Raw genomic sequence first — 55,473 nt, forward strand, 5'->3', positions numbered from 1 at the left:
CGGCGCCCATGCTCGCGCTCGAAGGCTGGGCCCAGCCGCGTCCGCTGGCCGAGCTGGTGTTCGAGAACCATTGGGGGCAGCGTCCATGAGTCTGGGACTGTTCACCCTCGGCGCGGTGGCGCTGGACGCCCTGTTCGGCGAGCCAAAGGGCTGGCACCCGCTGGTGGCCTTTGGCAAGTTCGCCAACCGCCTGGAGCGCCGCTTCAATCCGGGCGGCCGTGGCTGGCGCAGCCATGGCGTGAGTGCCTGGGTGCTGGCAGTACTGCCGCTGACTTTAGGCGTCGGGCTGCTCTCGGAGCTGCCCTACATTGGCTGGCTCGTGGGGGTGATCGCCCTCTATGCCGCCATCGGCCTGCGTAGTCTCAATGAACACGCCGAGCCCGTGGCCAACGCCCTGCAAACGGGCGACCTGCCGGAAGCACGCAAGCGCGTGGGCTACATGGTCAGCCGCGAAACCCGTGAGCTGGATGAGTCCGCCGTGGCCCGCGCTGCCACCGAGTCGGTGCTGGAGAACGGCAGCGATGCGGTGTTCGCCGCGCTGTTCTGGTTCGCCGTGGCCGGCGCCCCGGGCGTGGTGCTCTATCGGCTGTCCAACACCCTCGACGCCATGTGGGGCTACCGCAATGAGCGCTTCGAGCGCTTCGGCTGGGCGGCGGCGCGCATCGACGACGTGCTCAACTACATCCCGGCCCGTCTGGTGGCGCTGACCTACGCGCTGCTCGGCAAGACCGCCCTGGCCCTGCGCTGCTGGCGCCAACAAGCACCGCAGTGGGACAGCCCCAACGCCGGTCCGGTAATGGCCGCAGGTGCCGGCGCCCTGGGCGTGGCCTTGGGCGGACCTGCCGTCTACCACGGCGAGTTGCATCAACGGCCGGTGCTGGGCGAAGGCCCGGCGGCGCGGGCGGAAGATATCAGCCGCGCCATGGACCTGGTGCGGCAGGGCGTGATGCTCTGGCTGGCGGTACTGATCATCGGAGGCTGGTTCCTTGCTTGAACATGGTGGACGGCTGCGCGCAGCGGCGCGGCGCTATGGCATAGCCGAGGCTGACTGGCTCGATCTTTCTACCGGCATCGCGCCCTATGGCTGGGACTTGCCGGCCATTCCGGCAGCCGCCTGGGCGCGCCTGCCCGAACTGGACGATGGCCTGGAAGAGGCGGCCCGCCGCTATTACGGCTGTGCATCCCTGCTGCCGGTGGCCGGTTCCCAGGCGGCGATCCAGGCCCTGCCGCGCCTGCGTGAGCGCAGCCGGGTAGGGGTGATCTCGCCTTGCTACGCCGAGCACGCCCATGCCTGGCGCCGCGAGGGTCACGAGCTGGAAGCGCTGGATGCGGAAACCGCCGAGCGTGAACTGGAACGATTCGACGTGCTGCTGGTGGTCAACCCCAACAACCCCACCGGTCAGCGCCTTGACCGGCAGACCCTGCTGGAGTGGCGGGCGCGGCTGGCGGGGAAGGGCGGCTGGCTGCTGGTGGACGAAGCCTTCATGGATTGCACGCCGCAGGAAAGCCTGGCGGGTGATTGCCCGTTACCGGGGCTGGTGGTGCTGCGTTCCTTCGGCAAGTTCTTCGGCCTGGCGGGTATCCGCCTGGGCTTCGTACTGGCCGAGCCGCAGCTGCTGCAGCGGCTCGAAGAGTGGCTCGGCCCCTGGGCGGTGAGCGGCCCGGCGCGCGCACTGGCCAAGGCCCTTCTAGAGGATCAGGCGGGCCAGAACCGGCAGCGGGAAGCCCTGTTGAGGGACGGACAGCGGCTGGAGAGCCTGCTGCGCGACTGCGGCCTGCCAGCCAGTGGCGGTACGGCGCTGTTTCAGCGTCTGCTGCGTGACGACGCACTGGCCCTGCACGAATTCCTCGCCGCTCGCGGCATCCTCACCCGGCTGTTCGAATCGCCGGCCAGCCTGCGCTTCGGCCTGCCGCCGGACGAGGCCGGCTGGGAGCGGCTGGGCGGGGCCCTGATCGACTACTCCAAGGAGCGTCCATGACCACCCTGATGGTGCAGGGCACCACCTCCGACGCCGGCAAGAGCACCCTGGTGACGGCGCTGTGCCGCTGGCTCAAGCGCCAGGGTGTGGCAGTGGCACCCTTCAAACCACAGAACATGGCGCTGAACAGCGCGGTGACCGCCGACGGTGGCGAGATCGGCCGCGCCCAGGCGGTTCAGGCCCAGGCGTGCGCTCTGGCGCCGCACACCGACATGAACCCGGTGCTGCTCAAGCCCAATACGGATATCGGCGCCCAGGTGATCATCCACGGCCGCGCCGTCACCAGCATGAATGCCGCCGCCTACCACGACTACAAGAAGGTCGCGATGGCGGCGGTGCTGGAGTCTCACCAGCGCCTTTGCAACCAGTATTCCGTGGTCATGGTCGAGGGCGCCGGTTCGCCCGCGGAGATCAACCTGCGGGCCAACGACATCGCCAACATGGGGTTCGCCGAGGCGGTGGACTGCCCGGTGATCCTGGTGGCTGATATCGACCGTGGCGGCGTCTTCGCCCATCTGGTGGGCACCCTGGAACTCCTCTCGGAAAGCGAGCAGGCGCGGGTGAAGGGTTTCGTCATCAACCGCTTCAGGGGCGACATCGCGCTGCTCAAGCCGGGGCTGGACTGGCTGGAACAGCGCACTGGCAAACCGGTGCTGGGCGTGCTGCCCTATCTCACCGATTTCCACCTGGAAGCCGAGGACGCCATCGACCTGCGCCAGGCTGCCAAGTCCGGCGAACCGCTGCGGGTGGCGGTGCCGGTGCTGCCGCGCATCAGCAACCACACCGACTTCGATCCCCTGCGCCTGCATCCGCAGGTGCAGCTCAGCTTCGTCGCCCCCGGCCAGCCCATTCCGCCGGCGGACCTGATCATCCTGCCCGGCTCCAAGAGCGTGCGCGCCGACCTCGCGCGGCTGCGTGAACATGGCTGGGACCAGGCGCTGCAACGCCACCTGCGCTACGGCGGCAAGGTGCTGGGTATTTGCGGGGGCCTCCAGATGCTCGGCCGCACCATCGCCGACCCCCATGGCCTGGAAGGGCCGGCAGGGGAGAGCGCAGGTCTCGCCTTGCTGGACGTGGATACCTTACTGGAGCCGGAGAAGCAGCTGCGCAACGTCAGCGGCCGCCTGCTACCGGATGGCGCGGCAGTGAGTGGCTACGAGATCCATGCCGGCGTCACCACCGGCGCGGGCCTGGAAAATCCTGCCGTGATGCTGGATGACGGCCGTGCCGACGGCGCGCGAAGCACCGATGGCCAGGTCCTGGGCACCTACCTGCACGGCCTGTTCGAATCGTCCGGCGCCACTGCCGCCATCCTGCGCTGGGCCGGACTTTCCGTCGTGCAGTCGGTGGACTACCACGCCTTGCGTGAGCGCGACATCGAACGCCTGGCCGATCAGGTGGAGAAGCACCTGGATACTGGGAGGCTGCGATCACTGTGCGGACTCTCTCTGTAGGAGCCAGCTTGCTGGCGAACCTTCGGACCACCCTTCGCCAGCAAGCTGGCTCCCACGGGCGTGCCCTGCGACCCACGAGGTTTACCGATGCCTGAACTCATCCTTGGCGGAGCCCGATCCGGCAAGAGCCGGCTGGCGGAGAAGCTGGCGGCTGAAAGTGGCCTCAAGGTCATCTACATCGCCACCAGCCAGCCGCTCGACGGCGAGATGAGCGCGCGGGTGGCCCATCACCGCGCCCGCCGCCCCGAGCATTGGGGCCTGGTGGAAGAACCAGTGGAACTCGCCCGCGTGCTGCGCGAGAACGCCGCCGCCGATACCTGCCTGCTGGTGGACTGCCTGACCCTCTGGCTGACCAACCTCCTGATGCTGGACGACCCGGCGCGGCTGGACGAGGAGCGTGAGGCGCTGCTCGGCTGCATCGCCACGCTGCCCGGCCGCGTACTGCTGGTCAGCAATGAAACCGGCCTCGGCGTCGTGCCCCTTGGTGAACTGACCCGTCGCTATGTCGACGAAGCCGGCTGGCTGCACCAAGCCCTGGCCGAACGCAGCGAGCGGGTGATCTTCACCGTCGCCGGCCTGCCCATGACTCTCAAGGGAGACCCCCTATGACTTCACTGCATTGGTGGCAGGCACCCTGCCAGCCGCTCGACCCGGTGGCCCGCGCCAAGGCCCAGGCCCGCCAGGACCAGCTGACCAAGCCCCGCGGCGCACTCGGCCAACTGGAAGATCTGGCCATCACCCTGGCTGCCCAGCAAGGGCGTGAACGGCCCGCTGTCGACCGTCCCTGGTTCGCCGTATTCGCCGGCGACCACGGTGTGGTGGAGGAGGGCGTGTCCGCCTATCCGCAGGCAGTGACCGGCGAGATGCTGCGCAACTTCGTCCGAGGCGGCGCCGCCATCAGCGTGTTGGCCAAAAGCCTCGGCGCCACCCTGGAACTGGTGGACCTGGGCACCGCACTGCCGCTGGAACCGCTGCCAGGTGTGCTGCACCTGCATGTCGGGGCCGGTACGGCGAACTTCGCCCGTGAGCCGGCGATGACCGCCGCACAGTGCCTGATTGCCCTGCAGGCGGGGCGTTCGAGCGTCGAGCGCGCCCTGGGCGCCCGTGCCGACCTCTATGTCGGCGGCGAGATGGGCATCGGCAACACCACCACCGCCAGTGCCCTGGCCTGCGCCCTGCTGGAGCTGCCGGCCACCGCGCTGGCCGGCCCCGGCACCGGGCTGGATGGCAACGGCGTGGCGCACAAAATCCAGGTGATCGAGCACGCCCTGGCCTTGCACCGGAAGGAATGCGACAGCCCGCAGGAAACCCTGCGCCGCCTTGGCGGCTTCGAAGTGGCGGCGTTGACCGGCGCCTACCTCGCCTGCGCCCAGCTGGGCCTGCCAGCCTTGGTGGATGGTTTCATCTGCAGCGTGGCGGCGCTTTGTGCCGTGCGCCTGAACCCCGCGTGCCGCGAGTGGCTGCTGTTCTCCCATCGTTCCGCCGAGCCCGGTCATGTCGCCGTGCTCGAAGCGCTGGAAGCACAGCCGCTTCTGGACCTGGGCCTGCGCCTGGGCGAAGGCAGCGGTGCGGCCGTCGCCCTGCCGCTGCTGCGCCTGGCCTGTGACCTGCACGGCGGCATGGCCACGTTCGCCGAAGCTTCCGTGTCGGACCGCCCTGCATGAAACTCGACCTCCTGCGCCACGGTGAAACCGAGCTGGGCGGCGGCTTTCGCGGCAGCCTGGACGACGCCCTGACCGAAACCGGCTGGGTGCAGATGCGCGCCGGCATCGAAGGTGCGGGCCCCTGGGACGTGCTGGTGAGCTCGCCTTTGCAGCGTTGCGCTGCCTTCGCTCGCGAGCTAGAGACGCGACTCGGCCTACCGCTGAGTTTCGATGCCGACCTGCGCGAACTGCACTTTGGCCAGTGGGAGGGCCGTAGCGCGGCGCAGCTCATGGAGGATCACGCCGAAGGCCTGGGGCTGTTCTGGAACGACCCCTACAGCTACACGCCGCCGGACGGCGAAACCCTGCTGGATTTCGAAGCACGGGTGCTGGCGGCCGGCGAGCGCCTGCGGGAACGCTTCGCCGGCAAGCGGGTGCTGCTGGTCACCCACGGCGGGGTGATCCGCATCCTGGTGGCCCGCGCTCGGCAACTGCCGCGTAGCCAGCTGATGCAGGTGGAAGTCGCCCACGGGGAGCTGTTCCACCTGGCCTTCGACGAACACGGCCTGCGGGAACGCCCATGACGCCGTTGCTGATCGCCCTGCAGTTCCTCACCCGTCTGCCTGTGCGCCTGCCGGGCATGCCTGAGCCCCGGCAGATCGGCCGATCGCTGCTCTGGTATCCGCTTGTAGGCGTGCTGATCGGCGCGCTGTTGCTGGCAGGCGCCTGGCTGCTGGACGGCCGTCCGGTCCTGCTGTCGTCGGCGTTGTTGCTGGCGCTCTGGGTGGGATTGTCCGGTGGCCTGCATCTGGACGGTCTAGCCGATACGGCGGATGCCTGGGTGGGTGGCTACGGTGATCGTGAACGCACCCTGACCATCATGAAGGACCCCCGCAGCGGCCCCATCGCCGTGGTCGTACTGGTAGTGGTGCTGTTGCTCAAGTTCGCCGCGCTGGCTGCGCTGTTGCAGAAGGGGCAGTGGCTGCCCCTGATGCTGGCGCCCTGGCTGGCGCGGGGGATGCTGCCGCTACTGTTCCTCACCACCCCATACGTGCGTCCCGGCGGTCTGGGCCAGGCGCTGGCCGAACACCTGCCGCGCCGGGAACTGCCGCTGTGGTTGGGTGGGCAGGCGGTGGTGATGTTGCTGTTCGGTTGGGTGGCGTGGATTGCGTTGGTGATGGCGCTGGTTGTCTTCGCGTGGCTGCGTGGTCGGTTCGTCCAGCGGCTGGGGGGGACGACCGGGGATACGGCGGGGGCGATGGTGGAGATTGTGGAGGTGGGGGTGTTGGTGGGGGTGGCGTTGTTTGTCTGATGCGCCCTCTCCCCCGGCCCCTCTCCCTGAAGTGGAGAGGGGTGACTCGCGCCTGAATGGTCGGGATATTCCGGCAGCTCCGAGCGATGTTCTGGCACGGACAAGCTCCCCTCGCCCTTCAGGGAGAGGGGCTGGGGGAGAGGGGATTGCCGGGATACGCTTCCTCCGCCGCCAATCGGATGGCTTCAAGCACGGCTTCAGTCTCCAGCAGCACTTCGTGGTTCCAGAACCGCAGAACCCGGAATCCCCGTCTGATCAACCAGGCGTCTCGTGCCTGATCAGAACCACTTTCAAGATGCTGTCCGCCGTCCACTTCTATCACCAGCATCCTTTCCTGGCAGATGAAGTCGACGATATAGGGCCCAATGGGTTTCTGCCGGCGAAACTTCAATCCGAGTAACCGCTTTGCACGCAGATGCTGCCAAAGCCGTTGCTCCGCATCCGTCTGCTCCGCCCTGAGCTGTCTGGCGAACTCGAGCCTTTCCATGGCCATTCCTCCCATGTGGAAAGACTCGATCTTCCATGCAATCAGCTTCGGAACCGTCCGAAATTCCCTCGCGACTCCCCCGATCTACTCAAACACAAAATGCTCACTCGCCAGCCCCATCACCGACCGCGTCGGCTTCAGCATCGCCGCCGCATGTCCTTTCGCGCGGGGTAGCAGGCGGGCGAAGTAGAAGTCGCTGGTGGCCAGTTTGGCGCGGTAGAACTCGGCGGATTCCGAACCGCCTTCGCGCAGCCGCGCGCGAGCCGCGCGCTCCTGCAGGGCCCAGGAATAGGCCAGCGCGGCGTAGCCGGAGTACATCAGGAAGTCGTGGCTGGCGGTGCTGACCAGGTCGCGGTCCTTGCGGGCGCGCAGGGCGATGCGCAGTGTCAGCCAGTTCCACTCGGCCGCAAGTTTCAGCAGCATCAGGGCGCGGCCGCGCATGGCGGGTTCGGTTTTCAGCAGGTCCAGGGCGAAGCGGGCGATCTGGCCGGTGAAGTCGCGCACGGCCTTGCCCTGGGTCATCAGCAGCACCTTGCGGCCCAGCAGGTCGAGGGCCTGGATGCCGGTGGTGCCTTCATAGAGGGTGGCGATGCGCGCGTCGCGGACGATCTGTTCCATGCCGTGCTCGCGGATGTAGCCGTGGCCGCCGAACACCTGCATGCCGAGGTTCGCGCTTTCAAGGCCCAGTTCGGTCAGGCAGCCCTTGAGGATGGGGGTGAGGAAGCCGAGCTTGTCGTCCCAGTGGGCGTATTGCTGCTCGTCCTTATGCAGGATGCCTTCGATCATGCGGTCGGCGTATTGAGTGGCGAGGTAGACCAGCGCGCGGCCGCCTTCGGCCACGGCTTTCTGAGTCAGCAACATGCGCCGCACGTCGCCATGGACCATCAGCGGGTCGGCCACCGAGCCGGGCTCCTTGGTGCCGGACAGGGCGCGCATGGAGCGGCGTTCTCGGGCGTAGGCGAGGGCGCCCTGGTAGGCCAGTTCCGCGGTGGCCACGCCCTGGATAGCGGTGCCGATGCGGGCGCTGTTCATGAAGGTGAACATGCATTCCAGGCCCTTGTTCGGCGGGCCGATGAGAAAACCGGTGGCGCCGTCGAAGTTCATCACGCAGGTGCTGGAGGCCTTGATGCCCATCTTCTTCTCCAGCGCGCCGCAGCTCACCCCGTTGCGTTCGCCGAGGCCTCCATCTGCGCCGGGAAGGAACTTGGGCACGATGAACAGGGAGATGCCACGGGTGCCCTTGGGCGCGTCCGGCAGGCGGGCGAGGACGATGTGCACGATGTTCTCGGTCAGGTCGTGCTCGCCGGAGGAGATGAAAATCTTGGTGCCGGTCAGGGCATAGCTGCCATCGGGATTGGCCTCGGCGCGGGTCTTCACCTGGCCCAGGTCGGTGCCGCACTGGGGTTCGGTGAGGCACATGGTGCCGCCCCAGCGGCCTTCGGTCAGGGGGACCAGGTAGGTCTGCTTCTGCTCTTCGGTGCCATGCTGCATCAGGGTGTTCATGGCGCCCAGGGAGAGGCCGGGGTACATGGAAAAGGGCCAGTTGGCGGTGCCGAGCATTTCCTGCTTCAGCGCGCCCAGGCTCATGGGCAGGCCCTGGCCACCGTACTCCACCGGGTGCGACAGGCCTTGCCAGCCGCCGGCCACATAGGCGTCGTAGGCTTCCTTGAAGCCCTTGGGCGTGCGGACTTCGCCGTTCTCCAGGTGGCAGCCTTCCTCGTCGCCTGTGTGGTAGAGCGGGGCGATCACTTCCTCGCAGAGCCGTGCGCATTCGCCGAGGATGGCTTCCACCATGTCCGGCGTGGCCTCGCCACCGTTGGCCAGGGCGCGATAGTGGGCGGGAAAGTCGAAGACTTCATTGAGCAGGAAGCGCATGTCGCGCAGCGGGGCTTTGTAGCTGGGCATGGTGACCTCGGCGTGCGTTGATGGCCCGGTTTATACGAGGTCGGATGGGGCGGGAGCCTTGGCAGCGGCAACGGCTTCGTCTGGCACTTGGGACAATCGGCGGGTGTCCGGCCATCGTTAGTACGCAGCCTTCGATTGACGTTCCGGTTGATACGGGTATATACACGCATCCATGTTGCCGACCCAATGCCTCTGTACCAAGCTGCGCCGTGCCACCCGTAACGTGACCCGGCTTTACGACGATGCCCTCGCCGGTGTCGGGGTGAATGTCGCCCAGTATTCGCTGCTGAAGAACCTGGCCCGTCTGGACCAGCCGAGCATCACCAGCCTGGCCGAAGCGCTGGGGCTGGATCGCAGCACGCTGGGGCGCAACCTCAAGGTGCTGGAAGCCAGGGAGCTGGTGCATCTGGAAGGTGGCGAGGACCAGCGCAATCGCCTGGTTTCCCTGACGCCGGCCGGGCGCGCCTGCCTGGATGAGGCGCTGCAGGCCTGGGAGCAGGTACAGGTGCAGCTGGGGCAACGCATGGGACTGGAGAAGCGGGCAGAGCTGATGGCGCTGCTGGATGATCTGGAACATATCGACTGATATTTTCGCTGGAATACGGGTATATACCCGCAAAGGACTTTCTATGACTTCGGTATGGCGTACGAGTGGCTGGGTTCTCCTGGGGGCGTCGCTGATCCTGGCGTTGTCGCTGGGCATTCGCCACGGCTTCGGCTTGTTCCTGGCGCCCATGAGCAGCGAGTTCGGCTGGGGCAGGGAAGTGTTCGCCTTCGCCATCGCCTTGCAGAACCTCATCTGGGGCCTGGCGCAGCCCTTCACCGGTGCCCTGGCCGACCGCTTCGGCGCGGCGAAGACGGTGATCGTCGGCGGCGTGCTCTACGCCCTGGGGCTGGTGCTGATGGGCTTCTCCGATTCGGCCCTGTCGCTCTCGGTCAGCGCCGGCCTGCTGATCGGTATCGGACTGTCGGGCACTTCGTTCTCGGTGATCCTCGGCGTCGTCGGGCGTGCCGTGCCAATGGAGAAGCGCAGCATGGCCATGGGCATCGCTGCGGCTGCCGGTTCCTTCGGCCAGTTCGCCATGCTGCCCGGCACCCTCGGTTTGATCGGCTGGCTCGGTTGGTCGTCCGCGCTGCTGGCGCTGGGCCTGCTGGTGGCGCTGATCGTGCCGCTGGTGGGGCTGCTCAAGGACAACCCGCCGCCGCCCCAGGCCCATGAACAGAGCCTGGTCGAGGCGCTGCGCGAAGCCACCGGCCATTCGGGATTCTGGCTGCTGGCCCTGGGCTTCTTCGTCTGCGGCTTCCAGGTGGTGTTCATCGGCGTGCACCTGCCGGCCTATCTGGTGGACCAGCATCTGCCGGCCTCGGTGGGCACCACGGTGCTGGCGCTGGTGGGGCTGTTCAACGTGTTCGGTACCTATATCGCCGGCTGGCTCGGTGGCCGCCATGCCAAGCCGAAGCTGCTGACTGCGCTGTACCTGCTGCGCGGCGTGGTGATCGTGGCTTTCGTCTACTCGCCGCTGACCATCTGGAGCGCCTACGCATTCGGCATGGCCATGGGGCTGCTGTGGCTGTCTACCGTTCCCCTGACCAACGGCACCGTCGCAACCCTGTTCGGCGTGCGCAACCTGTCCATGCTCGGTGGTATCGTTTTCCTGTTCCACCAGTTGGGCGCCTTCCTCGGCGGCTGGCTGGGGGGCTATCTCTATGACCACACGGGCAGTTACGAACTGGTATGGCAGATATCCATCTTCCTCAGTCTGATGGCAGCGGTGCTGAACTGGCCGGTGCGCGAGCAGCCGGTAGCGCGCCTGCAGTCCGTCGGGACGGCATGAGCCTGCGCCTGGGCTGGATCCTCGGCGCCTTGGCGGTCGGCCTGCTGCTGGCCCTTGGCTGGTGGGGCTGGCAGCAAGGCGGATTGGCACTGATGCAGTTGGGATTCAATTGCTAGTCGGCCTGCCCGGCGGTAGCGTAGTCAGATCACTCGATCCGCGCCGGAGCCCGCCATGAAAGCCTTGCCCATCCTGTCACTGTCGCTGCTGGCCCTGTTCGGTGGCCAGGCCATGGCCGCCGAGTGTCCTTCGCTGCTGCAGCACAACCTGCCGCAACTCCGCTCCAAGAACACCATCGACCTCTGCCAGCGCTTCGCCGGCAAGCCGCTGGTGGTGGTCAACACCGCCAGCCATTGCGGTTTCACCCCGCAGTTCAAGGGTCTGGAGGCGCTCTACAAACGCTACAAGGACCAGGGCCTCGAAGTGCTGGGCGTGCCTTCGGACGACTTCAAGCAGGAGGCCGCCTCCAACGAGGAGACCGCCAAGGTCTGCTACGTGAACTACGGCGTGACCTTCGCCATGACCCAGCCTCAGCACGTCACCGGCGACGAGGCGACACCGCTCTACAAGGAGCTGATCGCCCAGTCCGGACAGACGCCGCGCTGGAACTTCTACAAGTACGTGGTGGACCGCCAGGGCAAGGTGATCGCTCATTTCTCCAGCCTGACCAAGCCGGATGACCCCGACCTGCTGAAGGCGGTGGAGCAGGCGCTGGCGAGCCAACCCTGATCGACAGGCAAAAAAAAGCCCGGACTCGTCCGGGCTTTGTTTTTCCTGCTGACTGATCAGAAGCGATAGGTCAGCTGCGCACCCAGGCCGTGGGCGCTGTTCTTGTAGGTGGCGCGGTAGGCCCCCTTGCTGGCGTTGACCTGGTTGATGTCGGCGTCTTCTTCCTTCAGGTAGGAGTAGGCGACATCGACGGTCACGTCGTCGTTCGGGCTCCAGGCGGCACCCAGGCTGAAGATCTTGCGGTCGTCAGTGGGGATGCGCGGCGAACGGAACTCGTTGCGGGCCGGGGACTGGTCGTAGGCCAGGCCGGCACGCAGGACCCACTGCTGGTTCAGCTTGTAGGCGGCGCCGACGGCATAGGACCAGGTGTCACGCCAGTCCTGCTCTTCGGTGATGGTGCCGAGGGCCGGGGCCAGCAGGCCGCGAACGCCTTCGTTCTCTACCTTGATCTCTTCCAGGCGGCTCCAGCGGGTCCAGGTGCTGCCGGCGTAGAGCGTCCAGCTGTCGTTCAGGTCGTGGGTGACGGAGAAGTCGACCGATTCCGGGGTTTCCAGCTCCAGGGAGGCGTCGTACTTGCCTGCGGAACTGCCCAGTACCGGGCCGCTGCCGGAAACCGTGGTGTCGCCTTTCAGCTTGTAATCCACCTTGGAGTGGTAGGTCAGGCCGAAGCGGGTGCGTGCGTCCAGCTCGAAGAGCACGCCGGCGTTGAAGCCCACTGCGGTGTCGTCGCCCTTGACCTTCACCTTGCCGTCGTTGCGGCCCGGGGACAGCGGGTTGAGGACCGCGGAAGTCAGTTCACCGTCGATACGGTTGATGGTGGGGCCGAAACCGACCGACAGCTGGTCGTTGATGCGGTAGCTGACGGTGGGCTGCAGGGTGATCACGCGCACTTCGCTCTTGTCACCGTAATAACGGCCGGCGAAGCCAGTTTCGTAGTCGGTGATCAGGCCGAAGGGCACGTACATGCCGAGACCGAAGGACCATTTGTCGTCGATCGGCTTGACGTAATAACCCATCGGTACGCCCACGGTGGGAACCATGTCGCCGTCGTTGCTGCCGCCGAAGGTACTGCGGGCATCGTCGATGTCGGTCCTGGCGAAGATGGCGGCGGCGCCGACGCTTACCTGCTCGCGCTTGATGCGGGCCATGCCGGCGGGGTTGCCGTACACGGTGGTGGCGTCATCGGCGGAGGACGAACGGCCGGCGAAGGCGGTACCCATGCCGCTGACGCTTTGCTCGTTGAGGGCAAAGCCAGCGGCCAGGCTGTAGCTGGAAGCGGCGCTGACGGCCAGGGCGAGGGCGGTCTTGAAGACTCTGCTTATCACGGTGAACTCCTGAGCGGTGGTGCAAAGGCCGGCACGCTAACAGGATTCAGGAGGCCTTTCCAGCTTGGCTGTTTTCGGCGAATTTCTTTGTAAGATTGTCGAACAATATGGAAATTGTCGGCATTTACGCTGATCGTGCAAATTGCCTGGCACGGTCGTTCCTGACTGATCGGTCAGTGATCAGGCGACCTGGCTGAGTCCTCCGACATGGCGTTGCCAGGCGTCGATGAAGTCTCTCGGGCTGCCTTCGGGATGGAAGACCTGGCGCCAGATCATGGCCATGCCGATCAGGTCGTCGGCAGCGGGCAGCACCAGGACGCTCGACTCCACCAGCATCCAGGCGATGGCAGTGGCATAGCGCAGGTTGATGGTCAGCTCCAGGTGCGGTGCGGCGAGGAAGGCATGTTGGCTGGCCAGCCCGCGGACCTGGCTGGCGAGGTCCGGGTCGAGCGCCAGGTGATGGTCCCAGAGCTGCTGGTGGCGCTCGTCGCTGATGCCATAGAGGCCGCGTCCGTTGCCGCAGTCCAGGGTGGAGCCCAGTGCCGATTGGCATGCGGCGGCGCCCAGCAGGAGGGTTTCGGCGGTGGAGGAGGGGCGCTGCAGGTAATGCAACGTCGGTCGTATCACGTGTTGGCGGAGATCGCAGGCGGCTATTCCCATTTGGCCCTCGCGAAGGGTGCCGGCGGGGCTGGGGCGTTTTGGCAGCTTCTCGTCGTTCTAGGAAAGAGCCCCACCGGGAGCGGGGTTAGCCGCTCGATTTGAAGTCTAGTGGGATATTTATGCTGTAAAGGCCTGTTTTTAAACCGATTCAGGCTTCTGGTTATTGTCTATATAGCTGGCTGTGATTAAAAAAAAGCCAGCGGGCAAGGGCCGCAAAGCCCCATGCCTGCTGGCTTTCTGCCTTATTCGCCCGTGGCCAGGGGACGGGAAGGGTTGGTGATCCACTCGCTCCAGGAACCGGCATAGAGCTGCGCCAGGGGATAGCCGGCCAGGCTCAGGGCGAAGAGGTTGTGGCAGGCGGTGACGCCCGAGCCGCAGTAGGCCACCACCTCGTCCAGCGGGCGGTCGCCGATCAGGGTGGCAAAGCGTTGCTTGAGGGCGTCGGCCGGAAGGAATCGGCCGTCGCTGCCGAGATTGTCGGTGAAGGCCGTGCACTGGGCGCCGGGGATATGGCCGGCCACCGGGTCGATGGGTTCTACCTCGCCCTTGAAGCGCGGCAGGGCGCGGGCGTCCAGCAGGGTCAGGTTCGCATTGCCCAGACGTTGCTGGAGCGCGTCGGCATCGACCAGCAGGCTGGAATCGGGCTGTCCGGAGAAGGTGCCGGGTTGCGCTGTCGGCGTCACGGCCGTCAGCGGAAGTTCCGCGTCGCGCCAGGCCTTGAGGCCGCCATCCAGCAGGAACACGCCGTCGCGTTTGCCCAGCCAGGCCAGCAGCCACCAGGCGCGCGCGGCGAAGGCGCCGGGGCCGTCGTCGTAGAGCACAACCGTGCTTTCAGCATCGATACCCCAGTTGCGCAGCTTCTCGGTCAGCGCTGCCGGGTCCGGCAGCGGATGGCGGCCGGTCACGCCCTTGGTCACCGGGCCGGACAGGTCGTGCTCCAGATCGGCAAAGCGAGCCTTGGGAATATGGCTCTCGGCATAGCTGCGCTGGCCGTAGGCCGGATCGTCGAGGGAGAAGCGGCAGTCGAGGATGACCAGGCCCGGTTCTTCCTGGCGGGCGCTGAGTTGGGCAGGGCTGATGAGTTGTGCGAGCGACATGGCGGGGTCCTTGTCGTGACCATTGTTGTGGCAAGCATCATAAGGACGCCCGCACAGACTGTCGCGCGCTATCGGCGGCGGCGCGGAACCCGCGCCGCCCGTGGGGTCAGCGGCAGGCGGCGCGCAGGCGCTGGAAGCCGGCGTCGAGGTCGGCGATCAGGTCGTCCGGATGCTCCAGGCCGACGTGTAGGCGCACCAGCGGGCCTTCGGTCTTCCAGGTAGTCGCGCTGCGGTGGGCGCTAGGATTGGTCAGCAGGATCAGGCTCTCGAAACCGCCCCAGCTGTAGCCCATGCCGAACAGTTGCATGCCATCGAGCATGGCGCGCATCGCCTGTTCGGGCATCGCCTTGAATTCCACGCTGAAGAGACCGCAGGCGCCAGTGAAGTCGCGCTTCCACAGTTCGTGGCCGGGCGCGCCGGGCAAGGCGGGGTAGAGGATGCGTGCCACTTCCGGCTGCTCGGCCAGCCACTGGGTCAGTTTCTCTGCATTGCGCTGGTGGCGCTCCAGGCGGGTAGAGAGGGTGCGCAGGCCACGCAGGGCCAGGTAGGCGTCGTCGGCGCTGACCGACAGGCCGAGCTGCTTGTAGAAACCGCGCACCTGCGGGAAGAGCGCCTCGGTGGTCATGATCACGCCCATCAGCACGTCCGAGTGGCCGACGATGTACTTGGTGGCGGCATGGATGGAGATATCCACGCCGTGCTTGAAGGAGGCGAAATGCACCGGTGTGCCCCAGGTGTTGTCGATCATCACCAGCGCACCGTGGGCATGGGCCACCTCGGCGATGCTGGGCACGTCCTGCACTTCGAAAGTCAGCGAGCCGGGAGATTCGAGGAACACCACACGGGTGTTGGGACGCATCAGCTCGGCGATGCCGCCGCCGATCAGTGGGTCGTAGTAGGTGGTCTCGATGCCGAAGCGCTTCAGGGTTTCGTCGCAGAAGGCGCGGGTCGGGTCGTACACCGAGTCGGTCATCAGCAGGTGATCACCGGGCTTGAGGGTGGCCAGCAGGGCGGTGGTCAGGGCGCTCAGGCCGCTAGGGGTGAGCATGGCCCCGTAGGCGCCTTCCAGTTCGGCCAGGGCGGTTTCCAGCGAACGGGTGGTGGGGTTGCCGTGGCGGCCATAGGTGTTGAGGGTACCGTTCTGCGCGTGCAGGGCTTCCACGCTGGGGAAGAGCAGGGTGGAGGCACGGTAGACCGGGGTGTTCACGGTTCCGCCGACCCGGCCCCGTTCACGGCCTTCATGGGCCAGCAGTGTTTCGAGATGCAGCTTGCGTTCGTCCACCTGGGTGTACCTCTGGGTCGGGATAGCGAATTGGAGCAGTGCCTGCCTGGAGCGGAAGGCGTCCGGGATGGCGAAAAGATTACCGATGGATGCGAGGAATTTCTTTGCTTTGATTTGCTGGGAATACCGTTGATGTGGAAATAATTTCTACTGATTTATTTTTCATTGGAAATATTTTTTACAGGGTGGCGCTGACGGGGAAATCATGAGTCGATGGCCTGCGTCAGGTGGTCCAGGGGCAGCGCCGTGGTGTGTTTGATCACCTCCATGGCGAAGCCGGAACTGACGTCGGACAGGTCGGCCACCCGTATCAGTCGCTTGTACACCGCGTCGTAGCCCTTGATGTCCGGCACCACGATCTTCAGCAGGTAGTCGACGTCGCCGGTCATGCGGTAGATCTCGACGATCTCCGGGATGTCACGGGTGCCTTCGATGAACTGCCGGGTCCAGTCGTCGCTGTGGCGGCTGGTGCGGATGGTGACGAACACCGTGACCCCGAGCTTGAGCCGCTCGGCATCGCAAAGCGCCACCTGCCGGGTGATCACGCCGTCCTCGCGCAGCTTCTGCAGGCGCCGCCAGCAGGGCGTGGGGGAAAGATTCACCGCTTCGGCCAGCTCCGCAAGGGAAATGGAGGCGTCCTGCTGCAGGAGGGCGATGATCTGCAGGTCTTTCTTGTCCATGGGCTGGGTCCGTGGCGGGTGCGTTTGGTCAGGAGGCTGGCGGGCCAAGTGTGTCGAAACAATGACAATCGGCATCATAAGGTCACCCGTGCATGAAGTCGCGCCGGGAGAAGATGGGAGAGACCGATGCCAAGCCTGCAAATACTGAGTGAACGTGCCTCGCTGATCCGCCGCCTGGGCGTGATCCTGGGGACCTTGTCGGTGGTCCTCTACTACTGCTGCAAGGTTCTGGTACGTGCGCCGATGAAGCGCCTCGACCGCGCCTGCGTGGACCGCTATACGCGTGCCATGTCGCGCCTGCTGCTGCGCCTGGTACGCATGGACCTGTCGGTGCACGGTGCGATACCCGACTTCAACGATGGCCGCCGTTACCTGATCCTCTGCAGCCATTCCAGCCACTACGACATTCCGGCCAGCTTCGTTGCCCTGCCTGGGTCGATCCGCATGCTGGCGAAGAAGGAGCTGTTCCGCATCCCCTTCCTCGGCCCGGCCATGCGTGCCGCCGAGTTCCCTTCCATCGACCGGCACAACCGCCGCCAGGCCCTGGCGGATCTGGAAACCGCGCGGCGCATGATGGAGAGCGGCATCGTCCTCTGGGCCGCACCCGAAGGCACCCGCTCCGACGATGGCCGCCTGTTGAAGTTCAAGAAGGGCTGCTTCCATCTGGCCCTGGATACCGACGCCGTGATCATTCCGGTGTCCATTCGCGGCATTCACCGAGTGCTGCCGGCCCGCACCTTCCGCCTGAACCTGGGGCAGAAGGTGGAAGTGCACGTGGGTGAGCCCATCGACGCCAGCCAGTACGACGCGGCGCGGCTCGGCGAGCTGATGGCCGCGACCCGTGCCCGGATGCAGGAGCTGCTGGGGCAGGAGCCTGGTGAAGCCATGAATCCTGTAGGGGCGACTTCCCACCTGCCGCCAGCGCGAGCCTTGTAAGCAGGCAATGTAGGAGCGAGCTTGCTCGCGAAGCTCTTGAGCTCGCCCGTTCGCGAGCAAGAACTCGGCGTCCCCCTCGCTCCTACATGTTCGATGTCCCCGTGAGAAAGCCTTCCGTGCCTCAGCGAATCTTCAACTTGCCGATCCGGTCATTGTCCAGGCTACCCAGGTACAGGTAATCCCCCACCGGCTTGGCCGAAGTGACCATGCGCAGGTGGGTGCCACTGGTGTCGTGCAGGCTGTGGACGATCTCGCCTTTCTCGTTCAGCTGCAGCACCAGGCCGTAGGGCACTGGCTTGGGCCAGAACATGCGCGGCAGCTTGGCGATCTGTGCCTTCAGCCAGGGCTGGGTGTGGAGGAAGTCGGCGTCGGCCTTGCGCGGGGTGGGCAGGGCGACCCAGAAGTTGCCCTGGTGGTCACCCTGGAGGTTGTCCGGCAGGCCCGGCAGGTTGTCGATGAAGACGTCGTGGGTGCCGGCCTTTTCGCCGCTCAGCCAGTAGCGCGTGATGCGGTAGCGGTAGGTCTCGTTGACCAGCACGAAGTCCTCGTTGGCCGACAGGGCCACGCCATTGGCGAAGTAGAGGTCCTTGAGCAGCACCTCGGTCTTGCCGCTCACCGGGTCGAAACGCATCAGGCGGCCATGGGGGCGGGCTTCGAGCAGGTCGAGGAGGTAATCCGGCTGCTGGAACCTGCTGGACGCGTCGGTGAAATAGATGCGGCCGTCCTGGGCGATGTCCAGATCATCGGTAAAGCGGAAGGGCACGCCGTCGGCCTCGGTGGCCAGAACGGTGATCTTGCCTTGCGGGGCGATGCGCAGCAGGCCCTTGTAGGCGTCGCCGACGATCAGGTTGCCGGCGGCATCGAAGTCCATGCCCAGCGGGCGGCCGCCGGTTTCGACGAAGGTTTCCACCTCGCCCTTCTCGCCGATGCGCACGATGCGGCCGTCGTGCAGGCCAGCGTAGAGGCGGCCCTGGCCGTCGACTGCGGTGTCTTCCGGTCCGTGCACCTGGCCCTGGGCGACCAGCTCGGCCTTCATCAGGGTGTCGTTGGGCTCCAGTACGCCGGTCATGGTCGGAGCCTTGGGTGCGTCCCAGGCCAGCGGGGCGATGGGGGAGGGCGTGACGGCGAGGTAGACCGCCACGGCGGCGATCAGCAGGGCGAGCACGCCCAGCAGCTTCTTCATCTTCTTGTATCCGTTGAGGTGGGGTGATGGCCGGGGCCTGTTGTTCTGCGCGGGCTTTTTAGCAGCCGCCCGAGGCCGGCGCCAGGGCTGAATGTTGCGCCATCAGACAGACCGCGGTTGACAGTGCGGGGGCGGACTGAGCAGTATCGGTGCCTCGCTTGATCCAACCGAGCTTTTCAATGTCCACAATCGCCCACTCCGCCGTTTCCGCCCTGGCCCTCTCGGCCCAGGTGTCGGCCTATGGCGTTGCCGCGGGCAAGAAATCCAAGAAACAGTCGCTCATTTGACCGGGGCGCGCTGTCCCGTCAGATGGGCTGACAGGACAGTAGGCGTGAACCGGGTCTTCCCCCCTTCGAATCTCCTCCCTGCATCCCTCCGACGGTGACTCTGACGGTCAGCCAAAGGAGATCTGCAATGCCTGTGTTTTCTGGAATCTGGGTTGCCCTGGTGACCCCCTTCAACGATGGCGCCATCGACTTCCCCGCCCTGCGCCGCCTGGCCCGGCACCTGCTGGATGAAGGCGTTGCCGGGCTGGTGGCCTGCGGCACTACGGGAGAAGCGGCGGCGCTGTCGAAGGACGAGCAACTGGCGGTGCTGGACGCGCTGCTGGAAGAGGTGCCCGGCGACCGCCTGGTGATGGGGCTGGCGGGTAACAACCTGGCCGAGCTGCTGGCTTTCCAGCGTGAGGTGCAGCGTCGTTCCATCGCCGGCGTGCTGGTGCCGGCGCCTTATTACATCCGCCCCTCCCAGGACGGCCTGCTGGCCTGGTTCGGCGCCATCGCCGATGCCTCCAGCGTGCCGGTGATCCTCTACGACATCCCCTACCGCACCGGCGTACGCCTGGAACTGGCCACCCTGCGCCAGCTCGCCCGCCACCCCCGGATCGTGGCCATCAAGGACTGCGGCGGCAACCCGGAAACCACCCTGGCGCTGATCGCCGACGGCGAGCTGGATGTGCTGACCGGCGAAGACGGGCAGATCTTCACCACCCTGTGCATGGGCGGTCGTGGTGCGATCGCGGCGTCGGCGCATATCTACCCGCGCCAGTTCGTGGAAATGGCCGAATGCATCGGCAAAGGTGAACTTGAGGCCGCGCGTGCGATCTTCCAGAAAATACAGCCTCTGATTCGCTTGGCCTTCGCCGAACCCAATCCGGCCCCGGTGAAAAGCCTGCTGGCGATGCGGGGGCTGATCCGCGACGAGTTGCGCCAGCCCATGCAACCCAGTTCCGAAGCCCTGTTGCAGCGGCTGCGCACGGAACTGGCCTAGGTTATGTACAAAACCTGGGCGCTCGCCCGCCCCCTGCGGACCGGCAGCGGCGGGGCGGGAGTGATGCAAGGCGCGAAGCGATGACCCGGCGCGATATATACTGCGCGCCACTGATTCAAGGAGAGCCCTGTGGCCATCGACATTATCTGGATCCGCGACGACGCTGCGCTGGCCGAACACTGCGCCGTGTGGCGGCGCCTGCCCTTCGTGGCCCTGGACACCGAGTTCATGCGGGTCGACACCTTCTACCCCAAGGCCGGCCTGGTGCAGGTCGGCGACGGTGAACACGCCTTCCTCATCGACCCGCTGCTGATTCGCGACTGGTCCCCCTTCGCCGAACTGCTGGAAGACCGGGCTGTACTCAAGGTGCTGCACGCCTGCAGCGAGGACCTGGAAGTCTTCCTGCGCCTGACCGGTGCCCTGCCGCAGCCGCTGCTGGACACCCAGTTGGCCGCCGGTTACCTCGGCATCGGCTACTCCATGGGCTATTCGCGCCTGGTGCAGGCGGTCCTCGGCATCGACCTGCCCAAGGACGAAACCCGTTCCGACTGGCTGCAGCGCCCGCTCACCGAGATGCAGGTGCGCTATGCCGCCGAAGACGCGCAGCACCTGGCCGAGCTCTACGCCGCCCTGGAACCGCGCCTGACCGAGCCCAAGCGCGCCTGGGTGCTGGAAGATGGCGCCGAACTGGTGGCCAACCTGCGCCGCGAAGTCCTTCCCGAAGAGCTCTACCGCGAAGCCAAGCTGGCCTGGAAGCTTTCTCGTGCCCAGCTCGCCGTGCTGCGCGAGCTGTGCGCCTGGCGCGAGATCGAAGCGCGCCTGCGCGACCAGCCGCGCAACCGCATCCTGCGTGAACACAGCCTTTGGCCACTGGCGCGCTTCCAGCCGGACAACCTGGTGTCCCTGGCGCGCATCGAGGACATGCACCCGCGCACCGTGCGTCAGGACGGCAATACCCTGCTTAAATTGATCCGCGAGGCCGCCGAGACGCCGCCTGATCAATGGCCAGAAGCACTGCCCGAGCCGCTGCCGCCGGATGCCTCGCCGTTGCTGAAGAAGCTGCGTGCCGTCGGCCATTCCGAAGCCGAACGCCTCGGAATGGCGCCGGAACTGATGCTGCGCAAGAAGCACCTGGAAGCCCTGCTGAAAAGCGGTTTCCCCGACGGCCCCTATAGCTTGCCCGACGGCCTGCGTGGCTGGCGCCGCGAGCTGATGGGCCAGGCCCTGCTGGACACCCTGGCCACGGCCGGCCAATGAACCAATCCGCCGTGCCGTCCGGCACGGCTCGCCCCACGAGCCCGACCATGAAACGTATCTGCTCCATCTACAAAAGCCCGCGCAAGAACGAGATGTACCTCTACGTCGACAAGCGCGAAGCCCTGAGCCGTGTGCCCGAAGCCCTGATCGCCGCCTTCGGCGCCCCGCAGCACACCTTTGACCTGGTGCTGACGCCCGAGCGCCAACTGGCCCGCGAGGACATCAACAAGGTGCTGGAGAACATCGAGAAGCAGGGCTATCACCTGCAGATGCCGCCGGCCCAGGACGAGTACATCGAGCACCTGCCGGAAGAATTGCTGCGGATGAACGACCCCATCTGATGAAAATCCTCATCGCCGAAGAAGAGTTCGCCCTCTACGCCGACCTGCTGCGCACCCAGACTGGCCTGCAGTTCCATGGCGGCAGCGATGTAGAGCGCCTGGCGGAGGCCGCGCGGGAATGCCCGGTGTGGCTGGGCGAGCCCGACCTGATGGCGGAGTTGCTGCGCAGGGGCTGCAAGCCGGAGTGGATGCAGTCGACCTGGGCCGGCATCACCCCGCTGCTGGCCGCCGACCTGCCCCAGGACTACCGGTTGACCCGCGCCGTGGGCATCTTCGGCCAGGTGATGGCCGAGTACGTCCTCACCTACCTGCTGGCCCATCAGCGGCAGCTGTTCTCGCGGGCCGCCGCCCAGGCCGAGAAACGCTGGGACAACCGCCTGCCGCGCAGCCTCGAAGGCAAGCGCGTGCTGATCGTCGGCAGCGGCGATATCGGCCAGAGTGTGGCCGGCTTCCTCGAACCCTTCGGCGTGGAGCTCCACGGCATTGCCCGCGAGCCGCGCCCGCTGGAACCTTTCGAACGGGTCTTCGGCATGGAGGCGCTGACCGAACAGGTGGCCTGGGCCGATTGCGTGGTGAACCTGCTGCCGGATACCCCGACCACCCGCGACATCTACGACGCGGCGACTTTCGCCTGCATGCGTCCGACCGCCCTGTTCATCAATGCCGGACGCGGCGTGGCGGTGGTGGAGCACGACCTGGTGGCGGCACTGCAGGCCGGCCAGCTGGCGGCGGCGGTGATCGACGTCTGTCGCGAAGAGCCGTTGCCCGCCTGGCACCCGTTCTGGAACGCGCCCAACCTGCTGGTCACCGGCCACAGCTCGGCACCCACGCTGCCCAGCGCCATGGCCCGGCTGTTCGTCGACAACCTCAACCACTACCAGGCGGGCGAACCGTTGCGCGGGCAGGTCAATTTCGAGCGCGGCTACTGAGTTCGCCGCGCTGTAACCGACGGTCAGCTATGCTTGGCCGATACCCTGTACCCGACTAGACTACGCGCCCCCCGAACCAACCCCCGCACGCCATGGCCGCCAAAGTCGAACCTTTCTGGAAGCGCAAGACCCTCGCACAGCTCGATCAGGAAGAGTGGGAATCCCTCTGCGACGGCTGCGGCCTGTGCTGCCTGCAGAAGCTGGAAGACGAGGACGACGGCAGCGTCTATTACACGCGCATCGCCTGCAAGCTGCTGGACCTGAAGACCTGCCGCTGCACCGACTACGCCAATCGCCGCAAGTTCGTCGCCGACTGCATCCAGCTCACCCCGGCCCAGGCCGACGAGTTCCAATGGCTGCCGCCCACCTGCGGTTATCGCCTGGTGGCTGAGGGCAAGGACCTGCCGCCCTGGCACCACCTGATCTGCAATGACCCCGAAGCGGTGCACAAGACGGGTATCTCCCAATCCGGTCGCATGCTCAGCGAGAACAGCGTCTCCGAGGATGATTGGGAGGACTATCTGATTTTCCGCGCAGGCTAGCAGGCAGTTGCACGCTGGCGCGTCGCTCACGTTTTCAACGTGCTGCAGGGGTGGTCACGGATCAAATCGCCACCTTTCGAGTCTCAGGGACTGATCGTCACACCCACCAAGGAAGCCATTCTCGATGTCCGCCCGTTCCCAGCTCCTGCTGTCCACCGTCCTGCTCACCCTGAGCGCCCCCTTGTGGGCGGCGAAGAAGGTCGATCTCGACTATCAGGTGCGCTTTCTGCCCGAGAGCGACCAGGCGGAAGTCAATGTGGTGCTGGAGAAGGGTGACGGCGTGCGCAGCCTGCGCTTCGACCTGGGCGACAAGGGCTACTACAGCGACTTCAAGGCCAGCGGCACCTGGAACCAGGAAGACCCGGGCCACGGCACCTGGGTGCCCGGCAAGGGCAAGGCCAGCCTCAGTTACAAGGTGCGCATCAGCCATCCCCGTGGCGACGGCCGCTTCGACGCCCGCATGACCCCGGACTGGGCATTGCTGCGTGGTGACGACCTGGTGCCGGCGGCACGCCTGGACATGGTGGAAGGCGTCGACCTGGTGGCGCGCCTGCAGTTCGAACTGCCCAGCGGCTGGCAGTCGGTGGAAACCGGTTGGCCGCGCATCGGCAAGAACCGTTTCCGCATCGACAATCCCGAGCGCATGCTCGATCGACCCACCGGCTGGATCCTCGCCGGTAAGCTGGGCAGCCGCCGGGTCACCCTGGGCACGACCGACGTCACCGTCAGCGCCCCAGTGGGCGAGGGCATGCGGCGCATGGACATCCTGACCATGCTCACCTTCGTCTGGCCCCATGCCCAGGAAGTCTTTCCGCGAGAGCCGGGCAAGCTGCTGATCGTCGGCGCCAACGACCCCATGTGGCGTGGCGGCCTGTCGGCACCCAACTCGTTCTTCATGCACTCGGCGCGTCCGATGGTGAGCGAGAACGGCACCAGCTCCCTGGTGCATGAGCTGGTGCACGTGCTCAGCCGGATCAGCGATACCGACCGCAGTGACTGGATCAGCGAAGGGGTGGCCGAGTACTACGCCATCGAACTGCTGCGCCGCGCCGGTGGCCTGGGCGACGACCGCTACGAGGCGATCCGTGGGCAGCTGCGCCAGTGGAGCAAGAAGGTGGACAGCCTGCGCGGCGAACATGCCAGCGGCGCCATCACCGCCCGCGCGGTACTGCTGCTGCAGGACCTGGACAAGGAAATCCGTCTGCGCACCGACGGCAAGCACTCCATGGACGACGTCGCCCGCGGCCTGATGCGCCTGGACAAGGCCAGCACCAAGGACTTCATCGAAATCACCGAGAACATCATGGGCGGCGCGTCGGACGTGCTGGATACCAAGCTGTTGCGTTAAGCATTGCTGGAACGTCCTAGTCCCGGCTGCTTACCGAGTTCTGCGGATGCATCTGGTTTCGCCTTCCCAGGCGAGTCCCTTTTTCAAACGTCGGAATGCCGCCCACAAAAAGGAACCAAAACGCTTGCCCCTGCATTCGGCCCCGGCTTCGCCGGGGTTCCCTCGCTTCACCGTTGCGCCGGGGGCACGGCGAGAGGGGCCATACATGGCCCCACACGCCTCTCGCGGCATCCATGCCGCTCGTCCCCCTGACTCGCTGCGCTCGCCCTTCGGGCCAGCCTTTGGCTGTTACTTCGCTTCGCTCCGTTTTGCAACGATTTCGCTCGGCCTCCTGAAGGGGCGGAGTCCCCGCCCCACCTATTTCGCTCAGTTTCAGGCGGTGTATGGGCTTCAGGATTGTTTTAGCCGCGCCGACGCGAGTCACCCCTCGCCCGCCTGCGGGAGAGGGGCCGGGGGTGAGGGGGCGGGCTGGCGCGAAAGTCTGGAAGGCCTGCGTTGGAGGGGGCTGCTGCGCAACCCCTGCGAATGAATTCGCCCCTACAGGCATCGATCCGTCGCCAATCGGGTTACATCTCTCCCCGTCGTCCACTCAGCAGCTCCAGCATGGCCGCCGCCGTGGGCTCGGACGATGCCGGGTTCTGCCCGGTGATCAGGTTGCCGTCGGCAACCACATGGGGCTGCCAGTCCGCCACCTTGGAGAAGTGGCCGCCTTTTTCCTTCAATTCGTCCTCCAGCAGGAAGGGCACCACGTCGGCCAGGCCGACGGCGGTTTCCTCTGAGTTGGAGAAACCGGTTACCGCGTTGCCCTGCACCAGCGGCGCACCGTCCGGCGCCTTGGCGTTGAGCAGTACCGCCGGCGCGTGGCAAACGGCGCCGACGGGTTTGCCGGCGGCGTAGAAGGCTTCGACCATCACGATGGAATGCAGGTCGTCCACCAGGTCCCACATCGGGCCATGGCCACCGGGGTAGAAGAGGGCGTCGTAGTCGCCCGGCACCAGGCCGGCCAGCATATGGGTATTGGCGAGCGCCCGGCGTGCTTCGTCATCGTCGCGAAAGCGGTGGGTCGCTTCGGTCTGCGCCTCCGGGTCGTCGCTCTTCGGGTCCAGCGGTGGGTGGCCGCCCTTGGGGGAAGCCAGCACCACCTCGGCGCCGGCATCGCGGAACGCGAAGTAGGGGGCGGCGAACTCCTCCAGCCAGAAACCGGTCTTCTTGCCGGTGTTGCCCAGCTGGTCATGGGAGGTCAGTACCATGAGGATCTTCATCGTGATCTCCTTGCAGACTCGGTTTCGAACGGCCCGGCGGGCTATTCCTCGCGCTTCAACAGGTCGCCGATGGCGGCGAATGCCTTGTAGGTGGCGCGCGGTCCCTGCCGCGCGCCGGGTTGTTCTTCGCTGTGCCATTGCTGGTCGGTGTAGCGGGAGTGCTCGTTGTCATGACAGTAGAGACAGAGCAGCTCCCAGTTCGAGCCGTCGGCCGGATTGTTGTCATGGTTGTGATCGCGGTGGTGCACGGTAAGTTCGGACAGGCGCTTGCCGCTGAACTCGCGACCGCAACGGGCGCAGACCCAGGGAAATAGCTTCAGCGCCTGTTCCCGATAGCTGTGTTCGCGCCGTTTGCGCTCGTCGGCGAGAAGTTTGTCCAGCTTTCCGGTCGGGGTCTCCGACTGTCCCGTGCTCATCTTTCGCTCCCGTGCCTGAACCTGTGAAAAGTCTAGTTCCGGGGACGCTGGATCGCTGGCATCCCGTCGCGTCGGGATACGCCTGATCCGGCGAGAACTAGACTGGACTCACTGATGAGCAGGAGGCCGCATCATGACTCGTTCCCGAATTCCTCTGCTCCTGGCGCTGGCCCTGATCGCCGGTGGCGCGGCGGCGCAGAATCCCCCGCTGCTGCGGGCGCCGCTTCAGGCCCCGGCAGGATCGCCCGGTATGGCAAATCCGCAGCCTTACCCGCAGGTGGTGCCGCGCGCGGTCACCAGTCCGTCGCCGCAGAGCGGCAGTCCGCAATTGATGAAGCGTCCGGACCAGGAACAGCGCCTGCGCGAGTCCCTGGAGCAGCGTGACCAGCCCATTCCGGTGCTGGAGCAGCAGCTGGAGCGCAACTCCAAGGGGCTTGGGACCAGCACCGGTAATCCCTGATCAGTTGCCGGAAAGGCCCAGCACCTTGAGGAGGAAGGCGTATTCCAGCGCCACGTCGCGCAGCGCCTGGTAGCGGCCGCTCATGCCGCCGTGGCCGGCGCCGAGGTCGGTCTTGAGCAGCAAGGGGTTGCTGTCGGTGCGGGTTGCGCGCAGACGGGCCACCCACTTGGCCGCTTCCCAGTACTGCACACGGCTGTCGTTGTAGCCGGCCACCACGAGCATCGCCGGATAGGCCTGGGCGCGGACGTTCTCGTAGGGCGCATAGCCCTTGATCCGCTCGAACACCTCGGGGTCGTTCGGATCGCCCCATTCGTCGTACTCGGTCACGGTCAGCGGCAGGTCGGGGTTCTGCATGGTGTTCAGCACATCCACGAACGGTACTTCGGCGATGGCCGCGGCGAAGAGTTCGGGGCGCAGATTGAGCACCGCCCCGATCAGCAGGCCACCGGCGCTGCCACCGCTCACGGCCAACTGCGCCTGGCTGGTGTAGCCCTCGGCGATCAGGTGCTCGGCGCAGGCGATGAAGTCGCCGAAGGTGTTGGCCTTGTGCTCCAGCTTGCCAGCGCGGTACCAGGCTTCGCCCAGCTCACCGCCGCCGCGTACGTGGGCGATGGCGAAGACGAAACCGCGATCCAGCAGGCTCAGTCGCGCATGGGAGAACCAGGGGTCGAGGCTCTCGCCGTAGGCGCCGTAGCCGTAGAGATAGAGCGGGGCGGGCTTGCCCAGGGCTTCGCGGCGGGCCACCAGGCTGATGGGAACGCGCGTGCCGTCCGCCGCCGTCGCCCAGAGACGCTGGCTGACATAGGCATCGGCATCGAACGGGCCTTCCACCGGGGTTTCCTTCAGCACTTTCTGCTCGCCGCTGGCCAGTTCCAGCTGGCGAACCTGGGCCGGGCGATTCAGGGCTTCGTAGCGCAGGCGAACGAACGGGCTGTCGAACTCCAGGTTGTCCTGCACGTAAAGGCTGTAGGCGGCGTCCGGCAGTTGCAGCGGGTAGGGCGCGGCGCCCTCCGGGTGCACCTGGACGATGGGCAGGCCGCCTTCGCGCAGGCTGAGGACGAAGCCGCCGGCGTTCAGGCTGATGCCCTCCAGCATGCGCGCCTCGTCGTGGGCGATCAGTTCCTGCCAGTGCGCGCGGGTGGGGGCGCTCTCGGTGGCGTGGTAGAGGGCGAAGTTGATGCCGGTCTGGTTGCTGCGCAGCAGCCAGGCCCATTGCCCGTTCAGCCTGCCGTGGTCGGCGTAGTACTCGTGGTTTTCCTCGCGCGGTGCCAGGCAGGTCCAGGCGCCGTCAGGCGTCTCGGCATCCAGCACCCAGGATTCGCTGGTGGTCTTGCTGTTCAGCAGCAGGATCAGCTGGCGCTCGGAACTGGCGCGGTAGCAGTGGAGGAAGAAGCGGCCGTCGCCTTCCTCGAACACCAGGGTGGCGCCGGCCTCGCCCAGGCGATGGCGGTGCAGGCGGTGCGGGCGATGGGTGTCGTCCAGCTCGCCGAAGAACAGGGTGGCGCTGTCATTCGCCCAGGTCATGCTGCCGTCGCACTGCTCGAAGGGCAGGGCGGTCACCTCACCGCTGGCCAGTTCCTTGACGAACAGCTGGTAGATCTCGTCGCCGCTGGTGTCCAGGCTGTAGGCCAGGCGCGCGTGGTCGGGGCTGACGCTGAAGGCGCCGATGGAGAGGAAGCCGCCGGCCGCCAGCTCGTTCGGGTCCAGCAGCAGCTCCTCGGCCGCCGTGTCCGGGGTCAGGGAACCGTCCGCCGGACGCGGGCAGCGGTAATGGCGCCCGTACTCGTCGCCGGCGGTGGTGCGCTGGTAGTAGAGCCAGGGGCCCCAGGGCACCGGCAGGGACAGGTCGGTCTCGCGGATGCGGCCCTTGATCTCCTGGAACAGCGTCTCGCGCAGCTCCTTCTGGTCGGCCAGTTCGGTTTCCAGCCAGGCGTTCTCCGCTTCGAGGTGGGCGAGTACTTCAGGAGCGTCGCGCTCTTCCAGCCAGCGGTAGGGGTCGTCACCGGGTTCGATGCGGGCGATGGGGGCTTGGGACATGGGCATTCTCGAAGGCAGGCCGGGCGGCGACGGCAGGAGCGCCGGAACCGCGAAAAGCGTTTATCATAAGCGCCCTTTTGCCAGCCTTGCCACGGACGCCAATGACTGAACACGACTACCTCCTCGCCTGGTCCGCCTACGGAGTGGCTGCGCTTGGCTGCCTGTTGGTGTGGTTCCGCATGACCGGCTGGATGTGGCGCTGGCTGCGTGAGCCCCTGCGGGTACTGGTAGCGGTCCTGTTGTTGACCCCGACCATCGTCGACCCGGCCAAGGACCAGTTCGCCCCGGCCGTGGCCATCACCGCCCTGGACGTCGTGTTCAAGGTCGGCAATAACGCCTGGAAGGCGGCGCTGGACCTGACCATGTACAGCATCATCGCCCTGACCCTGTACCTGGTATTCGCCGCTATTCGCTGGCCCATCGAGAACAAGCTCAAGGCGCGCCGCGCCGAGCGCGAGGCGGTACAGGCGGCCGATGAAGAGCCGACCCTGCGTGAAGTCATGCGTGACGGCCGGCCCGACGCCGATACCCGCTTCGATCAGAACGGCGACCGCCGCCTGCGAATCGAACCCCGCCTGTAACGCCGGGGCCTTGCAGCCTGGGCACGACACGTTCAGCATGAGCCATTCCCGTGAAGGAGCGCCCATGGACTGCGTGTTCTGTGCCATCGCCGCTGGCAGGCTGCCGGCCCATCTGCTGCATGAAGACGAGCATTTCCTGGTGCTGCTGGACATCTACCCGCTACGGCCGGCCCATGTGCTGGTCGTCAGTCGCGAACACGCTCCCTTGCTCACTGATCTCTCCGCCGACGCCCGCGACCGCCTGCTCGCGCTGACTGCGCGCCTGAGCCAGGCCCTGCGCTGGGCCGGCTACGGACGCGAGGGCATCAACCTGATGGTCAACGACGGCCCGGCCTCCAACCAGCACGTGCCGCACCTGCATCTGCACCTGATACCCCGTCGCCGTGGCGACCTCGCCGGCCTGCTCTGGCGTGCCCTGACCCGCTTCCTGCCCCTTGGCCGCTCTGCCGTGCAGGCGCGCCTGGAACGCGAAGCCGAACAATTGAAAAACGCCCTGAAGCTGGAATTCTGAACCATGTGCGAATTGCTTGGCATGAGCGCCAACGTCCCCACCGATATCGTTTTCAGCTTCACCGGCCTGATGCAGCGCGGCGGCGGTACCGGTCCGCACCGCGATGGCTGGGGTATCGGCTTCTATGAAGGGCGCGGCCTGCGTCTGTTCCAGGACCCGTCGGCCAGCGTCGAATCCGAAGTGGCGCGCCTGGTGCAGCGCTATCCGATCAAGAGCGAGACGGTGATCGGGCATATCCGCCAGGCCAACGTCGGCAAGGTCTGCCTGTCCAACACCCATCCCTTCGTGCGCGAGCTCTGGGGCCGCAACTGGTGCTTCGCCCACAACGGCCAACTGGCCGGTTTCGAGCCGCCGAAAGGTTTCTACAGCCCGGTAGGTGACACCGACAGCGAAGCCGCCTTCTGCGACCTGCTGAATCGCGTGCGTGGTGCCTTCCCTGAACCGGTGATGGCGGAAATCCTCCTGCCGGTGCTGATCCAGGCCTGCTTCGAGTTCCGCCAGAAGGGGGTGTTCAACTGCCTGCTGAGCGACGGCGACTGGCTGTTCAGCTTCTGCTCCACCAAGCTCGCCCACATTACCCGCCGCGCGCCGTTCGGCCCCGCACGCCTGAAGGACGCCGACCTCACCGTGGACTTCCAGGCCGAAACCACGCCCAACGACGTGGTCACGGTGATCGCCACCGAGCCCCTGACCGACAACGAAACCTGGAACATCTACCAGCCGGGCGAGTGGATCCTCTGGCGCCGTGGCGAGATCATCACCCAGGGCCGTGCCTGATCCTCAGCGAAGACAGTTGTAGGTTGTGGCTGAGCTACGCGAAGCCCAACGATGCGGGCTTGGCCCCTGTCATGTTGGGCTTCGCTGCGCTCTGCACCAACCTACAGTTCGATGCTCAGGACTCGCGGCCGTGGGCCGTCGCGGCCAACTGCCCGGTGTCTACCCGGACGAAGACGGAATCGCCGACGGCGGTCAGCAACTCCCCCGCATAAACCTCGCAGATCACCCGGGTCTTGCGCCCCGCTTCACCCTCAAGCCGGGCGCGCAGCAGCAGCGGCACGCCCATGGGCGTCGGCTTGATGAACTTGATACCGAGATTGCCGGTGACGCACTCGATGCGTGGCAGGCTGCCGGGCTCGCGGCCTTCGTCACGGTAGTGGTAGGCCATGGCGGTCCAGTTGGAGTGGCAGTCCACCAGCATGGCAATCAGCCCGCCATACACCAGGTCCGGCCAGCCGCAGTACTTGGCATCCGGCACGTGTTCGGCCACGACGTGTACGCCGTCCTCGTGCCAGCGGCTCTTGATGTGCAGGCCGTGATGGTTGCGGCCGCCACAGCCGTAGCAGACGCCATCTGGCGCGGCGATGTCCTGCAGGGAGATGTCTTGCATGATCGGCTCGTTTCCAGGAAATAAGCGCCAAGCCTAGCGGCTTTGGCCACAAAGTAGAACGGACCCTTCCGGGCCCGTTTTTTCATTTCGAGAGGAACCTCATCCCTTCCTCCAGCCCCTGCAGGGTCAGGGGATGCATCTGGTCGTTGATCAGCTCGCGGACGATGTTGGTGGAGGCGGTGTAGTTCCAGGTGTCCTTGGGATAGGGGTTGATCCAGATGAGCTTCTTGTACTTCTCCATGAAGCGTTTCATCCAGACGTAGCCCGGCTCTTCGTTCCAGTGTTCGACGCTGCCACCGGCCTGGGTGATCTCGTAGGGCGCCATGGCGGCGTCGCCGACGAAGACCACTTTGTAGTCCGGGCCGTACTTGTGCAGCAGGTCGAGGGTGGAGGTGCGCTCGGACGTGCGGCGCAGGTTGTTCTTCCACACCGATTCGTAGACGAAGTTGTGGAAGTAGAAGTATTCGAGGTGCTTGAACTCGGTCTTGCACGCCGAGAAGAGCTCTTCGCAGACCTTCACGTGGGCGTCCATGGAGCCGCCGATATCCAGCAGCAGGAGCAGCTTCACGGTGTTGCGGCGTTCCGGGCGCATCTGGATGTTGAGCAGGCCGGCGTCGCGGGCGGTGTGGTCGATGGTGCCGTCCAGGTCCAGCTCTTCCGCAGCACCCTCGCGGGCGAACTTGCGCAGGCGACGCAGGGCGACCTTGATGTTGCGGGTCCCCAGTTCCACCTGGTCGTCGAGGTTCTTGTACTCACGCTGGTCCCAGACCTTCACGGCCCGGCCCTGACGCTTGCCGGCATCGCCTACGCGGATGCCCTCGGGGTTGAAGCCGCCGGAACCGAAGGGGCTGGTGCCGCCGGTGCCGATCCACTTGTTGCCGCCGGCGTGGCGTTCCTTCTGTTCTTCGAGGCGCTTCTTGAACTCCTCGATCAGCTTGTCCAGGCCGCCGAGGGACTGGATTTGCGCACGCTCCTCGTCGGTGAGCATGCGTTCGAACTCCTTGCGCAGCCATTCCTCGGGAATCAGCGCCTGGAGGTAGTCGTCGAGCTTCTCCAGGCCCTTGAAGTAGGCGGAGAAGGCGCGGTCGAACTTGTCGAAATGGCGCTCGTCCTTGACCAGCACCGTGCGGGCGAGGAAGTAGAACTCGTCCATGTCGGCGAACACCACGTTGTGTTTCAACGCGTTGATCAGGTCCAGCAGCTCACGGACCGACACCGGCACCTTGGCTGCGCGCATTTCGTTGAACAGGTTGAGCAGCATGGCTGCACCCTCATCTATCTGTTGGTTCTCAGGAGCGGGGCTCCTGGGGCAGGCCGTCGGCGATGGCGTACCAGTCGGCCTTGGATTCCGGGTAGATGTGCTTCTGCGGGATCGGGCCAAGCGGCGAGTCCAGCGTGCCCAGGGCGACCGAAACCCAGTCGGGATGGGCGTTTTCGCTGTACCACTGCAAGGTGGAACCGCACTGCCGGCAGAAGGTCCGGGTCACGCCGGGGGAGGAGTGGAACCGGGTCAGTACATCCTCACCCTGCACCAGGCGGAAGGCGCTCCAGCGCACGTTGCCATAGGTGCCGAACGCCGCCCCGTGGCCCTTGCGGCACTGGCTGCAATGGCAATGGGTGGCGGAATTGATGGGCGCGTCGATCTCGTACTTCACCGCGCCGCACAGGCAACTGCCGTGGTGCATGGCTGGTCTCCTAAGTGGGCGGGATTACCCTCACCCCCGGCCCCTCTCCCGCAAGCGGGAGAGGGGAGGTTCGTCAGCGGCTGGCGCGGCGGCTCATGAAGGCCAGGCGCTCCAGCAGCTGCACGTCTTGTTCGTTCTTCACCAGGGCGCCGGCCAGCGGCGGGATGGCCTTGGTGGGATCGCGTTCGCGCAGTACGGCTTCGCCGATGTTGTCGGCCATCAGCAGCTTCAGCCAGTCCACCAGCTCGGAGGTGGAGGGCTTCTTCTTCAGGCCAGGGACCTTGCGCACGTCGAAGAACACGTCCAGCGCCTCGGATACCAGCGAATTGCTGATATTCGGGTAGTGCACGTCGACGATCTTCTGCAGCGTGTCGCGGTCGGGGAAGGCGATGTAGTGGAAGAAGCAGCGGCGCAGGAAGGCGTCCGGCAGCTCTTTCTCGTTGTTGGAGGTGATGATGATGATCGGGCGCTGCTTGGCCTTGATGGTCTCGTTGGTCTCGTAAACGTAGAACTCCATCTTGTCGAGTTCCTGCAGCAGGTCGTTCGGGAACTCGATGTCGGCCTTGTCGATCTCGTCGATCAGCAGGATCACGCGCTCTTCGGACTCGAACGCCTCCCACAGCTTGCCTTTCTTGATGTAGTTGCGAACGTCGTGGACCTTGTCGGAATTCAGCTGGGAATCCCGCAGGCGGCTCACCGCGTCGTACTCGTACAGGCCCTGGTGCGCCTTGGTGGTGGACTTGATGTGCCAGGTGATCAGCCTGGCGCCGAAGGACTCGGCCAGTTGCTCGGCCAGCATGGTCTTGCCGGTACCTGGCTCGCCCTTGACCAGCAGCGGGCGCTGCAGGGTGATGGCGGCGTTCACCGCGAGCTTGAGGTCGTCGGTGGCGACGTAGGACTGGGTGCCTTCGAACTTCATCGGGGAATCCTCGGACGTATCACTCCGGTTGTAAAACCGGACGGTTCAGTATTTGGGAAAGGCCTGACTATAACGCGGGCACAAGTCGACTGTGAACGCAGAACCTTCATTCAGTCACTGAATGGCAGGAATGCCCTCTGTCCGACTCGGGGAGCGCTGGACGCTGTTGTGGCACCGCCTTAGGCTTGCGGCTCCTTTTTCCCGTCATGACAAGGATTCCGCCATGAGCCGCATCTTCGCAGACAACTCGCAAGCCATCGGCAACACGCCCCTGGTGCGCATCAACCACCTGGGGCCGCGCGGTGTGACCATCCTCGCCAAGATCGAGGGTCGCAACCCCGCCTATTCGGTGAAGTGCCGCATTGGCGCCAGCATGATCTGGGACGCGGAAGCCTCCGGCCGCCTCAAGCCGGGCATGACCCTGGTGGAGCCCACCTCCGGCAACACCGGCATCGGTCTGGCCTTCGTCGCCGCGGCCCGTGGCTACAAACTGATCCTCACCATGCCCGCTTCCATGAGCCTGGAGCGTCGCAAGGTGCTGAAGGCCCTGGGTGCCGAACTGGTGCTGACCGAGCCGGCCAAGGGAATGAAGGGCGCCATCGAGAAGGCCAGCGAGCTGGTGGCCGCCAATCCCGAGCAATACCTGCTGCTGCAACAGTTCGAGAACCCGGCCAACCCGGCGATCCACGAGAAGACCACCGGCCCGGAAATCTGGAACGACACCGACGGCGCCGTGGACGTGCTGGTGGCTGGCGTGGGCACCGGCGGCACCATTACCGGCGTGTCCCGCTACATCAAGCAGACCTGCGGCAAGCCGATCCTCTCGGTGGCGGTGGAGCCGGTGTCGTCCCCGGTCATCAGCCAGACCCTGGCCGGCGAAGAAGTGAAGCCCAGCCCGCACAAGATCCAGGGCATCGGCGCCGGCTTCGTGCCGAAGAACCTCGACCTGACCCTGGTCGACAGCGTCGAGCAGAGCACCGACGACGAGGCCAAGGCCCTGGCCCTGCGCCTGATGCGTGAGGAAGGCATCCTCTGTGGCATTTCCTCCGGCGCCGCCATGGCGGTGGCTGTGCGCCTGGCCGAGCGCCCGGAAATGCAGGGCAAGACCATCGTGGTGATCCTGCCGGACTCGGGTGAGCGCTACCTCTCCAGCATGCTGTTCGACGGCCTGTTCACCGAGCAGGAACTGCAACAGTAGGTTGGTCCGAGCTCTGCGAGGCCCAACGTTCAGGCCGTGGGCCTCGCACTGTTGGGCTTCGCTGCGCTCTGACGGAGCGCCGCCTGCCACAACCTACGACTGAATGGGTTCATAGCTCCCCGATTCATAGCTCACCCCGTGGCGTACGCGGGGTGGGCCGTCGCCTTGGTGCAGCATGGTCAGGTTGTCGATGATCGCCTTGTCGGCGATGGTCAGGCGATCGAGCATCCGCAAGTGCTGCAGCCAGTTCTCCACCACCATGGTTTCCTGCCACAGCTCCGGATCGCTGGCGTCGCGGTACAGCGCCCAGCGGTCGGCGCCGTTGCGCAGCCGCAGACGGCGTAACGGGCGGCTGGCCCGCACGAAGTCGCGGGTGCGCTCCTGGGGGATGCGGTATTCGATGGTCACCAGCACTGAGCCCCGGTCCGGGTTGAAGGCGAAGCCCGGCTGGCCCGGTTGCGGGCTGTCGGCGTGGGCGATGCTGGAAGCGTCCAGCTCAGGCAGGCGGCGCGGGTAGAGCAGGAAGGCGCAAGCGATCATCAGTACGCCCGCGCTGAACAGCGCGCCCTTTACGCCCATGCTTTCCGCCAGGTGCCCCCAGAGATAGGAACCCAGTGCCAGGCCGCCGTAGATCGCCGTCTGGTACAGCGCCAGGGCGCGCGCCTTGACCCAATCCGGCACCAGGATCTGCACCGCCGAGTTGTAGCTGGCCACCGCCGCGATCCAGCAGATGCCGCCCGTCAGCAGAGCAGGGAAGATCGCCCAGAGGCTGTCCAGCGTGCCCAGTACCAGCATCACCAGGCCGAACACCAGGCCGGCGAGGCTGATCAGCCGGCTGGTACCGATCAGCAGCCGGCCCCGGTTCACCAGCAGGCTGCCGCCAATGGCACCGGCACCCAGGGCGCCGAGCATGTAGCCGTACACCGCGGCGTCACCCTCCGGGTTGCGGTGCGCCAGCAGCGGCAGCAACGCCCACACGGCGCTGGCGGAAATGCCGAAGGAGAACGAGCGCAGCATCACCAGGCGGGTGACGCTGGAGTACTGGGTGAAGCGCAGCGCCGCCACCACGCCCTGGAGCAGCCCCTCGGGCGGCAAGGTGCGCACCGGCAATTCGCGACGCCAGCGCCAGATCGCCCAGATCAGCGCCAGGTAGCACAGGCAGTTGAACAGGAACACCCAGGCAGGGCCCACGGCGCTGAGCATCAGCCCGCCGAGTGCGGGGCCGGCGGCGCGGGCGACGTTGTAGTTCACGCTGTTGAGCAGCACCGCATTGCCCAGCATCTCGCCGGGCACCTGTTCGCTCACCGCCGCCTGCCAGGCGGGAATGGTGACGGCGCCGCCGATGCTGATCCAGAGAATGGAAATGATCAGCAGGATGGGATCGAGGATGCCGAGAAAGGCGATGGTGCTGAGGAAGATGGCGCCGCTCATCTCGAAGCAGAGCCCGGCGAGCATGATCTTGCGCCGGTCGTGGTTGTCTGCCAGCACCCCGGAGAGGATCGACAGCAGCATCAGGGGCAGGGCGGACGCCACCTGGATCATCGCCACCAGCAGCGGGCTGGCGTGGGCCTCGGTCACCACCCAGGCAGCGGCCACCGACTGCGCCCAGGTGCCGAGGTTGGCGAACAGGTTGGCGATCCAGATGATGCGGAACGCGGTTATGGCGAACGGGCTGAACAGCCCCTGGCGAGGCTTAGCTTCGGGTTCGGCGTCGAGGGGCAGGTCGTTTTTCGGGGAGACGGACTGGAGCATCAGGGCCATCCTTGCAGTGCGCGGCCCCGGACAGGCGGGCCGGTCAAGGCTGAAGTGTAGACGGCGCCGATGGCCCGGTTTTGCCTCAGATCAGGCTTCCTCGCGGGCACGCTGGGACTTGCCCCGCATTGTCACTGGAGGCGGTGATGGAGAAGCTGAAGGCCCCGCACGACGGGGGGCTCGATTCACAAGCAGCCAGGACACAAAGACAATGACACGTTCCTTCGCGCCCCTCCTTCTGACGCTGGCCATGTCCGCCGCCGCCCAGGCAGCCGATACGGTGAAGATCTACAACTGGAGCGAATACATCGCCCCGGACACCGTCGCCAACTTCAGCAAGGAAACCGGCATCCCGGCCAGCTACGACGTCTACGACAGCAACGAGACCCTCGACGGCAAACTGATGACCGGCCAATCCGGCTACGACGTGGTGGTGCCTTCCAACCACTTCATGGCCAAGCAGATCCAGGCCGGCGCGCTGAAGAAGCTGGACAAGAGCCAGCTGCCCAACTGGAAGAACCTCAACCCGGTGCTGCTCAAGGCGCTGGAGGTGAACGATCCGGGCAACCAGTACGGCTTCCCCTACCTCTGGGGCAGCACCGGCATCGGCTACAACGTCGACAAGGTGAAGGCGGTGCTGGGCGACAACGCCCCGGTGGATTCCTGGGACCTGTTCTTCAAGCCGGAGAACATGGAGAAGCTCGCCAAGTGCGGCGTCGCCGTACTCGACAACGGCCCGGAACTCCTGCCCATCACCCTCAACTACCTGGGCCTGCCGCACCACAGCCAGAAGCAGGAGGACTACAAGACCGCCCAGGCCGAGCTGATGAAGGTGCGTCCCTATATCACCTACTTCCACTCCTCGAAGTACGTCAGCGACCTGGCCAACGGCGACATCTGCGTGGCCGTCGGCTTCTCCGGCGACATCCTCCAGGCCGCCACCCGTGCCAAGGAAGCCAACAACGGCGTGAACATCCAGTACTCCACGCCCAAGGAAGGCTCGCCCATGTGGTTCGACATGGTCGCCATGCCCGCCGATGCGCCCGACGAGGCGGCCGGCTATGCCTTCCTCAATTTCCTGCTGCGGCCTGAGGTGATGGCCGGCATCAGCAACTCGGTGCGCTACGCCAACGGCAACTCCGCCGCCGACTCGCTGGTGGAAGCCGGCATCAAGGCCGACCCGGCGATCTACCCGCCGGCTGACGTGATGAAGAACCTCTTCGCCCTGGAGTCCATGCCGCCGAAGATCGACCGCGTGCGCACCCGCGTGTGGAGTGCGGTCAAGACAGGTCGCTAGGACTGGCCTCGTACGATCTTGTGTAGGGGCGAATTCATTCGCCATGCGGGCCGAAGGTCCGCCCTGAGGGATTCGGGGGAGCACTGCGTGCTCCTTGGCGAATGAATTCGCCCCTACAGAAAACCGCCCGGCAATTAACCGGCCGATTTCACCGCAGCCGGCACCGCCGCCGGCTTGAGCACCAGCCACAGCGCCAGGGCGATCAGCACGCCGCCTTGCAGGTGCGCCATCGATAGCGACTCCCCGAGCAGCAGCACACCCCAGAACACGCCGAACGGCGGGATCAGGAAGGTCACGGTCATGGTCTTCACCGGGCCGACGTTGGCGATCAGGCGGAAGTAGAGGATGTAGGCGAAGGACGTGCAGATGAAGCCCAGGGCGGCCAGGGCCAGCCAGGTACCGGGCTGCAGCAGGGGTTCCAGCGGCATGCTGGGGGCATCCCAGGCGAACACCGGCACCAGGCACAGGGTGGCGCCGATCTGGCAACCCAGCGCCACCATTCCGCTGTCCATGCCGCCCGCCTCGGTGATCCAGCGCTTGGTCATGAAGCCAGCGAAGCCGTAGCAGGTGGTCGCCACCAGGCAGGCCGCCGCGCCCCAGAGCAATTGCGCGTCGAACGCCACTGGCCCGGTGCGGGTCAGTACTGCAACACCCGCCAGCCCCAGCAACACGCCACCCGCCTTGGTGCCGGTGAGTTTCTCGCTGAAGAACAGCGCGCCGATCAAAACCCCCATCAGCGGCGTAGTGGCGTTGAAAATGGCCGAGTAGCCGGCCGGCAGCACCTTGGCTGCCAGGGCGTACATCGCTGCCGGAACGCCCGAGCTGACGATGCCGATCACCAATGTCTTGCCCAGCTTGCCGCGAAAGTCCCAATTGCTGCGCAGCGCCGCGAGGATCACCGCCAGGCCGATGGCCGACAGCAGCACCCGCAGGAAGGCCGTGGGCAGTGCGCCGATTTCCGGCACCAGCATGCGGATGAACAGGAAGCTGGCGCCCCAGATGGCGGCGAGGCTCAACAGGCGGACGAGGTCGGCGGGTTTCATGGCAGGCTCCGGGCAGTGGAGCCGGCAAGATGCGCCGCCCGGGAAGGCGGCGCAATCCACAACTTGCTTTCAAATTGGCGGAACAGTTTGGCGATGCAGCAACCGTGGGGTGAACCCTTGTAGGGGCGAATTCATTCGCCAAGGGCGGCGTAGCTGCCCCATCGGTGGTACAGGGCGAACCTGCGCTCCGCTTGGCGATTGAAATCGCCCCTACAGGGCAAGACCGGATCAGAAGCTCTTGCTCACACTCGCCACCCAGGTCGCCGTGCAGACATCGGTGAAGCCGTAGTTGCTGGCGCATTCGGCCTCGGAGAGGTCGGTGTCGATGTAGGACAGGCCCCAGGTGACGCCGACGAAGTCGCGGGTCAGCTTGGCCTCCCACTCGTGGAAACTGTCGGTACTGTCGCCATTGGTGGACCAGAACATCGGGTCCTTGAAGTCCATCCGTCCGTAGCGCAGTTCCAGGCCGACCTCCAGGGGCAGGCTGGTCTGATAGCCGACGTAGCTGTAGAGCGCGTCCTGGTCTTCGCCGAACACGGTCGAGGCGTCGTTGGAGTAGTAGGCCCCCAGTTGGAAACCATAGGCGCCGAGGATGGCGTAGACCTCGCTCTGGTTGAACTGGCTTTCCTTCGGGTAGCTGTACTTGATGTAGCCGAGGTCCAGGTTCACCTCGTCGGTGGCCTGCCAGTACCAGCCGGCGTAGTAGTCCACTTCCTGGCGGGTCTTCAGGCCAAAACCGAAGTCCACGTTCGAGGTCCAGGCCCCGGCGTAGAGGCCGCTGCTGTGCAGCAGTGTGGCGCCGGCCTGGGCAGCGGGATCGTTCTGGGTCTGGGAAATGCCTCGGGTGCGGTAGTCGCTGGCGAGGTTCAGGTCGATCTGCAGGGCGAAGTCGTCATTCAGTTGCACGGCCTGGCAGGCGAGCGGGGCCAGGGTGAGGGCGAGGAGCATGATGCGGCGCATGGTGTTTCCCGTTGTTGTGATTGTTATGGCAGATGCGGGCAAGGCTCCGCCCAGCCCCCGGCATTGCGTCGGGAGCGGGGCGAGGAGCAGGAAGAACTAGGTGCTTAAAGCGGGGCGCTGAAGACCTCGCGGCCAGCGAAGTAGGTCTTGAGAACGCGGGTTTCAGCCAGGTCCTTGTCATCGACGCTGAGCACGTCGCGGTCGAGGATGATGAAGTCGGCTTGCTTGCCGGTGGTGAGGGAGCCGATCCGCTGTTCCAGACCGATGGTGCGGGCGGCGTTCAGGGTGTAGGCCTGGAGCATGGTTTCCCGGTCGATACGCTCGTCGGCATTGAGCACGCCTTTCGGGCCTTCGCGGCTTATGGCCTGGTGGATCGCCTCCCAGGGGTTGGGCGAGGACACCGGCCAGTCACTGGCGCCAGCGATGGTCGCGCCCTGTTGCAGCAGCGAGTGGGCCGGGTACTGGTAGCGGAAGGCGAAGGCGCTGACGTAGGGCTTGACCATGTCCAGGGTGTACTCGTCGCCCGAGGCCCAGAGCAGCTGCATGGACGCGATCACGTCCAGCGGCTTGAAGCGGGCGAACTCCTTCGGATTCACCAGTTGCAGGTGGGTGATCGAGTGGGTGATGCCGCTCTGGCGATCCTTGCGCGCCTGCTCGATGCCGTTGAGGGATTCACGCACCGCGCGGTCACCGATGGCGTGGATGTGCACCAGCCAGCCACGGGCATCCGCCGCACTGACCAGCTCGCCGAAATGCGCCGGGTCGATCAGCAGCTCGCCTTTCTTCTGCGAGTTGTTGTACGGGTCGATCAGTGCCGCGCTCTGCGCCGGGTATTCCAGTACGCCGTCAGCGAAGACCTTGATGCCAGGCAGGGTCAGGTGGGGGATGCCCTGGAAGCGCTGGCGCACCTTGTCGAGGGTGTCGAGGTCAGCGGGTCGACTCTTCGGGTTGGCCACCAGCAGGGCGGCGACGTGGGCGCTCAGCTCACCCTTGTCGGCCAGCGCCTTGTAGGCTGGCAGCACGCCGACGGACTTCTCGGTGGGCTTGAGCGCGAAGATCGCTTCGCCCGGCGCGGCGTTGGCGGCCGGGTCCATCCAGGCGGTGATGCCCTGGCTGTTGTTGTACTTCACCGCGGCCTCGCCGGCGCGCAGCAGCTCCTCGGCGCTGACCGGCGGCATGGCGGCGGCGATGCGGTCCCAGCCGGCATCCACCACGAAACCGTTGGGCTTACCGTCCTTGCTGGTGCCCACGGTGCCCCGTTCGGCTACCGGCAGGGAAGCGACCAGCGCGGCATTCACCCCGGCGCGGTCAAGCATGGCCTGGTTGGCCCAGCCGGTGTGGTGATCGCTGCCCATGAACACCACCGGCACCTTCGCCCACTCGCCGTTGTTGAAGATGCGCCCCAGTTCCTCGGCCTTGCTCCAGTAGGTGGAGCTCACGCCGGCCACGCTGAGCACGTTGCCATGGCGGGCGGTGCCGTCGTCGCGCCAGCCGCGCAGGCGTTTTTCCAGATCCGCCAGGGCCACGTTCTCTTCGCTGTCGAGGTTGGCCGCGGTCATTTCCAGGCCGCCGAAGATGGCGTGGGAGTGGGTATCGATCAGCCCCGGAAGCAGGCGCTTGCCCGCCAGGTCGATGACCTGGGTGGAGGCATCGACCAGGGCCTTGATTTCGGCGTCGGTGCCCACTTTAAGCACCTTGCCGTTTTCGACCGCCATGGCTTGTGCCGAGGGTTGGGAAGGGTCAGCGGTATACAGCTTGCCGTTGAGCAGCACCAGATCGGCGGCCGCCATGGAATCCATCGAGGAAAAAGCCAGCGACATGGCCAGCAGGGTGGGCGTGAAGCCTTTCATTAGGAATCCCCTTGTTTTTATTGATCTGGCAGCGAGACTAGCGGCTGGCCCGGGCTGGCAGAACGCCCGAAATATGCAAAACCTTTTTTCCGGAATGGCAAAACCCATGGATAAGCTCGGCGCCATCAGCATGTTCGTCGCCACGGCGGATCACGGCAGTTTCAGCCGTGCCGCCGAGCAACTGGGCAAGACCCCTTCGGCCCTGACCAAGGCCGTCAGCCATCTGGAAGATGATCTCGGCGTGCTGCTGTTCGAGCGCAGTACCCGGCGCACGGTGCTGACCGAGGCCGGGCGGGTCTACCTGGAAACCGCCCGGCAGGTCCTGCAGCGCCTGCAGGACGTGGGGGAAGAGGTGGGCCAGTTGCAGCACGGCCTGCATGGCAGCCTGCGGCTAACGGCGCCGCTCGCCTTCGGGAGGGCGTTTCTCGATGACGTCTGCGTCGGTTTTCTCGCCGAGTACCCACAGATTCGCCTGCGGGTGGACCTGTCCGACGACTTCGTCGATCTGGTGGAGTCCGGCTACGACCTGGCGTTGCGAGAGGGCCGTAGCGACCAGCCGGGGATGATCGCCAGGGCGGTCGGAAGCAATCGCCTGGCCCTGTGCGCCAGCCCGGCCTACCTCGCCCGCAACCCGACGCCGGTGACGCCGGAAACCCTCGACCAGCACGACTGGCTGCTCTATTACCACGCCGCCCTGGATCGCACCTGGTGGTGGGTGGAACGTGACGGACAGCGCCTGAGCCTGCCCAGGCCGCCGACGCCACGCATGGACAGCGACAACCACGACCTGCTGATGGCCAGCGCCCTGGCTGGTGTCGGCCTCTACCATGTGCCGCTGTGGAGTGCCGCCCCCTATCTCGCCGATGGTCGGCTGGTGCGCCTGATGGCCGACTATGAGATCGACCCCGACGTCTTCGGCGCGCAGATCCTCGCCGTCTACCCCAGCCACCGCCGCGCCACTGGCAAGGTGCTGGCGTTCATCGACTACCTGGCCGGTTTTCTTGCGGAGCGTGGGTTGGCGTGATTGCTGCTGTAGGGGCGAACTCATTCGCCAAGGGCGGCGTAGCTGCCCCATCGGTTGGAGAGGGCGAACCTGCGCTCCGCTTGGCGATTGAAATCGCCCCTACAGGGTTAGCTGCTCCAGTCCGTGGGTCGGGTTAGAAGCGCTTGCTCACGCTCGCCACCCAGGTCGAACTGCACACATCGGTGAAGCCGTAGTAGCTCGCGCACTCCGACTCGGAGAGATCGGTGTCGATGTAGGCGAGGCCCCAGGTGACGCCGACGAAGTCGCGGGTCAGCTTGGCTTCCCACTCGTGATAGGCGTCGGAGCTTTCGCCCTGGGCGGACCAGAACAGCGGGTCCTTGAAGTCGTTGCGCCCGTAACGCAGCTTCAGGCCCACATCCAGGGGCAGGGTGTTCTCGTAGCTGACGTAGCTGTAGAAGGTGTCCTGTTTTTCGCCGATCAGGTTCTTCGCGTCGTTGGAGTACTGGGCGCCGAGCTTGAAGCCGTAAGCGCCGAGAATCGCGTAGGCCTCGCTCTGGTTGAACTGGCCCTCCTTCGGATAGCTGTACTTGATGTAGCCGAGGTCCAGGTTCACCTCATCGGTGGCCTGCCAGTACCAGCCGGCGTAGTAGTCCACTTCCTGGCGGGTCTTGAGACCGAAGCCGAAGTCCACGTTCGAGGTCCATACGCCGGCGTAGAGGCCGCTGCTGTGCAGCAGGGTGGCGCTGGCCTGTGCCGCTGGATCGTTCTGGGTCTGGGAGATGCCGCGGGTGCGGTAGTCGCTGAGCAGGGCGAGATCGACCTGCAGGGAGAATTCGTCGTTCAGTTCAATGGCCTGGCAGGCGAGCGGAGCCAGGGCGAGCGCGAGGAAGGTGAAGCGTTTCATCGAGGATTTCCCGTTGTTGTGATTGTTCGGGCAGATGCAGGCAAGGCTCCGCCAACCCCCGCCAAGTGGCGGGGGATGAGTGCGGAGCAGGTGGTTACTGGTCGTTAGAGAGAGGCGTTGAAGACTTCACGGCCGGCGAACCAGGTTTTCAGCACCTGGGTGTCACGCAGGGCTTCGGGCTCGACCTGGAACACATCGCGGTCCAGCAGGATCAGGTCGGCCTGCTTGCCGGGCGCGAGCGAACCGATCTGCTTGTCGAGACCGATGGTGCGGGCGGAGTTGATGGTGTAGGCCTGGAACATCGTCTCGCGGTCGATCTCCTCGTCCGCATTCAGCACACCCTTGGGCCCCTTGCGGCTGACCGCCTGATAGATGGCTTTCCAGGGTTCGGGGGTGGTCACCGGCCAGTCGCTGGCGCCGGAAATGGTCGCTCCATTCTTCAGCAGCGAGCGCGCCGGATATTGGTAATGGAAGGCCATGGCGCTGATGTAGGGCTGCACCAGGTCCAGGCTGACCTCATCGGCACTGGCCCAGTAGAGCTGCATGGACGCAATCACGCCCAGCGGCTTGAAGCGCGCGAATTCCTTGGGGTTGACCATCTGCAGATGGGTGACCGAGTGGGCGATGCCGCTCTGGCGGTCCTTGCGCGCCTGCTCGATGCCGTTGAGGGATTCGCGCACTGCGCGGTCACCGATGGCATGCACGTGCACCAGCCAGCCACGGGCGTCGGCGGCGCTGACCAGTTCACCGAAGTGCGCCGGGTCGATCAGCAGCTCGCCGCGCTTGTTCGAGTTCTTGTAGGGCTCGAGCATGGCGGCAGTCTGTGCTGGGATTTCCGCCACGCCATCGGCGAACACCTTGATGCCCGGCAGGGTGAGGTTGGGCACGCCCTGGAACTGCTGGCGCACCTTGTCCAGGGTGTCGAGGTCGGCGGGACGGCTCTTCGGGTTGGCCACCAGCAGGGCGGCGACATGGGCGGTCAGCTCACCTTTTTCGGCCAGTGCCTTGTAGGCCGGCAACACACCCAAGGTCTGGGCGGTGGGTTTGAAGTCGAACAGAGGTTCGCCCGGCGCGGCGTTGGCCGCCGGGTCCATCCAGGCGGTGATGCCCAGGCTGAGGTTGTAGTGCAGTGCCGAGCGGGCGGCTTTCAGCAGTTGATCGGGGGTGGCCGGTGGCAGCTGCGCCATCACCGGGTCCAGGCCGGCGTCGGCGAGAAAACCATTGGGCTGGCCATCGTCGTGATGACCGATGGTGGCCTGCGCCTCGCCCTTCAGACTCTTCACCATGGCGGCGTCGACGCCGGCGCGTTTCAGCATCGCCCGGTTGGCCCAGCCGGTGTGGTGGTCCCAGCCCATGAAGAAGATCGGCACCTCGGCCCATTCGCCCTGGTTGAAGCGCTGTTCCAGCTCAGCCACCTCGCCCCAGGCGGCCGACGGCATGCCGCTGACGCTGAGCACGTCGCCATGTCGCGCCTTGCCGTTGTCGCGCCACTCGCGCAGGCGCTGCTCCAGTTCCGCAACAGGGATCAATTGCCCGCCGAGGCTGGCCGAATCCAGTTCCAGCCCGCCGAAGATGGCGTGGGAATGGGAGTCGATGAAGCCCGGCATCAGCACCTTGCCGCCGAGGTCGATCACCTGGGTACCGGATTCCTTGAGTTTCAGTACGTCATCGTCGCTGCCGACAGCGCGAACCTTGCCGTCTTCCACGGCCACGGCCTGTTGCAGGGCCTGGCCGGGTTCGGCGGTGTAGACCTTGGCGTTGTGCAGGATGAGATCGACCGCCGCGAAGCTTTCCATTGAGGAACAAGCCAGCGCGACGGCCAGTAGGGTAGGGGCGAAGGTTTTCATCGGGTGATTTCCGGTTCTTGTTGGTCTGGCGGTGAGCCTAACCAAGCCGGTGAAGCGGCAGAATGCTATGTTCTCGCACAACTTTTGTGCCGAATCGGAACAGATCAATGGACAAGCTCAGCGCGCTCACCATGTTCGTCGCCACTGCCGAATACGGCAGCTTCAGCCGCGCCGCCGAACAGCTGGGCAAGACCCCCTCGGCCTTGACCAAGGCGGTAGGGCATCTGGAAGGCGAGCTGGGCGTGCGGCTGTTCGAACGCACCACCCGACGCATGGCGCTGACCGAAGCCGGGCATATCTACCTGGAGGGCGCCCGGCAGGCGTTGATGCAACTGCAACTGGCCGGCGAGGAAGTGGACCAGTTGCAGCACGAACTGCGTGGCACGCTGCGCCTTACCGCGCCGCCATCCTTCGGCCCGGCGTTTCTCAACGAGGTCTGTTGCCGCTTCATGGATGCCACCCCCAGGTGCGCCTGGAGGTGGACCTGAACGACGCCTTCGTCGACCTGATCGACGGTGGTTACGACCTTGCCCTGCGCGATGGCCCCACCGACCTGCCGGGGCTGATCGCAAGGCCGCTGACGGAAAACCGCATCTACCTGTGCGGCAGCCCCGCTTATCTGCAGCGCAAGGGGGTGCCGGTGACCCTGGAAACCTACCTGCAGCATGACTGGCTGATTTTCCAGCACCCTCTGCTCCACCGGCACTTCTGGTGGCTGTGGCGCGACGGCGAGCGCATACGCTTGCCGCAACCCGTGCCCAGAATGGCCAGCGATAACTACGACTTCCTGCTCGCCTGCCTGCTGGCCGGCCACGGTTTGCAGGTGCTTCCGCGCTGGAGCGCCGCGCCCTACCTGGCCAGCGGCCAACTCGTTCGCGTGCTTACTGACTACGAGCTGGAGCCGGACGCCTTCGGTCCCTGGGTCCATGTCCTCTACCTGGCCCACCGCCGCCGCACGCGCAAGGTCCGGGTGTTTATCGAGATGCTGGAAGCCTGCCTGCGGGAGAAGGGGATTGCCTGACGGGCCATCGCGAATTTCACTTTGTAGGAGCGAATTCATTCGCGAAGGGCGATGAAGTCGCCCCCATGGAAGCCCAGCCAAGCCTACGGCCTGTTTCGCGAATGAATTCGCTCCCACAATGCAGACCCTGCCTTCGGCCAGCGCTTCTTTTTGTTCCGGCCTGTGGATAAGCTCGCCTTTCCCGTTTCCGTAGCCGAGACATCAACATGGCGCAGCAATGGCCGGCCGAAGGCATCGCCCGACTGATCCTCGAAGGGTTCGACGACTACCGTGAGCATTTCCGCCAGATCACCGACGGCGCCCGCGCCCGCTTCGAGGAGGCACAGTGGCAGGCCACGCAACATGCGGCGGCGGAAAGGATCGCCCTCTACGAGGTGAAAGTCGGTGAAACCAGCGAACGGCTGCGCGCAGCCTACGCGGTAGATGAACTACTGGACGTGCAGCTCTGGCCGCTGGTGAAAAGCGCCTACATCGGCCTGATCGACCTGCGCCTCGACGATGAACTGTCCGAGACCTGGTACAACTCGATCTTCTGCAGCCTGTTCAGCCACGACCTGATCAGCGACGGCTGCATGTTCATCCACACCACCCGGCCTTCGCTACGCGCCCACGAGCGTGCCCCCCAGACCCGCAGCTACCACCCTGCAGGCCGGCTGCATGCGGCGCTCTCGGCGGTGCTCGATGACTTCCGTTTCGACGTGCCCTACGACGACCGCGCCGGCGACCTGGAGCGCCTTGAAACCCAGCTGCGCGAGAACCTGCCGGACTGGGTCTGCAAGGACCCGGAGCTGTGCATCGAACTCTTCGCCTCGCCGCTGTACCGCAACAAGGGCGCGTACCTGGTGGGGCGCATCTACACCCGCGACGAGCAATGGCCGCTGGTGCTGCCGCTGCTGCACCGCGAGGGCCGCGGCATCCAGGCCGACGCCGTGATCACCGACGAAGCGGAAGTGTCGATCATCTTCTCCTTCACCCGTTCCTACTTCATGGTGGACGTGGCCGTGCCCGCCGAGTTCGTCGGCTTCCTCAAGCGCATCCTGCCGGGTAAGCACATAGCTGAGCTGTACACCTCCATCGGCTTCTACAAGCACGGCAAGTCGGAGTTCTACCGCGCGCTGATCAACCACCTGGCCAACACCGACGACCGCTTCATCATGGCGCCGGGCGTGCGCGGCATGGTGATGAGCGTGTTCACGCTGCCGGGCTTCAACACCGTGTTCAAGATCATCAAGGACCGATTCGCCCACGCGAAGACGGTGGACCGCAACACCGTGATCGAAAAGTACCGCCTGGTGAAGAACGTCGACCGGGTAGGGCGTATGGCCGATACCCAGGAGTTCGCCGACTTCCGCTTCCCCAGGTCCAAGTTCGACCCGGATTGCCTGGCTGAACTGCTGGAGGTGGCGCCATCCACCGTGGCGCTGGAAGGCGACGTGGTGCTCATCCGCCACTGCTGGACCGAGCGCCGCATGACGCCGCTGAACATCTACCTCGAAAGCGCAAGCGACGCCCAGGTGCACGAGGCGCTCTACGACTACGGCCTGGCCATCAAGCAGCTGGCGGCGGCGAACATCTTCCCCGGCGACATGCTGCTGAAGAACTTTGGCGTCACCCGCCACGGCCGCGTGGTGTTCTACGACTACGACGAGATCTGCTACCTCACCGAGGTAAACTTTCGCGTCATCCCGCCGCCGCGTTACCCGGAGGACGAGATGTCCGCCGAGCCCTGGTATTCGGTGGCGCCCAACGACGTCTTCCCCGAGGAATTCCCGCGCTTCCTCTTCGCCGATATCGGTCAGCGCCGGCTGTTCGCCAAGCTCCATGGCGAGCTCTATGACGCCGAGTACTGGAAGACCCTGCAGGCCGCCATCCGCTCCGGCAAGGTGATCGACGTCTTCCCCTACAGGCGCCAGGAACGAGAACTCACCGAGGCCATCCAGTAAGGATCATGGTCGAGCACACCTTCTCCCGCGCCACCTGGCTGAACTCGCTGCACATGTCGGCGCTCACCGTGGCGCTGCTGCAGGAAGAGGGCATCGCTGCCTGCGATCTGCTGGCCGGCAGTGGCATCAGCGAACAGGACCTCGCCGAACTGCAAAAGCTGGTCAACCCCGAGCAGGAGCAGCAGGTCTACGCCAACGCCGCGCGCCTGGCGCCGCGTCCGGCCATGGGCCTGGCCCTTGGTCTGCGCACCCGCATTTCCGCCTACGGCCTGCTGGGCTACGCCATGCTGTCGGCGCCCACCTTCGGCGAGGCCCTGCGCGTCGGCCTGAGCTACCCGGTGCTGCTGGGGACCTACTTCCGCCTAGCGCTGGAGCAGGATGGCGACATCGCCTGGCTCACCGCCACCGGTTACAGCGAGGACGAGTCGCTGCGAGCGTTCAACACCGAAGTCTGCCTGGGCTCGCTCAAGGTCACCTTCGCCGACCTGCTGGGCCAGCCGCTGCCGCTGCACGCGGTGCAGGTGGACTATCCCTCCGGCAGCGGCATGGCGCGGCCCTATGCACGGGGCTTCGGCTGCCCGGTGAGCTTCGGTGCCAACCGCAGTGCCATCGGTTTCGACGCCGCCTGGCTGACCCGCCGCCTGCCCCTCGCCGACCCGGTGACCCACAAGGAAATGCTCGAACAATGCCGCCGGCAGAACGTCGAGTTCGCCGCCCGTCGCGCCTGGCTGGAACGGGTGCGCGGTTTCCTCGCTGCACGCCTGCAGGACCCGCCGGGATTGGAAGAGCTGGCCCGGCAGATGAACTGCTCCTCCCGCAGCCTGCGCCGCCACCTCGCCCAACAGCAGACCAGCTACCAGCAACTGCTGGACGAACTGCGCTTCACCCGCGCCAAGGAAATGCTCCAGCAGGGCGACATCCCCATCTACCGTATCGCCGAGGCGCTCGGCTTCAGCGAAACCGCCAGCCTGCGCCACGCCTTCCAGCGCTGGAGCGGGCAGCCGCCGAGTCATTTCCGGGGTTAGTGGCGAGGAGGGGCAGGGAGAAGCTGTAGGGGCGATTTCAATCGCCAAGCGGACCGCAGGTCCGCCCTATCTGGTGTCGGATTGGCTCCCTTGCCCGTAGGTTGGGCCGGGCGGCGTTCCGCGAGCGCAGCGAAGCCCAACAGCGGAGTTGCCAGCGAGCCGGGATGTTGGGCTTCGCGTAGCTCAGCCACAACCTACGGGGGCGGATGAGGCGCGGCGGCATGGAAGGGTTTACTGGCCATTAATATTGGCCATATTGATCCCCTATTGGCCACGGCCACCACTGCGCAAAACCACCCCAACACGCACAGAATCCCCTCACCAATAACAAGACCCAATGAGGTGCCCTCCATGCTGACCGTCTATAGCGACGATCACCGTCTCCACTTTGGCCAGTCGGAACTGGTCGACGGCAAACTCCAGCCCTGTTTCGAAATGCCCAGCCGCGCGGACACCGTGCTGGCGCGGGTTCGCCAGCAGGAAATCGGTGAAGTCATCGAGCCGAAGGACTTCGGCCTAGAGCCCATCCTGCGGGTGCACGATGCGGCCTATGTGGAGTTCCTCAAGGGTGCCTGGGCCCGCTGGGCCGCCGAAGGCCATAGCTGCGACATGCTCCCCAGCACCTTCCCGGCGCGCCGCCTGCGCCGCGACGGCCCCATTCCTACCGCGCTGCATGGCCAGCTCGGTCACTACTGCTTCGACACCGAAGCACCCATCACCGCCGGTACCTGGCAGGCCGTGTACAGCTCCGCCCAGGTGGCGCTGACCGCCCAGGACCATATGCGCCAGGGCGCCAACACCGCCTTCGCCCTTTGCCGTCCGCCGGGTCACCACGCCGGCAGCGACTTCATGGGCGGTTACTGCTTCTTCAACAACGCCGCCATCGTCACCCAGGCCTTCCTCGACCAGGGCGCGAAGCGCGTGGCGATCCTCGACGTCGACTACCACCACGGTAATGGCACCCAGGAGCTGTTCTACGAGCGCAGCGACGTGCTCTTCGCCTCCATCCACGGCGACCCGCTGGTGGAATATCCCTACTACCTTGGCCATGCCGACGAGCGCGGCGAAGGCGAGGGCGCCGGCTTCAACCACAACTACCCGCTGCCCCACGGCACCGGTTGGGACGGCTGGTCTGCCGCGCTAGACGATGCCTGCCGCAAGATCGCCGCCTACGCGCCGGACGCGCTGGTGATCTCCCTCGGCGTGGACACCTACAAGGACGACCCGATTTCCAAGTTCAAGCTGGATTCGCCGGACTACATCCGCATGGGCCAGCGCATCGCCGCACTCGGCCTGCCGACCCTGTTCATCATGGAAGGCGGCTATGCGGTCGAGGCCATCGGCGTGAACGCGGTGAACGTGCTGCAAGGCTACGAAGGGGCCGCCCGATGAAAGCCCGCATCCTGCTGGTGGGGGCCCTGCTGGGCGCTTCGCTGAACGCTGTCGCCTACGCATCTACAACTGGTTCGACTACATCGGCCCGAACACCCTGAAGGACTTCCAGGCCGCCTCCGGCATCAAGCCCCAGTACGACGTCTACGACAGCAACGAAGTGCTGGAGGCCAAGCTGCTGTCCGGCCATTCCGGCTACGACCTGGTGGTGCCCAGCGACGGCTTCCTGCCCAACTACATGAAGGCCGGTGTATTCCAGCCGCTGGACAAGAGCAAGCTGCCCAACTGGAAGAACCTCAACCCGGCGCTGCTCAAGGTGCTGGCCGCCAAGGACCCGGGCAACCAGTACGTGATGCCCTACATGTGGGGCACCAACGGCATCGCCTACAACGTCGACAAGGTGAAGGCGGTGCTGGGCGAGAACGCGCCGGTGGACTCCTGGGAGCTGATCTTCAACCCTGACAACCTGGCCAAGCTCAAGCAGTGCGGCGTGGCCTTCCTCGACTCGCCCACCGAGGTGATCCCGGAAGTGCTGCACTACCTGGGCCTGTCGCCCAACAGCCGCAACCCCGAGGACTACGAGAAGGCGGAGGCGCTGCTGGCCAAACTCCGGCCGAACATCACCTATTTCAGCTCCTCGAAGTTCGTCACCGACCTCGCCAACGGTGAAGTCTGCGTGGCCCTGGCCTGGTCGGGTGGTGCCATGCAGGCCAGCGCTCGTGCTAAGGAAGCCGGCAATGGGGTGAAGGTGGAGTACCGCATTCCCAAGGAAGGCACCGCGGCCTGGTTCGATGTGCTGGCCATTCCGAAGGACGCGAAGAACGTCGAGCAGGCCCATGCCTTCCTCAACTACCTGCTGCAGCCCGAAGTGGTGGCGCCCATCTCCGACCATGTCGCCTATGCCAACCCCAACCAGGCGGCCGATGCGCTGACCTCGGCCGAGCTGCGCGACAACCCCAACGTCTACCCGCCGGCCGAGGTGCAGGCCAAGCTGTTCTCGGTGGAGATGCTGCCGCCGAAGCTGGAACGCATCCGTACCCGCACCTGGACCAAGATCAAGACGGGGACCTGACGCCGGTACCTCGTAGGATGGCGTAGAGCGAAGCGAAACCCATCAGCGGATCGATGGGTTTCGCGGGCTCTACCCATCCTACGGTTCTGGTGTGTTCCTTGTAGGGGCGAATTCATTCGCCAAGGGCCGCGCCAGCGGCCCTTTTGCATTTCCTGTGGGAGCGAATTCATTCGCGAATAAATTCGCTCCCACAGGGCAGGACTGCGTCCTGCTTGGCGATTGAAATCGCCCCTACGGGGTTGGCGGCCGGACGTGCCATTAAGGCTCCCGCCAGGAGCAAGCCTGCTCCTGCCACATAGAGCGCCGGTTGCAGATCGCCGCTGAAATAGCTGCTGGCAGCCGCCAGCAGCGGGCCGGCCAGTTGCCCCAGGGCGAAGGCGGCGGTCAGCAGGCCGACGTTACGGCTGTGGCCCTGAGGGTCCAGTTCGCGGGCGTACTGCATCACCAGTTGCATGCCGGCGAGGAAGGGGCCGCCGCTGAGGATTACACCCAGAACCAGTCCAGCCATGCCCGGTAGCGCGCAGGCGAGGGTGCCCGCTGCCTGCAGCCAGAGCGCGATCACCAGCCAGCGGCGGGCGCCTCCGGGACGCTGGCGGCGCTGGCTGACCAGCAGAACACCGAGCGCAGCCGCCAGGCCGAAGGCCGGCCAGAACAGGTCCGCCTGCCATTGACCGTGGAAGCGCGCCGCAGCCATCTGCGACAGGAAAGTGGCAGGAATGATGTAACCCAGGCCCACCAGGCCATAGGCAGCAAGCAGCGCATACAGGGCGCGCGGCCTCTGCCGGGCGGGTCGGCTCGCCGCCACGGTGGCCGCTTGTGGATGGGGCAGCAGCGGGTGGGTAATCAGGGTCAGCAGCAGGGCCAGAACGCCGAAGGCCAGCCAGAGCATGGCCGAGCCCTGGCCTTGCAGGTTCAGTTCCAGGGCCAGCAAGCCGGTCAGCATCACCCCGAAGGCTGGGCCGGCGAAAACCAGGCTGCCCAGGCGCGGCCTGTTGGCCTCGGCAGCAAGACGTTGGCTGAGGCCGGTGACCACCACCAGCACCCAGGCGCTGGTCACCCCCAGGACAAAGCGCAGCAGCACGTGGGGCCAGAAGCCTTCGGTCAGTACCGATGCCAGGGTCAGCAGCACGGTGGCCCAGAGGCCCAGCATCAGGCGCAACCGTGCCTGTCGCGGAGAGCTCGCGTAGAAGGCGTCCAGGGCGCCGACCAGGTAGCCCAGGTAGTTGGCGGCAGCTACCAGGCCGGCACCGGTGAGGCTCACCTGGCCTTCGGCGATCAGATGCGGGAGCAGCGGGGTTAGCGCGAAACGTCCGACGCCCATGGCGACGAGCAGGGCGAGGAAACAGGCGAGCAGGCGGATCAGCGTTGGCATGTGAAGGCTCCGGTGCTGGTCATCGGAATTCCATGCTAGGGGCTGGATGTGTTCAATAAAAACGAATAAAAAAGAACGCATGTGTTCTCTTTAATTGAATGGATGATTCATGGAACTCAGCCAGCTCCGCATCTTCCAGGCCGTGGCCGAGGAAGGCTCCATCACGCGCGCCGCGACGCGCCTGCACCGGGTACCGTCGAACCTGTCCACGCGCCTAAGGCAACTGGAGGAGAGCCTGGGTGTGGAGCTGTTTCTCCGCGAACGCCAGCGTCTCACCCTGTCACCTGCGGGCAAGGTGATGCTGGGCTACGCCGAGCGCATGTTCGCCCTGCAGGCCGAGGCCGAGGCGGCACTGCGCGGCGGTGAGCCGGCGGGGGATTTCGTCATCGGTTCCATGTTCAGTACTGCCGCCATCCACTTGCCGCCCATTCTCGTGCGCTACCACCGCACCTGGCCCTCGGTGAACCTGCAGGTGCAAACCGCGCCCAGCGGTGAATTGCTCGACGGCCTGCTCAGTGGCCGCCTGGATGCCGCCCTGGTGGATGGTCCGGTGGAGTTCGCCGAGCTGGATGGCCTGCCGCTGTTCGAGGAGGAAATGGTGCTGATCACCGAGGCCGCCCACGGTCCGGTGAAATCGGCCCAGGACGTGGCCGGGCTGGAGGTGTTCGCCTTCCGCCAGAGCTGCTCCTATCGCCGTCGCCTGGAGGGCTGGTTCGTGGCCTCGCGGGTGCCGATGTCGCCGCCCATGGAGATCGAGTCCTACCACAGCATGCTGGCCTGCGTGATCGCCGGTGGCGGTATCGCGCTGGTGCCGCGTTCGATGCTGAACAGCCTGCCGGGCCGTGAAGAGGTGCGGGTGCATGAACTGGGTGCGCCATTCGATCGCGCCACGACCTGGCTGATGTGGCGCAAGGGCATGCTCGGGGCGAACCTGCGCGCCTGGATCGACCTGCAGCAGGGGCGTCTTGAGGCGTCGTGAGAGAGAATCTGGTTTCGCTTTTGTACCGGTACGTAGGGGCCTGGTGCGCACGGCGCACCCTACGGGAGAGTTCTTGGTCGCTGGGGTGAGAAGTGAGATACATCGGCAATTGCACCGGAGTTTCAGTAAGTAAGTGCCGATCCTCCGGTAAGACGTTTCCTGGATACCGTTCAGCGGTTTGATTCAGATCAGTAGGAAAATTCCGGGCGAGCGTATTTTGGATCTTGCCCGGAGCAACTAAGCTCCAGACGAGGGTGGCCCAAGAAGCACGGGCCACCCGACCATCGTCCCAGGAAAGGGGGTAAAGCATGAAAAAGCGGCTAGAAGCGTGGATGTGGCAATTGGGTGTCGCGCTGGGCCTGATCGAGGCACCGCGCCTGCAACCCATTCCGGTCCGAAGTGAAGAGCAGCGTCGCCTCGCCGAGCAACGCCGCCTGAGGAAGTAACCGGCTTACTCGTGAGCGCGTAGCCAGTTGTCTGCCAACGCGCGCAGGCGCTCACCGGAGAAACTGGGGAAATGACCGCCGTGCACGGTGCGCACCGGAAGGTTGCGCAGCCGTGCGAGGCTTCTCGCGTAATCATCCAGATTCGAGTGGTAGGCGTTATCGATCAGCGGGCCGTCGTAGATGATGTCGCCGCTGAACAGCGTCTGCGTCTTCGCTTCCCACAGGCTGATGCCGCCCGGTGAATGGCCGGGGGTATGCAGCACCTCCAGTACCCGATTCCCCAGATCCAGCACATCCCCCTCATCGATCAGCCGCGTCGCCGGCGCCGCCTTCACGCGGTATTCGGCGTAGCACAGCGGGCAGTCCGGGTGCGCCTCGAACATCTCGTCGCCGACATAGTCCTTCGCCAGGGTGTTTTCCCCCGTGGGCGTGGCCAGGATGTCCGCTTCCGCCGGATGCACCAGGCGCTCGGGGAATTCGTGATGCCCCGCGATATGGTCGAAGTGGGTGTGGCTGGCCACCGCCAGCAGCGGGCGCTGGGTGAGCCAGGGCAACTGTTCGCGCAGGCTGATGACGCCGGAGCCGGAGTCGATCAGCAGGTCCTTGTCGCGGCCCTGCACGTGCCAGAGGTTGCAGCGGTAGAAGGGCCGCACGTACGGCTCGCTGATCAGGCTGATGCCGTCGTAGCAGTGCTCGACTTCGAACCACTGGTCGCGGCTGACGATTTTCATTGGACACTCCGTGTGCTGCGCCCAGGACGGCAACCATTTGTGGGAGCGAATTCATTCGCGAAGGGACGCGCAGCGGCCCCAGATACCAGTTTGGCAGGCGCTGCCTGCATCGCGAATGAATTCGCTCCCACAAAGACCGTGGAGCCCTGAGCGGGATAAAAAAAGCCCCGGTCGGCAATGCCGATCCGGGGCCGGGAAAGGCCGTCTC

General features: G+C 65.6%; 53 protein-coding genes and 2 pseudogenes (1 of these 55 only partly in view). 32 read left to right on the plus strand and 23 right to left on the minus strand.

All coding sequences use genetic code 11. The features are described from left to right. The 8 genes from bluB to E8E91_RS27440 all read left to right on the plus strand — a co-directional run. Positions 1-89: the end of a 5,6-dimethylbenzimidazole synthase gene (gene bluB, locus E8E91_RS27405; RefSeq protein WP_280368964.1), read on the plus strand. Its footprint begins 562 nt before the window's first position; the window shows 89 of its 651 coding nt (coding positions 563-651); its start codon lies beyond the left edge, outside the window; its stop codon occupies positions 87-89. Continuing rightward, positions 86-994: an adenosylcobinamide-phosphate synthase CbiB gene (gene cbiB, locus E8E91_RS27410; RefSeq protein WP_280380263.1), complete on the plus strand. Its 909-nt coding sequence runs from the start codon at positions 86-88 to the stop codon at positions 992-994. Before bluB ends, cbiB begins: the two co-directional genes overlap by 4 nt. Further along, positions 987-1,979, plus strand: a complete 993-nt coding sequence (gene cobD, locus E8E91_RS27415) for a threonine-phosphate decarboxylase CobD (RefSeq protein WP_280380264.1) — start codon at positions 987-989, stop codon at positions 1,977-1,979. The genes cbiB and cobD overlap by 8 nt, the downstream gene beginning before the upstream one ends. Beyond that, positions 1,976-3,433, plus strand: a complete 1,458-nt coding sequence (locus tag E8E91_RS27420) for a cobyric acid synthase (protein ID WP_280380266.1) — start codon at positions 1,976-1,978, stop codon at positions 3,431-3,433. The genes cobD and E8E91_RS27420 overlap by 4 nt, the downstream gene beginning before the upstream one ends. An 87-nt stretch (positions 3,434-3,520) precedes the next feature. Further along, positions 3,521-4,042: a bifunctional adenosylcobinamide kinase/adenosylcobinamide-phosphate guanylyltransferase gene (cobU, locus tag E8E91_RS27425; RefSeq protein WP_280380267.1), complete on the plus strand. Its 522-nt coding sequence runs from the start codon at positions 3,521-3,523 to the stop codon at positions 4,040-4,042. Beyond that, entirely contained in the window at positions 4,039-5,097 is a 1,059-nt protein-coding gene (cobT, locus tag E8E91_RS27430) for a nicotinate-nucleotide--dimethylbenzimidazole phosphoribosyltransferase (protein WP_280380269.1), read from the plus strand. The genes cobU and cobT overlap by 4 nt, the downstream gene beginning before the upstream one ends. After that, a complete protein-coding gene (gene cobC / locus E8E91_RS27435; RefSeq protein ID WP_280380270.1) occupies positions 5,094-5,660 on the plus strand; it encodes an alpha-ribazole phosphatase family protein in 567 nt (188 codons plus the stop codon). Before cobT ends, cobC begins: the two co-directional genes overlap by 4 nt. Then, positions 5,657-6,388 carry an adenosylcobinamide-GDP ribazoletransferase gene (locus E8E91_RS27440; protein ID WP_280380272.1) on the plus strand — a complete coding sequence of 244 codons (732 nt, stop codon included), beginning with the start codon at positions 5,657-5,659 and terminating at the stop codon, positions 6,386-6,388. Before cobC ends, E8E91_RS27440 begins: the two co-directional genes overlap by 4 nt. A 118-nt stretch (positions 6,389-6,506) precedes the next feature. Here the strand turns inward: E8E91_RS27440 and E8E91_RS27445 are convergent, their stop codons facing one another. Beyond that, a complete protein-coding gene (locus E8E91_RS27445) occupies positions 6,507-6,875 on the minus strand; it encodes an endonuclease domain-containing protein (protein ID WP_280380274.1) in 369 nt (122 codons plus the stop codon). A gap of 84 nt (positions 6,876-6,959) precedes the next feature. Further along, positions 6,960-8,780 carry an acyl-CoA dehydrogenase C-terminal domain-containing protein gene (locus E8E91_RS27450; RefSeq protein WP_280380275.1) on the minus strand — a complete coding sequence of 607 codons (1,821 nt, stop codon included), beginning with the start codon at positions 8,778-8,780 and terminating at the stop codon, positions 6,960-6,962. A gap of 172 nt (positions 8,781-8,952) precedes the next feature. Here E8E91_RS27450 and E8E91_RS27455 point away from each other — a divergent pair, with 172 nt between their 5' ends. From E8E91_RS27455 to E8E91_RS27465, 3 genes are all read left to right on the plus strand, one after another. Next, positions 8,953-9,366 carry a MarR family winged helix-turn-helix transcriptional regulator gene (locus E8E91_RS27455; protein ID WP_280380277.1) on the plus strand — a complete coding sequence of 138 codons (414 nt, stop codon included), beginning with the start codon at positions 8,953-8,955 and terminating at the stop codon, positions 9,364-9,366. Between the two features lie 43 nt (positions 9,367-9,409). Further along, complete coding sequence (locus E8E91_RS27460; protein WP_280380279.1) at positions 9,410-10,615, plus strand: MFS transporter; 1,206 nt, start codon at positions 9,410-9,412, stop codon at positions 10,613-10,615. Positions 10,616-10,786: 171 nt separating this feature from the next. Continuing rightward, positions 10,787-11,341, plus strand: coding sequence for a redoxin domain-containing protein (locus E8E91_RS27465; protein ID WP_280368987.1), 555 nt, complete (start codon positions 10,787-10,789; stop codon positions 11,339-11,341). 56 nt (positions 11,342-11,397) lie between these two features. On the opposite strand, the gene E8E91_RS27470 is transcribed toward E8E91_RS27465, so the two are convergent. The 5 genes from E8E91_RS27470 to E8E91_RS27490 all read right to left on the minus strand — a co-directional run bounded on the left by E8E91_RS27470 (position 11,398) and on the right by E8E91_RS27490 (position 16,385). Next, positions 11,398-12,666 (minus strand): outer membrane protein transport protein, encoded by a 1,269-nt coding sequence (locus tag E8E91_RS27470; RefSeq protein WP_280380281.1) that lies wholly within the window; start codon positions 12,664-12,666, stop codon positions 11,398-11,400. A 180-nt stretch (positions 12,667-12,846) separates the two neighbouring features. Continuing rightward, a complete protein-coding gene (locus E8E91_RS27475; protein ID WP_280368992.1) occupies positions 12,847-13,326 on the minus strand; it encodes a hypothetical protein in 480 nt (159 codons plus the stop codon). Between the two features lie 242 nt (positions 13,327-13,568). Then, a complete protein-coding gene (locus E8E91_RS27480; RefSeq protein ID WP_280380283.1) occupies positions 13,569-14,423 on the minus strand; it encodes a sulfurtransferase in 855 nt (284 codons plus the stop codon). Between the two features lie 106 nt (positions 14,424-14,529). Further along, positions 14,530-15,705 (minus strand): cystathionine beta-lyase, encoded by a 1,176-nt coding sequence (metC, locus tag E8E91_RS27485; protein WP_280380284.1) that lies wholly within the window; start codon positions 15,703-15,705, stop codon positions 14,530-14,532. Positions 15,706-15,908: 203 nt separating this feature from the next. After that, on the minus strand, positions 15,909-16,385 hold the full coding sequence (locus tag E8E91_RS27490; protein WP_280380286.1) for an Lrp/AsnC family transcriptional regulator: 477 nt from the start codon (positions 16,383-16,385) through the stop codon (positions 15,909-15,911). A gap of 126 nt (positions 16,386-16,511) precedes the next feature. Between E8E91_RS27490 and E8E91_RS27495 the strand changes: the two genes are divergently transcribed. Then, positions 16,512-17,321 carry a lysophospholipid acyltransferase family protein gene (locus E8E91_RS27495; RefSeq protein WP_280380288.1) on the plus strand — a complete coding sequence of 270 codons (810 nt, stop codon included), beginning with the start codon at positions 16,512-16,514 and terminating at the stop codon, positions 17,319-17,321. A 121-nt stretch (positions 17,322-17,442) separates the two neighbouring features. Here E8E91_RS27495 and E8E91_RS27500 read toward each other — a convergent pair whose 3' ends face one another. Then, complete coding sequence (locus E8E91_RS27500; RefSeq protein ID WP_280380290.1) at positions 17,443-18,504, minus strand: SMP-30/gluconolactonase/LRE family protein; 1,062 nt, start codon at positions 18,502-18,504, stop codon at positions 17,443-17,445. A 414-nt stretch (positions 18,505-18,918) separates the two neighbouring features. Between E8E91_RS27500 and dapA the strand changes: the two genes are divergently transcribed. From dapA to E8E91_RS27530, 6 genes are all read left to right on the plus strand, one after another. Further along, entirely contained in the window at positions 18,919-19,773 is an 855-nt protein-coding gene (gene dapA, locus E8E91_RS27505) for a 4-hydroxy-tetrahydrodipicolinate synthase (RefSeq protein WP_280380292.1), read from the plus strand. A 129-nt stretch (positions 19,774-19,902) separates the two neighbouring features. After that, complete coding sequence (rnd, locus tag E8E91_RS27510; protein ID WP_280380295.1) at positions 19,903-21,030, plus strand: ribonuclease D; 1,128 nt, start codon at positions 19,903-19,905, stop codon at positions 21,028-21,030. 47 nt (positions 21,031-21,077) lie between these two features. Continuing rightward, positions 21,078-21,371: a YcgL domain-containing protein gene (locus E8E91_RS27515; RefSeq protein ID WP_190832665.1), complete on the plus strand. Its 294-nt coding sequence runs from the start codon at positions 21,078-21,080 to the stop codon at positions 21,369-21,371. Beyond that, the gene (locus E8E91_RS27520; protein ID WP_280380297.1) at positions 21,371-22,300 is read left to right on the plus strand and encodes a D-2-hydroxyacid dehydrogenase; all 930 of its coding nucleotides are present in this window, start codon (positions 21,371-21,373) and stop codon (positions 22,298-22,300) included. The genes E8E91_RS27515 and E8E91_RS27520 overlap by 1 nt, the downstream gene beginning before the upstream one ends. A 92-nt stretch (positions 22,301-22,392) precedes the next feature. Then, entirely contained in the window at positions 22,393-22,842 is a 450-nt protein-coding gene (locus E8E91_RS27525) for a YcgN family cysteine cluster protein (protein WP_280380299.1), read from the plus strand. Between the two features lie 124 nt (positions 22,843-22,966). Next, positions 22,967-24,190, plus strand: coding sequence for a hypothetical protein (locus E8E91_RS27530; RefSeq protein ID WP_280380300.1), 1,224 nt, complete (start codon positions 22,967-22,969; stop codon positions 24,188-24,190). 566 nt (positions 24,191-24,756) lie between these two features. Here E8E91_RS27530 and E8E91_RS27535 read toward each other — a convergent pair. Both E8E91_RS27535 and E8E91_RS27540 read right to left on the minus strand, forming a co-directional pair. Beyond that, positions 24,757-25,452 (minus strand): type 1 glutamine amidotransferase domain-containing protein, encoded by a 696-nt coding sequence (locus E8E91_RS27535; RefSeq protein ID WP_280380303.1) that lies wholly within the window; start codon positions 25,450-25,452, stop codon positions 24,757-24,759. Between the two features lie 41 nt (positions 25,453-25,493). Continuing rightward, on the minus strand, positions 25,494-25,868 hold the full coding sequence (locus tag E8E91_RS27540; protein ID WP_280380304.1) for a YajD family HNH nuclease: 375 nt from the start codon (positions 25,866-25,868) through the stop codon (positions 25,494-25,496). A gap of 133 nt (positions 25,869-26,001) precedes the next feature. On the opposite strand from E8E91_RS27540, the gene E8E91_RS27545 reads away from it, so the two are divergent. Then, on the plus strand, positions 26,002-26,328 hold the full coding sequence (locus tag E8E91_RS27545) for a hypothetical protein (RefSeq protein ID WP_280380305.1): 327 nt from the start codon (positions 26,002-26,004) through the stop codon (positions 26,326-26,328). Here E8E91_RS27545 and E8E91_RS27550 read toward each other — a convergent pair whose 3' ends face one another. Continuing rightward, positions 26,329-28,371 (minus strand): S9 family peptidase, encoded by a 2,043-nt coding sequence (locus E8E91_RS27550; protein ID WP_280380307.1) that lies wholly within the window; start codon positions 28,369-28,371, stop codon positions 26,329-26,331. A 95-nt stretch (positions 28,372-28,466) separates the two neighbouring features. Here E8E91_RS27550 and E8E91_RS27555 point away from each other — a divergent pair, with 95 nt between their 5' ends. The 3 genes from E8E91_RS27555 to E8E91_RS27565 all read left to right on the plus strand — a co-directional run bounded on the left by E8E91_RS27555 (position 28,467) and on the right by E8E91_RS27565 (position 30,234). Then, a complete protein-coding gene (locus E8E91_RS27555; RefSeq protein ID WP_280380308.1) occupies positions 28,467-28,946 on the plus strand; it encodes an MFS transporter in 480 nt (159 codons plus the stop codon). A 64-nt stretch (positions 28,947-29,010) separates the two neighbouring features. After that, on the plus strand, positions 29,011-29,457 hold the full coding sequence (locus E8E91_RS27560) for an HIT family protein (protein WP_280380370.1): 447 nt from the start codon (positions 29,011-29,013) through the stop codon (positions 29,455-29,457). 3 nt (positions 29,458-29,460) lie between these two features. After that, positions 29,461-30,234 (plus strand): class II glutamine amidotransferase, encoded by a 774-nt coding sequence (locus tag E8E91_RS27565; protein ID WP_280380310.1) that lies wholly within the window; start codon positions 29,461-29,463, stop codon positions 30,232-30,234. A 115-nt stretch (positions 30,235-30,349) separates the two neighbouring features. Here the strand turns inward: E8E91_RS27565 and E8E91_RS27570 are convergent, their stop codons facing one another. From E8E91_RS27570 to E8E91_RS27585, 4 genes are all read right to left on the minus strand, one after another. Beyond that, complete coding sequence (locus tag E8E91_RS27570; protein ID WP_280380312.1) at positions 30,350-30,844, minus strand: PaaI family thioesterase; 495 nt, start codon at positions 30,842-30,844, stop codon at positions 30,350-30,352. A gap of 82 nt (positions 30,845-30,926) precedes the next feature. After that, entirely contained in the window at positions 30,927-32,105 is a 1,179-nt protein-coding gene (locus tag E8E91_RS27575; protein WP_280380314.1) for a VWA domain-containing protein, read from the minus strand. 28 nt (positions 32,106-32,133) lie between these two features. Further along, positions 32,134-32,529 (minus strand): GFA family protein, encoded by a 396-nt coding sequence (locus E8E91_RS27580; RefSeq protein WP_190832647.1) that lies wholly within the window; start codon positions 32,527-32,529, stop codon positions 32,134-32,136. A gap of 73 nt (positions 32,530-32,602) precedes the next feature. Then, positions 32,603-33,448: a MoxR family ATPase gene (locus E8E91_RS27585; RefSeq protein WP_151135431.1), complete on the minus strand. Its 846-nt coding sequence runs from the start codon at positions 33,446-33,448 to the stop codon at positions 32,603-32,605. 223 nt (positions 33,449-33,671) lie between these two features. On the opposite strand from E8E91_RS27585, the gene cysK reads away from it, so the two are divergent. After that, positions 33,672-34,646, plus strand: coding sequence for a cysteine synthase A (gene cysK, locus E8E91_RS27590; RefSeq protein ID WP_280380316.1), 975 nt, complete (start codon positions 33,672-33,674; stop codon positions 34,644-34,646). Between the two features lie 93 nt (positions 34,647-34,739). Here cysK and E8E91_RS27595 read toward each other — a convergent pair whose 3' ends face one another. Next, positions 34,740-36,398, minus strand: a complete 1,659-nt coding sequence (locus E8E91_RS27595) for an MFS transporter (RefSeq protein WP_280380317.1) — start codon at positions 36,396-36,398, stop codon at positions 34,740-34,742. Positions 36,399-36,609: 211 nt separating this feature from the next. Here E8E91_RS27595 and E8E91_RS27600 point away from each other — a divergent pair, with 211 nt between their 5' ends. Further along, the gene (locus E8E91_RS27600; RefSeq protein ID WP_280380319.1) at positions 36,610-37,695 is read left to right on the plus strand and encodes a polyamine ABC transporter substrate-binding protein; all 1,086 of its coding nucleotides are present in this window, start codon (positions 36,610-36,612) and stop codon (positions 37,693-37,695) included. Between the two features lie 134 nt (positions 37,696-37,829). Here the strand turns inward: E8E91_RS27600 and E8E91_RS27605 are convergent, their stop codons facing one another. The 3 genes from E8E91_RS27605 to E8E91_RS27615 all read right to left on the minus strand — a co-directional run bounded on the left by E8E91_RS27605 (position 37,830) and on the right by E8E91_RS27615 (position 41,548). Further along, positions 37,830-38,738, minus strand: coding sequence for a DMT family transporter (locus E8E91_RS27605; RefSeq protein ID WP_280380321.1), 909 nt, complete (start codon positions 38,736-38,738; stop codon positions 37,830-37,832). 228 nt (positions 38,739-38,966) lie between these two features. After that, on the minus strand, positions 38,967-39,698 hold the full coding sequence (locus tag E8E91_RS27610) for a TorF family putative porin (RefSeq protein WP_280380323.1): 732 nt from the start codon (positions 39,696-39,698) through the stop codon (positions 38,967-38,969). 104 nt (positions 39,699-39,802) lie between these two features. Continuing rightward, entirely contained in the window at positions 39,803-41,548 is a 1,746-nt protein-coding gene (locus E8E91_RS27615) for an amidohydrolase (protein ID WP_280380326.1), read from the minus strand. 106 nt (positions 41,549-41,654) lie between these two features. On the opposite strand from E8E91_RS27615, the gene E8E91_RS27620 reads away from it, so the two are divergent. Then, positions 41,655-42,572, plus strand: a complete 918-nt coding sequence (locus E8E91_RS27620) for a LysR family transcriptional regulator (protein ID WP_280380328.1) — start codon at positions 41,655-41,657, stop codon at positions 42,570-42,572. A gap of 133 nt (positions 42,573-42,705) precedes the next feature. Here the strand turns inward: E8E91_RS27620 and E8E91_RS27625 are convergent, their stop codons facing one another. Together E8E91_RS27625 and E8E91_RS27630 are read right to left on the minus strand one after the other, a co-directional pair. Then, positions 42,706-43,437 carry a TorF family putative porin gene (locus E8E91_RS27625; RefSeq protein ID WP_280369056.1) on the minus strand — a complete coding sequence of 244 codons (732 nt, stop codon included), beginning with the start codon at positions 43,435-43,437 and terminating at the stop codon, positions 42,706-42,708. Between the two features lie 104 nt (positions 43,438-43,541). Then, positions 43,542-45,284: an amidohydrolase gene (locus E8E91_RS27630; RefSeq protein ID WP_280380330.1), complete on the minus strand. Its 1,743-nt coding sequence runs from the start codon at positions 45,282-45,284 to the stop codon at positions 43,542-43,544. Between the two features lie 107 nt (positions 45,285-45,391). On the opposite strand from E8E91_RS27630, the pseudogene E8E91_RS27635 reads away from it, so the two are divergent. The 5 genes and pseudogenes from E8E91_RS27635 to E8E91_RS27655 all read left to right on the plus strand — a co-directional run. Further along, positions 45,392-46,305 (plus strand): annotated as a pseudogene (locus tag E8E91_RS27635) (LysR family transcriptional regulator). Positions 46,306-46,511: 206 nt separating this feature from the next. Continuing rightward, complete coding sequence (gene aceK, locus E8E91_RS27640; protein WP_280380331.1) at positions 46,512-48,248, plus strand: bifunctional isocitrate dehydrogenase kinase/phosphatase; 1,737 nt, start codon at positions 46,512-46,514, stop codon at positions 48,246-48,248. Positions 48,249-48,253: 5 nt separating this feature from the next. Then, on the plus strand, positions 48,254-49,273 hold the full coding sequence (locus E8E91_RS27645) for an AraC family transcriptional regulator (RefSeq protein ID WP_280380333.1): 1,020 nt from the start codon (positions 48,254-48,256) through the stop codon (positions 49,271-49,273). A gap of 351 nt (positions 49,274-49,624) precedes the next feature. Beyond that, the gene (locus tag E8E91_RS27650; protein WP_280369067.1) at positions 49,625-50,665 is read left to right on the plus strand and encodes a histone deacetylase family protein; all 1,041 of its coding nucleotides are present in this window, start codon (positions 49,625-49,627) and stop codon (positions 50,663-50,665) included. A 55-nt stretch (positions 50,666-50,720) separates the two neighbouring features. Next, a pseudogene (locus E8E91_RS27655) lies at positions 50,721-51,737 on the plus strand (extracellular solute-binding protein); the annotation flags it as partial. 166 nt (positions 51,738-51,903) lie between these two features. Here the strand turns inward: E8E91_RS27655 and E8E91_RS27660 are convergent. Continuing rightward, positions 51,904-53,109 (minus strand): MFS transporter, encoded by a 1,206-nt coding sequence (locus E8E91_RS27660; protein WP_280380335.1) that lies wholly within the window; start codon positions 53,107-53,109, stop codon positions 51,904-51,906. Between the two features lie 109 nt (positions 53,110-53,218). Here E8E91_RS27660 and E8E91_RS27665 point away from each other — a divergent pair, with 109 nt between their 5' ends. Both E8E91_RS27665 and E8E91_RS27670 read left to right on the plus strand, forming a co-directional pair. After that, positions 53,219-54,088 (plus strand): LysR family transcriptional regulator, encoded by an 870-nt coding sequence (locus tag E8E91_RS27665; protein WP_280369074.1) that lies wholly within the window; start codon positions 53,219-53,221, stop codon positions 54,086-54,088. 308 nt (positions 54,089-54,396) lie between these two features. Continuing rightward, entirely contained in the window at positions 54,397-54,534 is a 138-nt protein-coding gene (locus tag E8E91_RS27670; RefSeq protein WP_280369077.1) for a PA1414 family protein, read from the plus strand. Between the two features lie 5 nt (positions 54,535-54,539). Here E8E91_RS27670 and E8E91_RS27675 read toward each other — a convergent pair whose 3' ends face one another. Then, on the minus strand, positions 54,540-55,265 hold the full coding sequence (locus tag E8E91_RS27675) for an MBL fold metallo-hydrolase (RefSeq protein ID WP_280380337.1): 726 nt from the start codon (positions 55,263-55,265) through the stop codon (positions 54,540-54,542). Positions 55,266-55,473 lie beyond the last annotated feature (208 nt).

It is taken from the genome of Pseudomonas sp. BN515, assembly GCF_029873155.1.
Lineage (GTDB): Bacteria > Pseudomonadota > Gammaproteobacteria > Pseudomonadales > Pseudomonadaceae > Metapseudomonas.

Bases quoted from the DNA above. Each gene is read 5' to 3' on its own strand.
- cbiB (WP_280380263.1), top strand. From the start codon at position 86: ATGAGTCTGGGACTGTTCACCCTCGGCGCGGTGGCGCTGGACGCCCTG.
- E8E91_RS27440 (WP_280380272.1), top strand. From the start codon at position 5,657: ATGACGCCGTTGCTGATCGCCCTGCAGTTCCTCACCCGTCTGCCTGTG.
- E8E91_RS27545 (WP_280380305.1), top strand. From the start codon at position 26,002: ATGACTCGTTCCCGAATTCCTCTGCTCCTGGCGCTGGCCCTGATCGCC.
- cobC (WP_280380270.1), top strand. From the start codon at position 5,094: ATGAAACTCGACCTCCTGCGCCACGGTGAAACCGAGCTGGGCGGCGGC.
- E8E91_RS27540 (WP_280380304.1), bottom strand. From the start codon at position 25,868: ATGAGCACGGGACAGTCGGAGACCCCGACCGGAAAGCTGGACAAACTT.
- dapA (WP_280380292.1), top strand. From the start codon at position 18,919: ATGCCTGTGTTTTCTGGAATCTGGGTTGCCCTGGTGACCCCCTTCAAC.
- E8E91_RS27450 (WP_280380275.1), bottom strand. From the start codon at position 8,780: ATGCCCAGCTACAAAGCCCCGCTGCGCGACATGCGCTTCCTGCTCAAT.
- E8E91_RS27420 (WP_280380266.1), top strand. From the start codon at position 1,976: ATGACCACCCTGATGGTGCAGGGCACCACCTCCGACGCCGGCAAGAGC.
- E8E91_RS27645 (WP_280380333.1), top strand. From the start codon at position 48,254: ATGGTCGAGCACACCTTCTCCCGCGCCACCTGGCTGAACTCGCTGCAC.
- E8E91_RS27500 (WP_280380290.1), bottom strand. From the start codon at position 18,504: ATGAAGAAGCTGCTGGGCGTGCTCGCCCTGCTGATCGCCGCCGTGGCG.
- E8E91_RS27560 (WP_280380370.1), top strand. From the start codon at position 29,011: ATGGACTGCGTGTTCTGTGCCATCGCCGCTGGCAGGCTGCCGGCCCAT.
- E8E91_RS27490 (WP_280380286.1), bottom strand. From the start codon at position 16,385: ATGGACAAGAAAGACCTGCAGATCATCGCCCTCCTGCAGCAGGACGCC.
- E8E91_RS27595 (WP_280380317.1), bottom strand. From the start codon at position 36,398: ATGCTCCAGTCCGTCTCCCCGAAAAACGACCTGCCCCTCGACGCCGAA.
- E8E91_RS27675 (WP_280380337.1), bottom strand. From the start codon at position 55,265: ATGAAAATCGTCAGCCGCGACCAGTGGTTCGAAGTCGAGCACTGCTAC.
- cysK (WP_280380316.1), top strand. From the start codon at position 33,672: ATGAGCCGCATCTTCGCAGACAACTCGCAAGCCATCGGCAACACGCCC.
- E8E91_RS27555 (WP_280380308.1), top strand. From the start codon at position 28,467: ATGACTGAACACGACTACCTCCTCGCCTGGTCCGCCTACGGAGTGGCT.
- E8E91_RS27650 (WP_280369067.1), top strand. From the start codon at position 49,625: ATGCTGACCGTCTATAGCGACGATCACCGTCTCCACTTTGGCCAGTCG.
- E8E91_RS27475 (WP_280368992.1), bottom strand. From the start codon at position 13,326: ATGGGAATAGCCGCCTGCGATCTCCGCCAACACGTGATACGACCGACG.
- E8E91_RS27600 (WP_280380319.1), top strand. From the start codon at position 36,610: ATGACACGTTCCTTCGCGCCCCTCCTTCTGACGCTGGCCATGTCCGCC.
- E8E91_RS27565 (WP_280380310.1), top strand. From the start codon at position 29,461: ATGTGCGAATTGCTTGGCATGAGCGCCAACGTCCCCACCGATATCGTT.
- E8E91_RS27445 (WP_280380274.1), bottom strand. From the start codon at position 6,875: ATGGAAAGGCTCGAGTTCGCCAGACAGCTCAGGGCGGAGCAGACGGAT.
- E8E91_RS27520 (WP_280380297.1), top strand. From the start codon at position 21,371: ATGAAAATCCTCATCGCCGAAGAAGAGTTCGCCCTCTACGCCGACCTG.
- E8E91_RS27665 (WP_280369074.1), top strand. From the start codon at position 53,219: ATGGAACTCAGCCAGCTCCGCATCTTCCAGGCCGTGGCCGAGGAAGGC.
- E8E91_RS27580 (WP_190832647.1), bottom strand. From the start codon at position 32,529: ATGCACCACGGCAGTTGCCTGTGCGGCGCGGTGAAGTACGAGATCGAC.
- E8E91_RS27460 (WP_280380279.1), top strand. From the start codon at position 9,410: ATGACTTCGGTATGGCGTACGAGTGGCTGGGTTCTCCTGGGGGCGTCG.
- aceK (WP_280380331.1), top strand. From the start codon at position 46,512: ATGGCGCAGCAATGGCCGGCCGAAGGCATCGCCCGACTGATCCTCGAA.
- cobT (WP_280380269.1), top strand. From the start codon at position 4,039: ATGACTTCACTGCATTGGTGGCAGGCACCCTGCCAGCCGCTCGACCCG.
- E8E91_RS27535 (WP_280380303.1), bottom strand. From the start codon at position 25,452: ATGAAGATCCTCATGGTACTGACCTCCCATGACCAGCTGGGCAACACC.
- E8E91_RS27575 (WP_280380314.1), bottom strand. From the start codon at position 32,105: ATGCTGCTCAACCTGTTCAACGAAATGCGCGCAGCCAAGGTGCCGGTG.
- E8E91_RS27465 (WP_280368987.1), top strand. From the start codon at position 10,787: ATGAAAGCCTTGCCCATCCTGTCACTGTCGCTGCTGGCCCTGTTCGGT.
- E8E91_RS27570 (WP_280380312.1), bottom strand. From the start codon at position 30,844: ATGCAAGACATCTCCCTGCAGGACATCGCCGCGCCAGATGGCGTCTGC.
- E8E91_RS27530 (WP_280380300.1), top strand. From the start codon at position 22,967: ATGTCCGCCCGTTCCCAGCTCCTGCTGTCCACCGTCCTGCTCACCCTG.
- E8E91_RS27605 (WP_280380321.1), bottom strand. From the start codon at position 38,738: ATGAAACCCGCCGACCTCGTCCGCCTGTTGAGCCTCGCCGCCATCTGG.
- E8E91_RS27625 (WP_280369056.1), bottom strand. From the start codon at position 43,437: ATGAAACGCTTCACCTTCCTCGCGCTCGCCCTGGCTCCGCTCGCCTGC.
- E8E91_RS27670 (WP_280369077.1), top strand. From the start codon at position 54,397: ATGAAAAAGCGGCTAGAAGCGTGGATGTGGCAATTGGGTGTCGCGCTG.
- E8E91_RS27610 (WP_280380323.1), bottom strand. From the start codon at position 39,698: ATGCGCCGCATCATGCTCCTCGCCCTCACCCTGGCCCCGCTCGCCTGC.
- E8E91_RS27495 (WP_280380288.1), top strand. From the start codon at position 16,512: ATGCCAAGCCTGCAAATACTGAGTGAACGTGCCTCGCTGATCCGCCGC.
- E8E91_RS27515 (WP_190832665.1), top strand. From the start codon at position 21,078: ATGAAACGTATCTGCTCCATCTACAAAAGCCCGCGCAAGAACGAGATG.
- E8E91_RS27550 (WP_280380307.1), bottom strand. From the start codon at position 28,371: ATGCCCATGTCCCAAGCCCCCATCGCCCGCATCGAACCCGGTGACGAC.
- E8E91_RS27480 (WP_280380283.1), bottom strand. From the start codon at position 14,423: ATGTCGCTCGCACAACTCATCAGCCCTGCCCAACTCAGCGCCCGCCAG.
- E8E91_RS27455 (WP_280380277.1), top strand. From the start codon at position 8,953: ATGTTGCCGACCCAATGCCTCTGTACCAAGCTGCGCCGTGCCACCCGT.
- E8E91_RS27585 (WP_151135431.1), bottom strand. From the start codon at position 33,448: ATGAAGTTCGAAGGCACCCAGTCCTACGTCGCCACCGACGACCTCAAG.
- E8E91_RS27525 (WP_280380299.1), top strand. From the start codon at position 22,393: ATGGCCGCCAAAGTCGAACCTTTCTGGAAGCGCAAGACCCTCGCACAG.
- cobU (WP_280380267.1), top strand. From the start codon at position 3,521: ATGCCTGAACTCATCCTTGGCGGAGCCCGATCCGGCAAGAGCCGGCTG.
- E8E91_RS27620 (WP_280380328.1), top strand. From the start codon at position 41,655: ATGGATAAGCTCGGCGCCATCAGCATGTTCGTCGCCACGGCGGATCAC.
- E8E91_RS27630 (WP_280380330.1), bottom strand. From the start codon at position 45,284: ATGAAAACCTTCGCCCCTACCCTACTGGCCGTCGCGCTGGCTTGTTCC.
- E8E91_RS27660 (WP_280380335.1), bottom strand. From the start codon at position 53,109: ATGCCAACGCTGATCCGCCTGCTCGCCTGTTTCCTCGCCCTGCTCGTC.
- E8E91_RS27615 (WP_280380326.1), bottom strand. From the start codon at position 41,548: ATGAAAGGCTTCACGCCCACCCTGCTGGCCATGTCGCTGGCTTTTTCC.